Raw genomic sequence first — 57671 nt, 5'->3', positions numbered from 1 at the left:
TTTAACAAACGGCAAAACACAAAAGCTGGCGATAGTAGTCATATAACCGCCGATGTGCAACAACTATACCTGCTTAAAGCTGCAGAACATAAAATAGAAGTAATTGAAGATTTACAAAAGAATGCTACTAATACCAACAATGCCATTGTAACAAGTATTGAACAGGAGTTAACACGCTTAACAGGAGCTTTTGAAAAAGGCGATATCAAATTGAAAGAATTTAACCTCAAGCTTGACAGCTTACTTAGTAACCTCGATGTTAACAATTCACTGGCACAAGCATCATAAACAATAAGTTACTTAATTGCGCCGGCTCGCATATATCACTTTAAAAGTGTTACATACCCCGACAGCGGTTTCTTACCATCTTTAAGATCAACCACGTGATAATAAGTCCCGGCCGGCAGCACGTGCCCATTAAATTGCGCACGTAAACAGATCAATTTCAGGGCTATTGTTTGGAAAGCAACAAATTAGTTTAAGTGATTTAAATTATAAAATCCCGCATCACCAAAAACAAAAAAGCCGGACTAAGCCGGCTAATATTTTAAAAAAGAAGAATAATGTTTTAGTTGGTATTAATTACGTCTGAAGCCACCTTTTTGGCCACCGCCGTTAAAGCCAGGACCTTTATCTTCGGCTACGTTAACCGTGATCCTGCGGCCATAATAACTTGCTCCATTCATGCAACGTATCGCTTCTTTCGCTTCATCCTCGTTAACCATCTCCACAAAACCAAAACCCTTACTCTCTTTTGTTTCGCGATCCTTAATGATCCTGAGCGATTTAACCGGCCCAAAATCACCAAAAACAGCTGTTAATTCGGCCTCATCTACTTCTAAAGGAAGACCTGCAATAAATACTTTCATCAATGTTTTTAAAATTTGCGTAAAGGTACAAAAAAAGAGCCGGATTCCTGCCTCTCCGGGCACTAATGATGATTAGGTAATGGCTTTTTTACCTTCATATTACTGAATAAAACTTCCAAACCAAATGTTAAAAACAGAACCGGATTTTATTTGAGTTGTAGCTCGAAGCTTCCCTCAACGCGGTAAAAAGGAGAGTCAGACTTATCGTCTTTAGCTAAAAAGGTAAAGAAAGTACCTTTAGCAATCATATTTTCGTGATTATACTGATCCATATCAATCTTACCAAAATCCTGTTGTCCGGCATATTTGGTAAGGGTATATTGAAGTAATGGTTTTTTTCATCAACCTTAAATAAAAACTGGCTTCCGGCTACGTCGCTGCTGGTTTTCACCGACGCCAATCCTAACGAGCTGATGCCAAAACTCATGTTATGCGCCTTATTGATTGCTGTGATGCCAAAGTATTTGTTATCGCCATTATGCACGTTTATGAATGCAATTGAATCCTGGCTGGCATCGAAAGTGTAAGTAGAATCTTCGATGGTAACTTTTAAAGTACCTTTGCCTGCAAGAAAATTACCCGGAGTATTGATAATGTTTACTGATGATACGCTGTCCTTACTGCCAGATGTTTTAACCGCGCTGATATCTTTCACTTCCTCGTCTTTTTGACAGGAAGTTAAAGCCACCGAAATGGATAAACTTAGTAAAACAAACCATTTAGTAAAACTGGTACGTATCATAGGCTTACTGGCGAATAAACATAGCAATAAATAATTACAAATTTCATTAAATATGGTTAAACGAATTAATTTTTTAACTTTTTTTAACCTTTATATGAATATACGTCAATAGTCATGCTAAAGTTGCCGGTTTATGCGCGGTAATGCCCTTTTAATAAAAATGCAAAAAACGGGCAAGCTACGGCCTATTTTCAGGAATTTTCACCATCCAAAATGTAAAAATTAAAATACAAATTACAGACAATATACTGTTAATCAAACCAATATCGACCAATTAAAACACTTCGCCCACATTAATAAACAAGCCTTTTGACCCTTCGCGCCCGAAACCATAATCAATGGCTATGTTTGTTTTGGATACCTTATTCAGTTTAACCCTTAAACCGGCTCCAAAACCAGGCTGCACAGTTTGCAAAGCCGTACCCGGTGCCGCCGAAAACGACTCGCCGTTTACAAAAGCTACCCCTCCAAGTAAACCATTACGGGTTATTTTAAACCGGTATTCGCTTTCAAGGTAAACCATTTGCGCCCCTCTAAACCTACCCTGTATGTATCCGCGCCCGGTAGTAAAGCTCGGGTCATGCCCTGTAGCGGGCAGGTCGAGATATGCCGGCCGACCATTAATTACCAGCCAATTGTATGACCAAAAGGCCAGCACGTTATCCGAGCTTTCCGGAAACCTGAAGTATTTGCGCACATCAACAATTAAAGAGCGCCAAGCAGTTGTACTGCCTAAAAAAGTATAATTATCCCGGTACTGTAATGAGGTGTAGAATCCGCGCGATGCATTAATCGGGTTGTCGCGACTGTCATAGAGCCCGCTAAACGTTATCCCGGTTGATATAGCGCGGCTAACGGGGCCGTACCTTTCATAGTCGGACGTTTTTCCGTTTAACTGACCTTTCTCGTACATATCCCACCTGTCATCAAAAATATACCCCAAACCGGCGTAAAAATTTCCGGATACATTGCGCAAAACAGTTTCATGGAAACGAAAAAAACTGTAAACCAGGGGATTTTCATTATCCCTGTCAGAATTACTGCCTAAGCCAAAACTGCTTTGCGGATATTTGTAAAACCTGAAATCGCCTATAAAATCATATTTGTTATTTTTCGACCATATGTTTGATTGGATGGGGACGATCACCTGCTTATTTTGAGTGTAAGCAGGGTTTACCGTTATAGTGGAGATCCGGGTATCGGGTGCTAACCTGAAAATCACATTGCCCGATATAGTACCCGCCAGCCCTGTTTGTAAAGTGTAACCTATAGCCGGAATAATTGATATTACCGGTTTTGAAGTTACAGAATCAACTTTGCCGGGCTTCTTGCTTTCACCAAAAATGGATCCTATAACGTCAAATACATCTTTTTCAAAAGTAGTGTCGGGATGGGTAACCAGTATTGTATCTTTATATTTAGTGTGCCCTATCGGGATGTATCTTTTATCCTGGGCGTGTACTCTGATACTTATGAGCAGGCCTGCAAAAATTAAAATGCTTGTTTTATTAATACCCATTATAATTATTCGATGCAGGAAAAGTAAAGGTTTATCCGTGCAATTATAAAATAATTATTTAAGTTATTTGTTTGTACAAGATTTTATTGAGCTTTAAGCCGCGGATCAAAAGTGAACTTATTTACACTGCTGATAGTTATTTTGTTATAATCGGGATGGGCCGGATTAAGCAGGTAATTATACTCCAGGTCAATAATTGCCGATGGCACTTTTAATACGGCCGTTTCCATTTTACGAAGCCAGGTATCACCAAGCAATTGAGTAACCGGGTAGTTAATTACCTTGTGCCAGTTGGCATTAAGTTTTTGGAGTTTGTTTACAGTGATTTCAAAAACAGGCAGGTTATCCGGTATCTGAAATATAATAACTGAAAAATCACCGGCATATAAAGCAGTACCAGGCGAGTGCGCCAGTTTTTCAAGACATGAAAGAGCCAGTGAACCGCCTGTATAGATCATATATTGTCCCAATGAATTCCATCGGCCGTCAATTCCTGAGCCTTTGCGGTCATGGGCATACTTGGTTTGACTTATCCGGTAAACGTTCAAAAGATAGAAGGAAAGATTAATAACCTATTTAGTGATCATAAATTTGCGTTAAAAATGCAATCAATAATTCACTAAATCATTAATTCAATAATTATTTTTAGGCAAGCACACCGTAATCAATACGGATAAGCTGACTTATTACAATACCAATGCCTGTTATGGTATCGAGCAAATCAAATGGGATAGCATCAATACCCGGATTATAATGTTTTAGCCAGCCTTTAAACTCATCAAGGGAGCCAAAGGTATCCAGGCCTTTGTCAAAAAGCTCAAACAGTTGAATGATGTGCTCACTCAGCCCCTGGTTTAGCTCATGTGTGCTTTGCAAATGCTTACGCAAAGTAGGCTCGGTTATATGCAACCATTTGGCAATATCACTTTGAGTAGCACCGGTTACCTTTAATAAATCAGTGATGGAATTTGAACGCAACCCTTGTTTTATAGCCCCAAGCTTAGCCAAAGGCGATTTAAAATAGGTTTCATAAGGCATCAGCAGATCATTAAAAACCTGCATAGGCGCATCGGTAAATACATAAGGGCGGGATGCAGCCTGCCCTTGCCGGCCTTCAATAGCTGTATTACGTTTAATTGCTTTGCTCATACACAAATGTAAATTTTTTCTATTAAAAAAGAAAATATTTACATTTTATTCATTCCACCGCTATGCCCATCCGCCTACATCTGCTTAAATAAAAAATTACCAATAAAATTAGTAATTGTGAAAAATATTCCCGACATTTGATTATTCCCTTATGCCAATCGGCATTCAAAACATAATGAAGCCTGATATATCTTCCTTTAATAACGCCGCCCAGGTTGAGCGGCTTATTGACAAATATTTCGCCTATATAAAGGGGAAATATCATATTGAACAAAAACCGGTAAAAAACAGTAAAGACAATGCAGAAACTATTGAACAAAAGGTTTGGGACCGTGAACCCGAACCTGCAACATTATCAGGACTGGCCCTTGCCCTTGGCTTTAGCAGCCGGCAGGAGTTTTATACATATGTACAGCACGGCCCGTTTTCACAGGCAGTTAAACAGGGCGTTTTACGCGTAGAAGCCTGCTATGAAGCCCATCTGCACCAAAATGTAACCGGGGCAATGTTCGCGCTAAAAAATATGGGGTGGAACGAAAAACATGATCCATTACCAAATACAGAAGCAGGGAACATTTTAACAGTAAAGGTTTTTAGCTCCGGTCCTCCTCCTGCCGGTAGCGAAAAAGAGGTAAAACTATAACCCCGGTACCCGTTTGCAACCTCAGCTATCAGATTAAAATCAGTAACAATGACCGATGAAGAAGTAATCACCGACATTACATTTAAAGAGCCGGAAGGTTTTCACTGCTCTGTCCTGTTCAAACAAAATTATCTTTCAACCGCGCATGTGGTAATTAACCAGGGAGGTACCAGCAGCGGTAAAACATTTGCCATTGAGCAGGCGCTGTTTTGCCTTGCCTGCGAAAACCCCAAACAGGTGATCACCATAGTTGGACAGGATATCCCTAACCTTAAAGCAGGCGCCCTGCGCGATGCTCTAAATATATACAGCTCTTCGCCGGTATTACAGGCAAAAATTAAAAGCTATAATAAAAGCGACCGTATTTTCGAGTTTCTCAACGGTAGCATAATTGAGTTTAAAAGCTACGACAACGGACAGGACGCAAAATCCGGAAAGCGCGACTACCTGTTTATCAACGAAGCCAATGGCCTTACATGGGATGTATATACAGAATTGGCCCTGCGTACCAAAAAGCGCATTTTTATTGACTATAACCCCAATACCGGCTTTTGGGTACATGAGCACTTAATTGGTAAACCGGGGGTACAACTTATAGTGTCCGACCATCGGCATAACCCGTTTTTAGGTCAGGAAGTACGTGACAAAATAGAAGCGTTAAAAACTGTTGATATTGAACTATGGAAAGTATACGCCCGTGGTTTAACCGGCAAAATAAACGGGCTTATATTTGACAACTGGTATATCTGCGAATCTATCCCGGCCGATGCCCGTTTGATAGCCCTGGGCTTAGATTTTGGTTTTACCAATGATGAAACCGGATGCATTGAAGTATACCAGCAAAACGGCGAATTGTGGGTAAACGAGTTACTCTACAAAACAGGCCTCACCAACACAGATATTTCCTCAAAATTAAAAGAGGCCGGTGTAGGTTTTAACTGCGAAATTATTGCAGATAGTGCAGAACCCAAATCAATAGAAGAATTAAAACGCCTGGGGTGGCGCGTTACAGCTGCAAAAAAGGTGCCGATAGTGTTAAAAACTCTATTGATATCCTTAAACGCTACAAAATAAATATAACCCGCAATAGTACAAACCTGCGCAACGAGCTTAACCGTTATAAATGGCGCGTAGATGTAACAGGCAAAACCATCAATGAACCGGTTGACTCATGGAACCATTTGATAGACCCCTTAAGGTATATCGCCCTTAATAAATTAAAAATAAACGGCACCGGAAAACTTCAATCGCGCCTGCCGCACAGGCAAAGCATTCAACAGGTAGGGGTATTACACGGGCTGATCTAAACATCCATAATAAAAACTACAAAACCGACACAGGCTTAATAGATATGACAGAACAAATATTAAAAACAACCCAGGGCAAGTTGCGGGTCCGGATACCAACGCAATTAAATGAAGTAACCCTCGGCCAACTAATGGATTTGCAAGCCCGGCCCAATATAACAGATTTGGAGGCCATCAGCATACTTTCGGGCATACCGGTTACTGAGCTTCATAACATCAAAAACTATGATGATCTGCACCAGTTTGGCGATGCCGTGCTTTCTTTATCCCACCAGATTAAATACCTGTACAACAGTAACGAGATCCCCAAAGAGGTAATTTTTATGCTATCAGGGGGCAGCGGGGCACCACCCCAAAAAACAAAGGTAAAAGTAATGCAAAACCTTTCGGTTGAGCCTGCCGGCGCATTTATGGCAGCCCGCGATATCATAGCCGAAGAAATAAATACCCATATAAAAACCCATGGCGAAGATGATTGGCAGGAACATTTTAATCCTTCATTAAACGCTTGCTGCCAGATATTGGCGCAATACTTCTATTGCCGGGCAACAGGTAAAAAATATAACGAATATGAGGTAGAAAGCTTTATGGACGAAGTTAAAAAGCTACGGGTAACGGAGGCACTGCCCATCTCAAAGCATTTTTTTACCTGTTATCCCAGCTTATCGATGCCGAGAATAAGCTTTTGGCATCGGCTCCTACCGTATTGGAAAAAAGGGCAGGAATCCAGTCCTTCGAAAAATTTAAATATATCAACACTGTAAACTCATTAGCAGGCGGCGATATTACCAAATGGGACTTGATCATGAGTATGCCATATGAGCGCTTGCTTACCAAACTGCTGCTTAACAAAACCGAAGCTGAATATCAAAAACGATATAGCGAGCTATCTCAAACTACAACTTAAAGCGCCTTATCCCTGCAAGGCTATTAAATACCAAACCACCCCAACCCAGGGATCGGGGCCTGAATTATTATGCGTAACCAAATAGAAGCTATTGTACAAACACTTAATGGCAACCCGGCATTTGCCTATGGCACCCAGGCCGAACTGAATACCCTTGCAGATGATATCAGCTTTCCCTACGTATTTCTTTACCCCCTTCAGCCTATTGAGGTAAGTCCGCAGGTCAATGGCTCGGTTGATAATATGTTTACCGTTTATATGGAGTTTCTGTTCAAAACAGATTTTGGACAGTTCACGGCCGAAAATGAAACCTACGTATCGCAAGCGCTGCAAATGGCCAGTCAATTTGTGGTAAAAGCCTCAAAATACAGGGAAGGCGAAGGCCGGTACTTCAGGGTCAAAGCAGGGCAAAAAGCCAAATGTGTGCCGGTTTATAACAAGTTTGATGTTAACACCACCGGTATTGGTTTAACCATAACTTTATCGGCCATGTATTTTGATGTTTTTTAAACCCTCATTCTAACTAATAAAAAATGAATATAACAGCCACTATTAATGAAACCATCAGCTCAACAACCTACCCCGACCAAAACGGGGGGCAAATTGATCAGGGCGATGTATTCATCAGCATTATTGATGCTGATACCGGGCAGCCCACCAATGGCAATAACTGCGAAGTCACCTATCAGCGTAACGAAAACGGGTATACAAGCACCTTCAACGTTATTGTAGCCGGGCAATCATTCCCACTTTATTCAGGTATCATCAGGGATTACGAATATAGTCCCCAGGGCGATATGATCCGGAGCAACTATATATCGTTCAGCATAATTGCTGTCAAAGCCGGTGACAATCCTTCCCCCAATCCCTCTGTTTGTGATCTGAAGATAAATTATATAGCTATCAATAAGATCGAGTCGGCCCCGGGAGCTGCCGACGCTCAGATTACAGTTAACGCGACCTCAAGTTTTGCATCCATATTGTATAGTATCGATCTGGGTGCAAACTGGCAGGCGTCTCCTGTTTTTACAAACCAAAGCGGGGGTTAAAACACATACTTGTAAAAGACAGTAACCCCTTAGGCTGTACAGACACCGCGGAGGTTAGTATTTCAACATCCACCAATCTGTTAACCGGTGATCCTTCGGTAATGCTCCCCGATGGATATGTATCACGCTGGAGCGCGGCGTTCAATCCTATCGTGTTTACCTATCAAAGAAAAGATTTCACGATTAAAAGCATAACAGCCGACAGCGAAAAAGGACATGCCTGCATCAGTGTTAACGCCAATTTTAAAGACACCAATACAGGGTTGGTTAAAGTTAAGGAAGGGGATAAAATCTATCTGAAGTCGAACGCTTATAAAGGAGTTTATACCATTGAAAAAGTAACAGGCACCAATAGCATAGTGATTGATACTCCCTTTATAAACGGTGACACTACCGGTTTTATTAATATCAACAGCATGTACCCGTATTATGAGCTGCATACCCGCATTACCTATACCGATCCGCTTACCAATAACCTATCCACCATAAAATCAGTAAACCGGCCGGATAATACCGGCTTAGTAAAAGCAGACCTGTCAAACTTTTTACAGAGCTTGCTACGCCCGGCCGACAGCAACGATTATAACCAGGTTGATCATCGCGATACCAATCTCTGTGCCGCTTATACGGTTGAGTACGCCCAGCATTATGATGATGGCTCAAACGAAGGATTTACAAGCAGCTTCAGTCAAATTCAGTATCCGTACTATGTGGTTTATGCGGCCAAACAACTCGGAGATAAGTATGGCGGCAATCTTGCTGCTTATGTTCCCAATATCAACTCACCCGCACAATGGATAACGGACTTTAAAGAGTCTGCATATTCGGCCGGATACCCATTTGATATTGGGTTCATCTGCACCGATGAGATGGCCGGCCTCCAACCCTATTGCCTGCTTACTTTGCTTGATATTAACCGGAACCCGCTACCCGGTGGTTCACAACCCGATTATTTGCAAAATGAGGATGATTCGTGGATCCTGAATGAAGATGGCAGCAAGTTTAGCATCGGTAACCAAACATCTTTTATCATGCCGTTAACAGGTCCAGCCGGCTTGCACCGGCTTATGGTTAATGCAAACTTCCAGGCCGTGGCCTATTACTTTAATATCCAGATCAGGTATGATGATGAAAATGGTTCGCATTCGTTAACCAAAGCACAAACTGTACGGATAGATGATGCTGTTGATGATAATTCAGTATACCTGAGATGGATCGGGCTTAGTGGTTCCTGGAATTACTATCGTTTTGTATTTAACCAGGAAATAAGCCTGGATGTTCAAAATGCTGTTATCATTAAAAACTTTGTACAAAACTGGCAAACCCAGGAAGGAATTGAAGAAGTGATCAGCAAAAGTGCAGGGCAAAAAATGAAGGTTATGGCCGAAGATCTTTCTGTAAATGATATCCGCGGGCTGCAGTCAATTAAATATTCGCCAAAGGTACAGATGCTGGTAAATAAAAATCCCGTCAGGTGGCAAACCATTGTGATAAATACCGCTACCTACAGCGAATATGAAACCCGCAACGGGCAGGCCCCGTTTAGCATAACATTCAACATGCCGTCCATAAATATTCAAACCCAGTAACGGACTTATTCTTTCGTAAAACTAATGTTATCAATCCCATAGTAATAATCACCATCAACAGTTATACTACTTTCATAACTTACTTCAAGTGCCTTTTCGCTAAGTGTATTAACGGTATAAGTGCCTTCATAAAATGCTGGTGTTGTTTTACTTATGGTTAATACTTTATCCTTCAAAGTGTATTGATATTTAATAAGCGCCGTTTCGCCCGACGGAGTGCGGTTTGACGTATAACCTGAACCATCATTATTAAAAATTTCAAAATCAGCAGCCGAGTAATCTGTACGGGCAGTATCTCTCAACAGCACATTGTTTTTATAACTGCGGGTATGATATTTTTTCAGGTACCATTTACCTGTAATAGTAACTACAGGGTTAGCAGCCTTATCATCTTTTTTGCATGATACCAGGCAACATACCAATATGGCAATTATCAAAAGATACTTTACATGCATTGAATGCTGTTTCAGGTTAATTGGTCGGGATCATAAACTTAAATAAATTATTGATAATAAACCAATTGTTTTAAACAACGGTCAACAACTAACATTTGCTAATTTCATGAATCAGATACAACTTTATATTAATGACCAACTGGTTGATTTAACTGATGACAGCCCTATTGCGCTTACCTTCCAGATCAATAACCTGGCCGAAGTTAAAAACCAGCAGGGCAATACCAGCAACCAGTTTAAGATCCCGCTAACGCAACGTAACCGTCAAATTCTGGGTTTTCCGGATCAGGTAGCTTTTACTACAAACCTGCCCTATGATAATTATCAGGCTAAAATTATACAGGATGGGCTTGAAATCATCCCTTATGGGTTAGCTGTGCTTAACAGCATTGAACAGGATACGGCCAACATCACCATATTAAGTGGCAATGTTGATTTTTTTGACGCGTTGGAGGGAAAAATCTATGACATGGGCGATAGCAGCAGCACCACATCCAATTTGGGTAAAAACCTGCCGTGGCAGGCTTTTGACCATCCCTGGAATTTGGAAACCATTGTTGCATCACAAAAAAAGGAAGAGGGTTGGATATGGCCTGTTGTTGATTATGGATCAATAAATGAGGTTGATTTTGATAAACCTTTGGATGTGTATACCATGCGGCCAGGTTTTTTCATTAAAACTGCAATCGAACTAATGATCAAAAACACAGGTTATAAAGCAACAGGCTCCTTGCTTAAAAATGAGTTATACCCTAAACTTATTTGTCAGTTTGCCAATGACGAGTTTGAACATGGTACCGATTTTCAGAACTCAGTTGAAGGTTTGAGTAAATCAGCATCGATGTTGTACGTTACAAATAACGAACTTGTAATTGATGGCGGGCAGTTAGGTATGCATGCCAATGATAATACGGACAGAACTTTACCAATTGGATTTCAGGAATACCACGCAACAGAGCGGGTTAACGGCACAGCAAGCCTCATTCTCGACTTAGACATGCATGGCGTGGCCAATACCGGCGATAACGGGTATTTTGAACTCATCATAAACTATCGTGATGCAAACGGCCATTCAAGCGAAGTGGCAAAGCAAACCATCAACTTTACAGATAAGGCTTATCCGCCTAATACCCGTGAGCGCACAGAACCGGTTAAGAATTTAAAGCTCACATACGATTTCGAGCTTAATAAAGGATATTCGATTTTCATCACTTACCACCTGCACCGTTATAACACCACCGTATTTATTCATAAAGGCGCTGTGTTTAGGTTCGATGTTGATCAGAAACCGGTTTTATATGGCCAGCAGGTACAATGCGAACGCATTTTTCCGGATATAAGTCAGAAAGATTTATTGAAGGATACGCTGCAACGTTTCGGCATTGTATGCCAAACAGATAACAGTACCCACACCGTGTCCTTTAATTCATTTGCAGATATTGTTTCCAATATTCCAATCGCAAAAAACTGGACAAGCAAGTGTATTGATCAGGGTAAAACCATAAGTTTTCAACTCGGCGGATATGCACAGGTTAATTACATGAAATACAAGGATGACGATAACGTATTACCCAAAAAACTGGCCGATTCTGAAATTATAGTTAAAGATAAGACCCTGCCGGCAAGTGCCGACCTGTTCGAAAGCCAGTTTGCCCCTACCCTTAACCGGGCATTTACCGGTGGAACTATAGCGCAAATTAAAAAGCTCGATCCTGATAGCGATACCAACGATTTCAGCATCAGCACATCACCAAGAATATTGATTGATCAAAAGTTAAACCTGCTCAATCTTAAAGATTATCCTACGGTAAAATTTACCGACGGCGAAAAGACTGTTGAGGTAAATGACGTAGTATCGGTGCCTTATTTTTATAAACCCGATGGTGAATTTAACCTTTGCTTTAGCGATAAACCGGGAGTTAACGGCGCAAAGCAGCCAGGTTTAAGAACAAACTATTATCCGCAACTGCAAAAGATACTAACCCAAACCAAAAAGGTAGTGCGCTATTTTTTATTAACCCCGCGCGATATCATGGAACTTGATTTGCTTATTCCGGTTTATCTGGAGCAGGACAGCTGTTATTATTATATCAACAAAATCGATAGCTGGCGTAAAGGACAGCCGACAAAAGTAGAATTAGTAAAGCTTGGTTAACATTTTTTTATTTTTCAAATATTATTTGCAACCCAAAGTGTAAACGTTATATTTACCAATAATATTAGTAAAATCTAAATTATCACTTTGATGAAATCATATAACCTTCTGTTGTTATTATTAATTATAGCAAGTTGCACTCCTCCTGTTAAAATAGTAGATGACCGACCGACTGAGGAATTAACGTTAATAAATAAATTTCATGTAGCTGATTCTCTCTATTCCGGAGAAGAAAATGCGATAAAAAAATGAAATATATGATAAACAACATGCTCAGGTAGCTAAATTGATTGTGGATACTTTGCATGCGAAAGCTGTGCAATGGCAGGCTACTCTTTATCAAATTGAATTAAAAAGTTACCCCGTTGATTATATCGAGGCAACTTTACTTGTTACGCCAAAGATTTACTTAGATGACGACCAAAAATACCCAGATTTGAGTAATATAGTATTATCTGCCAGGGTACTACCAGACAATACCATCATAAAAGATAAGCTAAAAGATTTGTTAAAAGGTGATAGAGTATTAATAACCGGATCATTTGAGAAAAATAAAACGGGGGATATTGAGTTTACAAGTAATGGGGATGATAAGGATTATGCTTTCTCAAACCCTAAACTTGATTTCAAAATAGAAAGCATTACTAAAATAACTAAAAAGCTACAGTAATAAATATCGCCTGATTATTTAGTTAAGGCTGCACACAACTTTGTTGATAATCAGTTCCGCATCCTAATATCCTAAGCCATAGCTCGGACAGTTCGCTATAACCGCAGATTCTTCTAATCATTCTGAATTAAATCAATCTTTAAATTATGCCAAATGGAATTTTAAGCATTAAGCCATCAAATTAAAAAAGACTTTTTTGTTTAATATTAGCGGCTACTTTTTTACCTAAACATAATTAAAACTAATAATCAAAATGACAAATTCATCCAATGATGACCCGATATTTTCGGACATGAATAATTCCATTCAGCAGATCGAAAAATACAACCAGGCGTTTATCAATTTAAAGAACAGCATAAGTAACCTTGGTAAACCGATAAAAAATGTCTCAGACAATGTGCATGCCTTAGATAAAGACCTTAACAAATTAACAGACTCAATTAAAAAATTGAATGAACAAAATGAGGCAGCTGCAAAATCTGGCAATGCATTCAAGGAAACTTTATCAACACTTTCATCCACATTTTCTATATGGAAAAATATCATTGAAGGCGTAAGGGCAGGCTTTCTTACATTCACCAATATATTAAGCGCTGGTCTAACTATATTAACTATTTATGGCCCGGAAATAATGGAATGGGTTGCATCTCTCATACAAGGAAAAGATGCTATTAATGACGCTACACTTAAATTAAATGCACTAAATAAAGCTTTCAGCAGTAGCGACTATTCAAAAGCTATCCAGCAATTAGATGAGTTAAAAATAAATGTCGATTTAGCCCGAAATGGTTTTCTTAAGAAAAAAGATGTATTGAATCAATATAATGAAACGCTGGGAAAAACAATGGGCAAGGCATCATCATTGGCCGAAGTTGAGAACAAGTTAACAAAAGATGGGCCCGCCTATATAAAAATGACCTTATACAAAGCTGCAGCCCAGTTAGCACTTCAGGATGCTGCAAAAAAAGCTTATGAAGCAGAGCAAGCCAAATTAAAGTCAGACGATGATTCTCTTACATTTTGGGACAAAGTGATGGACGTACTAAACAGAAATCCGGGTGCCGCTGGCGAAGGGTCAAGAGGTATACCAAACACAAGTGAAACAGCCGATAGAGAAAAGAAAAAGCAAGCCGAAAATCGGCGGGCTCAAGCAGTAAAAGATGCCCAAAACGAGCAAAAGAAGTTGGAAGCAATAGCAGCCGGATTTCAAAAACAAGCTGCTGATATAGCGAAAGAAATGGACATGAGTTTTTGGGATAATTTTGACACTGACACAGCCCCACAAAAAAAGAAACAGAAAATAGATACCTCCCGCGCCGCCCAATTATTGCAAGCCAGGGCAATTACATTTGCCAAACAAATTGAGCTTGATAAGCAACACTACGACATTGAACTCGCCGCGTTGAATGATGCGCTGAGTAGAAAGCTGATCAGCCAGGAAGATTACGACAAAAAAAGTGAGCAGCTTCAACAAAAATTCCATCTTGGTATTGGTGATAAAATTCAGTTTTTTAATAAAAATGATTTTGATGAAGCAAAAAAGCAAATGCAGGCCGTAATAGATGCTAATCAACACGAGGACACTGTGGCAAAGGATGAGAAAAAGGTTGATAAAGCCCTGCTGCCCGGTCAGAAATTAGAAGCTGAAAAACAACTCATTGATGATAAATATAGTTACGAGATTAAACTGGCCGCCGGCAACGTCGACAAGATTAAAGAATTAGAAGATCAAAAGCAAAAGGATATTACAGCGTTAACTCAGCAATACGAGCAACAACGTAAAGAGTTTGCATTGCAAAGCGCACAACAAGTGGCCGATAAAGCTTTTTCTATCATTCAAAACAACATTAAAACTCAAAGCGGCGCCAGGATAAGAGGGTTGGAAAAAGACAAATCAGCCGAACTAAGCAATAAAAACCTGACAAACACCCAGAAAAAAGCGATTGAAGATAAGTATCAAAAAAGGAAGCTGCAGAAAAAGTCAAGGCCTTTAAGGCAGAACAGAAAGCATCGATATTACAAGCCGTTATTAACGGTGCATTGGCCATTACCAAAGCAACGTCACAAACGGGTATACTTGCTCCCTTTGTTATACCGGGCATCATCGCCTCTACAGCTATACAAGTAGCCACTATTGTAGCTCAAAAACCACCTCAATATGCTAAAGGCGGCTTACACTATCAGTCCGACGGTCGGGGGGCATTATTGCCCGGTTATAGCCGTACCGATAATACAAACGCATACCTCCGTTCGGGTGAAGCTATTGTTGTGTCTGAAGCAATGCGTAATCCCTGGGCCCGCAATTTGGTAAGTGCAATTAACGTGGCGCATGGTGGTCGTGACTTTTCGATACCCAATCCAGGCCGCGGTTATGCCATAGGAGGTATATTTACCGACGGAGGCAACGCTAACCGTTATTATAATCAACCAGTCAATGATGTGAAGGACCTGGCCAATACCCTCGCTTACCAAATGATCAATAACTTCCCTCCTGTTTATGTGGATGTTAAGGATATTAACAACCAGCAAAATATTCTGGCTCAAACTATAAACAGGGTAAATTTGTAGCAAACTATGCCAATTGTCATAATTAACATACCTCTAACCTCTAACCTCTAACCTCTAACCTCTAACCTCTAACCTCTAACCTCTAACCGCTAACCGCTAACCGCTAACCTCTAACCGCTAACCGCTAACCGCTAACCTCTATGGATATTCAAATCGCAAACACCCTGTTTGATGAAGGCATTTTCTCGGCCATGTATAAAGCAGGCTTTATAACCACTAAAGTATTTGTGTACCGCGAAATTTATTTATGGGTGAACGCCCAGCAGCAAACCCGTGGTATTAATAAAAATCAGGCTGTGCTTGAGGCAGAAATCAAGTTTAATAAGGACGAACGCACTATTTGGCGTGCACTCAACTGTTTTTCTGAAAAAGCAGCTTAAAAATTCTTCCACTGACAAAACACTGTCACCAGATTAAAAGAAATTTGTATCGACATTTGTTATATCAATCAGCTAAACAAAAAATAGCCCATAGCCAGAATCAGCCGAAGCAAATTCAATTCATTCAAAAAATTCGGGGTCAGATAAACAACTGACAAAACACTGTCACCATCCAAACAAAAAATAACAACGACCTTTGATACATGCCAGCCGGCATTATAAGACGTAAAAAAACGGCCGCTATTACAAGCTAATTAACAATCCCCAGTCCATCTTCAGGACTTTCTGACTTCCCGACTTTCAGACAAAAACAATACCAATATGAGCTACAAAATTTATTTATACGATACCGAAACCGACTGCATTGGTTCGGGTAATTTATCATCAGTTTACATACAAACCCAACTTGAGGCGGCAGCGGGCGATGACGTTGAAGTACACATCAGTTCGGTAGGCGGCAGTGCATTTGATGCCATCGCTATTTATGATCTGCTTAAAAAGTATCCCGGTAAAATTACTACCTATATCGACGCGCTGGCTGCCTCGGCAGCTTCAGTTGTTGCAATGGGCGGCAGAAAAGTGATCATGAGCAAATACGCATTGCTTATGATTCACAAACCTATGGTTGGCACAGGCGGCAACGCCGATGAACTCTTAAAAGATGTACAAATGTTAAATGTAGTTCAGGAGCGCCTGGCACAGATCTACATGGACAAATCCGGGTTAGACGGAGTTACCGTAAACAGCTTGATCAACTCCGTCACCTGGATGACTGCCGATCAGGCCCTTGATCTCGGCTTTATCGATCAAATAGAAGATTATCAAACAGAGATCACTAACAGCGCGCTTATTAAAAACTATACAAACGCTGCCCCAGCAGTTTACCAGCGATGCATCAACAAACTCTTAAACATAAATAACAACAGCATGAACATCGAAAACAAAGAACTCATTGAGAAAACCACGTCGGTATTAAACAAGATCATGAATTTTTTCAAAAAAGTGGTAAACAAGCAAACCATCACCGATAAGGGAACGCTGCACCACGCAGACCAAATTGAAGAAGGTGCCGAAGTTTACCAGGACGAAGACATGACTACGCCCGCCATAAGCGATACTTATACCTGCGCCGATGGCAAACAACTGGACGTTAAACACGGAAAGATTCAAACGGTAACACCTGCTGACCCTGAAACAGCACCGGAAGCAGAGGATGAAGACGACAACCTGCCGGAAAGTAAATTTAAATCGACAAAAAAACTGCTGATGTACAAAACCGTATGCAGCAGTTAAAAGCCCGCCTGCATGCACAAAACGCACTGTTGACAGAAGCTCGTAGCGCGCTTGAGGAAGCCAACAACCGCCTGCAAAAAACACGTACTGAAGTAAAGAACGAAATCAAATCAACCTTTATACCTGAAAGTTCAAAGCGCAGCAATAAAACCCATTCAGAGCCTGCTCCATTCTTTGCCCCACAAACCGAAATCGCGAAAAACGCTGTAAAAAAAGCTATCGCTTCCTAAACAAATCAACATACCATCTAAACCTTATCATATCTAATTAACTCTTTCTCACTATCCCTATACGTTAAAACAATCAAAAGCTCCCCCTTTAGGGGGCCGGGGAGCTAAACTTTATGGCTCAATTTACATTTACAAACAACACCTACGCCGGCGAAGCGCTGGCAGGATTTATGGCAAGCACATTACTGGAAGCTGATTCGGTTAAGCGTGGCCTGCTCACAGTAATCAACGACGTAAAAGCCCGCAAGGTGATCCTTGATGTTGATGACGACGTTGTATTGCAAAACCCATCGGGCATCTTTACCGATCAGGGCACAACCGCCCACCAAACGGAAAGCTATCTTGACCCTGTGGTTTACGAATTCATGAAACAGGAGCAATGGGATAAACTTGCGCAAAGCTGGGAAGCCCAGTCGCTTAAACCAGGTGCCTTTATGGATTACGAAGGTGTGGTTGACCTGTCGGACTTTATGGTACAGCGTTATTTAACAAAAATCCAGATTGCTAACGAACGCTTGTACTGGCTTGGCAAAAGCGCCACTAAGGAAGCTGCCTTTACAGCCGACTTCCCCGGCCTGCTCCTATCAATAGCTGCGGCTTCAGGCGTTTACAAAGTAGGGTTAAGCAAACCCGCCACCTCATTGGCAGCTACCGCAATTGATGCAAACGGCATTGTAACCGTGGCCGATACCTCAACCCTCTCGCTGATGGCGATGTTGTTACAATCACCGCGGTAACCGGCACCAGCAAGGATACTACCAATGGCGCGCCAGGCATAGCTGTTCAGGGCCAATCTTACTTTATTCAGGTAGCGAGCGCCACCTCGTTTAAGCTGGTGCGTAACTACAACGAAGTTAACAGCCGTAAGCCCGCAACTTTTAGCGGCACAGCTACCGCGGCTATAGTAAACTACATTAACGTAAGCAATGTATTGCAGGTGCTGGGCAGCGTTTACGCCCAGCTTGACCCTGCCGATAGGATACAGGAAGATTTTAACTTACAGATTCCTTTACATGTGGGTTATGCGTATGCCCAGGCGCAGGCAAACAAGGCATTAAACGTTATCAACGCTTTTACCGATATGAAAAAGATGGACTACCTGGGTATTCCGCTCCAGATCATGAACCACTGGCAGGCTAATACCATTTTAGGTGCAAGGTCGTCAAACCTGTTCCTTGGTGTCGACCTGTTAGGTGATGCTTCTGAGCTATCAACCGTTTACCTGAAGCCTTACACCAACGATAACGTGGTACGCATGAAAGCCCGTATGAAAGCGGCCGTAAATTTCAAATTTGCCAACGAACTGTTCTACCTCTCTGCTTAGTGAATTGTTGATTGGGTTGGTTAGGTGAGTGGTTATTGACTCTTTACCCTATCCTTAACTAACCCAATCAACTTAATCAACCATTAACTTAATCAACCAATAATAACATGTCAATTTATAATAAAATAAACGCAGGTTTTAGCCTGGGTACGGATGAACCTATTACCTCGGGTATTGAGGATGTGATCTATATCTTTAATGCGGATGATATTGTGCTCACTTACGACACCAGCAACCCGCTTATTGTTAAAGGATTAACCGCTGTGAGCAATGCCAAAGTTTACAAATTTGAAGGAACAAATAACAGTTTCAATACTACTTCTAAACAAACAAAAACACAGGTAGGCCCGCGTTATACCGAAGAGATAGATTTCAACATAGCAGGTTTATCTGTTGATATCAAAGGCCAGCTTATGGCCATGGGATATGGCCGCGTACGCGCCATAGCGGTTAATAACTATAAATCAAGCGATTCGGCTATTGAACTTTTTGGCGCGGTAAACGGATTGATCCTAACCGATGCCGAACGTAATGCCGCAGATGAATCACTTGACGGTGGTTACAAACTGAAGCTTACCAATCCTGATAAAATGAAAGAGCCCTACCCTCCCCGCGCGGTATCTATTGCTCCCGGCACTGGTAACGCCACTTATGCCAGCACTTTATCAGCTATCGAGGCGCTGGTTACAGCATAATCATTGTGTCATGAGGTCATTAGTCATTGTATAATGGCTAATGACCATTAAAAGATCCTTTTTCTATAACCTAAAACTAATGACCAAATGACTGATGACGCAATAACAAAGAAATACATGCTTAAACCCGGCTTTCATCAATTTGCACCTGGTTCGGCAGCAATACATTGCAATGAAAACCTGAGCGATGAAGAAGCAGAATGGTACTTACAACGATATCCACATATAGAAGCGCTGTTTGCTCCCCGTCACCCTGAAGGGGAGTTATAATCCAATCTAAGAATAGGCGCAAATCAATGGCTAATAAAGATTCAAACAAAGGAGGTTCAAAATGAAAACCTACCTTCCGCAAATTGAACGGCGAATACTGGTAAGGCCAAACCAAACCTATGGTATTCTTAATTATGACCTGGATAATGCTTATCCGCAGCGCATGCTCGAGTTGGTAGCCGGATCACCTACAGCAAAAGACTGCTGGAACAAACGAACAAAATTCATTGCCGGTAACGGGTTTGAACAAAGGGACCTCGGCAAACAGGTAATTAACTCTAAAGGCTTGACCCTTGCCAAACTATTAAAGGCATTGGCTACCGACAAAGCACTTTTCACTGGTTTCGGCATTCACCTAAATTACAATGCTGATTTTAAGATTGTATCAGTAAGCTATGTGAAGTTCGAAGATATCCGCATGGGTGATACTGATGCCCCGGAAACAGCCGATAAATACGCGCTATACTCGGATTGGGGCCGCAAAACCTGGAAAAACATCATGCGCAGCAAGATCACTTTTTTAGACAGGTATAATCCTGATCCGCAGGTGATCCGGGAACAGGTATCCCGGGCCGGCGGATGGGAACATTACAAAGGACAGTTGTTTTATTTTAATCCGGAAGTTGATGATTACCCGTTAATTGAAGCAGATTCGGTATGGGAGGATTTTGAAACCGAGGCCGGGATCAAGATTTTCAACAACAGGGAGGTAACCACCGGGTTTCTGCCATCAACCATGCTTTTTATGCAGTCGCGCCGCGAGGAGGCCGAAAACACCAGGCCTGATGCCGATGAGTACTCAGCGGCCAATATCCCATCGCAGCTTGAAAAAGACCTCGGCGCATTTCAGGGTGCGAAAAGCGCGCAAAAGATCATCGTAATTGAATATGAAGATGAAAACTCAAAACCGGAATTCAAAGCCTACCCTATTCAGAATAACGATAAGCTGTTTGAAACGACGGAACGATCTGTCGAAGCCCGCATCATTAAAGGCTTTTCGGTGCCAAAAGAATTGATTAACGCCGAAAAATCATCAGGGTTAAGCAACGGCAGCGAAAAGAAGCAGGCTATTCTTGAGTTCAATGACAATACCGCGGCCGACAGGCTTGACCTGTCAGAAACTTTAGCTGAAATTTTCAATCGTTTTTACAGAAATATAAATCCCGGTAATAACTGGAACATCGTACCCGTAACAGCGATAGCAGCCGATGATAGCCCGGGTATCAAGGCCGGAAACGCCATCAACGGGCTCCTGCAATCGGCCATTCCTCAAAAAGCAAAATAGCCGCTTTGATATACGCTTATGGTTTTAAACAAGCAGAAGCTGAAGCTATGTGTCCGTGATTTAAGTCATAAGTCTTTAATTGTAAGTTCTAAGTATAAAGAAATACTGACTCAAGGCCTTAGACTTAAGACTTTCGACTTCCAGGTCAATCAACACAATCGTAAATAACATTTTCAAATCCCTTAACAGGAGTTAGGAGGCCATGCCATGATCTATTTAATTAATCAAACCATATTTCAACAATATGAAGATATTAACGTAAACATTAAACCCGAACGGCTCAAAGTATTTATCAAAAAGGCCCAGGAGCTCGACCTAAAACCATTTTTAGGATATGCTTTGTACTACCAGCTAATAACCTATTGCAATGATGACGGCACTATAAAAGATGATGCGCCGCAGGCTTATAAAGATCTGTTAAACGGCAGCGAATATCTTGACGAGTATGGCCGCATCGTATTATACGAAGGCCTCGCTCCCGCCCTGGTTTATTTCACCTTTGCCCGCTTTATTGAAAACGACGCTATATACTACACTGCAACTGGACCAGTTATTAAACGCCACGATAACGGCGATGCCCTTTCATCGCCCGAGATTGTAAAACTGGTGCAGCAGCAGCGCAGTATAGCCAATGCTTATACCAATGATATAGAAAAATTTTTAAGAGATAACCAGGAAAACTTTCCGCTTTGGCGCTACAACGAAAAGAATAAAAGCAGCCGCCAGTCCGGTCCGCGGATCCGTGGTATCGACAAAAATGATTTCAACTATCCGGGCACAATTAACAATTACAATTTACCAATAACCGAATTTTTAAACTGATGGCGAACGATAAAAAAATAAGCGAGCTCCCGATAGCAGAAACTATAAATACCGAAGACAGATCAATCCTGATCAGCAACAATGCCGATTATCAATTCGATTTTGCCACCCTGCTTCAATTTATCAATTCAGGGCTAAACGCCGGAGCTAACCTAACCTTCGGCCCGGTGCTTCCGCAAAACACAAGCGGTAAAAACGGGGACGTATTTATAAACACTGCAGCAGGCTCCTTTGCGCAAAAAATAGCAGGTGTTTGGACAATTGTTTACACCATAGCCACCGGAAGCAGCGGCGATACCACCGTGCTATATGGCACAACCAGCCCCAGTACGTCAACCGGTAATAATGACGATACATTTATAAACACCGTAAGCGGTATATTTTACAAAAAGACCGCCGGAGCATGGAACCAGGTATTCTCTATGCAAACAGGTCCGCAGGGACCACAAGGGGCAAGCGGAACGGATGGTACCAATGGTACAAACGGCAAAACCATATTAAACGGGCTAACCAATCCGGCAAACAGCCTGGGTACCGACGGTGATTTTTATATCAACACCTCCTCTTATTATTTTTTCGGCCCCAAGACCGCCGGTATCTGGGGCAGCGGAATTTCATTGATAGTTTCGGGCGTACAATTTGAAGAAACTGCGAACAAAAACACCCCCAACGGCTATGCGGGTTTAGATGGCAGCGGAAAGATTTCGGCAGCCCAACTCCCCGGCTATGTTGATGATGTACTGGAGATTGCCAATTATGCATCCCTGCCGGCGATCGGAGAAACCGGAAAAATCTATATTACTACCGATACCAACAATGAATACAGGTGGGGCGGATCGGCATACATCCAAATTGTCGCGTCGCCCGGTACTACCGATGCTGTACCCGAAGGCGCGACAAACAAATATTTCACGGTATCGAGGGTTTTAAACGCTGTACTTACAGGTATCGGATTCGGGAGTGCCTCGGCAATATCAGCAATCGATAGCATTTTGCAGGCTTTAGGGAAGCTGCAAGCGCAAATTACCGGTTTATTTAAGATTCCTTCGGGAGGGGCAAGTGGGCAGATCCTGGCAAAAAACAGCAATACTGATGGTGATTTGCATTGGATTAATGCGCCTTCTGGTAGTGGCGGGGGCGGCTCGTCTGAACCATCCGGGCAGATTAAATCTTTCAGGGTTGATTATGGAGCTGTTGGGGATGGTGTGACGGATGATACGGCGGCGGTTGCAAATGCTTTAGCTGCCAATAAGAGAATATTTGACAATGGCGATTTCTCGGTTACTGCTTTTGATAATACAAAGGGGGTAACTATAGAGGGCGACGTTAAAATTTTAAAACAAACCACCTATCTAAAACAGCAAATAAATAGCTATGCTGATAAATACCAAAGAGTATTCGGTGAGGAGTATTTATCTTCATTTCACAAAAAGCTATTAGCTAAAACAGCTGTTAAGGTAATTCTTTCAGGAGATAGCACAACCGCGGGAACTGGTGCAAGCTCAAATACTTATCACCCGGATATACTTCTTAATCAAATTACTTTAAATAATCACATAGATAACGTTACATATATTAACAGCGGTGTAGGAGGGCAAAGTACTGCCTACTGGCTATCGACTGCTTTACCGGCAGATTTAGCCCAAAATCCTGACGTATACATTTTACGTTGGGGAATAAATGATTCGTGGGTTGGAGGTACTCCCGAAGCTAATGCTATTGCTTTTTTAGGGCGTTTGGATACTGGACTGTCTACCATCAGGAGTACAACGGGGTTTGATTATCAGCATTTAGCTATTATTCTTCAATCGCAAAATCCGACGACAGACGATGTTAATGGACATCAAGGGCAGATTTTTAATGAGCTTGTTAATAACGGTCTAAGAGCATTGGCGCGAAAGTACCAATGTATTTTTCAAGACATATACGGTACTTTTCAAGATAGTGTGCATGGGCAGGATTACCTAACAGCCATAAACATATCACTACCAAACGAATTAGTTCACCCGCAAGACCCGCTTTATGTAGCAATTGCTAATAAGACATTTGATGTTTTGTTCCCTGAATATTTTAGAGCCCCTGATGTTGTTGATGCCGGGCAATCAGGACGTTTATTTTCTGCGTTACCATCTGCGTATCGTAAGGGTATTACATACGAATATGTTGAATCGTCTAACGGGTGGCCTATTAGCGGATTTCTTATAACTCATCATCTTAGTAATGATATGTATAGGCAAGAATTAGCCTCGTTCGATGGAACTAACAACGGTAAGTTATACGTTCGTGTAGGATGGTCAATATCGGGCTGGCAGTCTTTTTACATTTTATCCCCGGTTCCAACTGCACTCGTTTATGACGGTACTCCAGGAGGGATAACACTTTCTAAATCGCCATCTGCGTTTCCGACGGGGATATGTACCGATTTTGTTTTATCCTCTGATGGGTGGCCGATTAATGGAATGGTGATAACTCATAGATCGAGTATTGGTACCGTTAAACAAACACTATCCTCTTATGATTCTGTAACGAATGAGTTTGTAAGGGTTGGATATGGTTCTTGGCAAGCGTGGAAGCAGGTTACGTTAGTTTAATGGGTATAGTTTCCCGCAATGCGCTTTATAAGCTACTCTCATGGCGAATCAACATGTTTAAAGAAGTAACACTAACTTAATTTATAATTATAAATTCGCATAAGAATTGTAGATAATTAATATTTAATAATAAGTTTAAAAAACGTTTGTTGATAGCTTCGTTATCACTCAATATTTTATTTGTATTGTTTTTTGTGGGTAAACGGCTGTATTATGGCAATTGGCTGTTTTTTCATCCCCAAAAGCCATCAGATACCGAACAGCGTTGGTCGAATTTTTTAAAATCAAAGCCCAATAAAAATGAAATTGTTTTTTAGGAACAAGCATTACGGAAGGATTTAATGTTGAAAGAGGATTTGATAATCCATTTGTTAAGAACATGGGTTTTGCTGGTAGTATATCAGAAAATGGTATAGAAGTAATTAACAGGCTGATTTATCGTAAACCGAAAAGGCTTTTTATTGAATTTGGGATAAATGATTTTAGATATGCGATACCTTCAGATACTGTTATCGCTCATCTTGTTACAATGATAAACTTAATAAAAACGAAATCACCGAGTACAGGCATATTTGTTGAATCGATTCTCCCTACGTCGTTAGACACTTTAAATACAAAAATTGTAAGGTATAATAAGGATGCCAAAAGTATTTGCGATAGTTCTAATGTAACGTTTATTAATTTGTATCCCGAGTTCTTAAAAGGAGATAAGATAGACCCTGATCTTACGATTGATGGTATCCACCTTAGTCAAGCAGGATATTTTAATTGGCGCAGGCTCATAAAAGGCTATGTTAATTGAATTTCTCTGAATCTTAAAGCCCGATTAAATCTTTTTTTGGAGTTTTATGATTTACCATACCTATCAAAATCGCATATAAAAAATATTACCAGGCGTTTTATTTTTTAATGGGGATTTTGAGATTTTGCTCACCATCATTATAGCGCAAGCAATTAAATACCCGCGCATTTCTCAACCAATTTATAATATCTACATCATGACAACATTTGAACACAGAGAGATCAGGGGCATTACCATAAAGAATATGATAGTCACCATAGCCAGCACCGTAAGCATTGTTGTTTCGGTAATGACAGGCTACTTCCAATTGAAAGGCGACATTAAAGATATCCGTTCATCGCAGGAAACACAAAGCAGGATCAATGAGATCAGGTTGAAAGTACTGGAAGGACAAGTTAATGTATTACAGCAGGAAGTCCGTGGATTAAAAGAGGGGAAGAGATCTTAAAAAAAAGTTTAAGAGGTGTGCCCAGAACGAGATTCGAACTCGTACATCCTTACGAATGCCACCCCCTCAAGATGGTGCGTCTACCAATTTCGCCACCTGGGCTTTTAAAAAATGTGAGAATCTTTCAATTCTCACATTCTAATTTTTCTTACTTTAAAAAAGGCGTGCCCGAAGAGAGACTCGAACTCTCAAGAGACAATTCTCAACGGCTTCTGAGACCGCAACGTTTACCAATTTCGCCATCCGGGCTTATCGTTTTATTAACAAGCGTGCAAATATAATCGTTTCCGGCAAATTGCAACTTAATAAATTAAAAAATCAATATTATGTTGTTTAACGGCCTTTGAAAATCTAACTTAGGTTTCATAAAACTCTTTATATCACACGTAATGAAACTAAACCGCATTTTTATTTCAAGTATCTTACTTTGTTCTTTGTGGTTCAATTCTGTCCTGAAAGCACAAACTATTACCGTTTTACAACAGGATAAACCAACAAGCATCCGTGGTTTATCTGTAGTTGATGATAATACGGCATGGATAAGCGGCAGCAAAGGATACATCGCCAAAACAAACGATGGCGGCAAAACCTGGGACTGGCAGCAAATAAAGGGCTATGAAAAATCCGACTTTCGGGATATTGAAGCTTTCAACGATAAAGAGGCCGTAATCATGAGTTCGGGCACGCCGTCCCTCATCTTGAAAACGGTTGATGGCGGACAAACCTGGCATGAAAAATATCGAAAAACGGATACCACCTATTTTTTAGACGCCATGGATTTTGCCGATAACCTTCATGGCTACATCTTGGGCGACCCGATCAACAATAAATTTTTATTACTGGAAACCAAAGACGGCGGTGAAACCTGGAACGAGTCGAATAATGCCCCAAATGCACTGCCTGGAGAGGCATCGTTTGCCGCAAGTGGCACATGCCTCAGAGTATCGGACAAAGAGGCGATATACATCGTTTCAGGGGTAGTAACGCCAGGCTTATTTCCTTACAGCCTCACAATAATCAATGGCAGTATTCAAACCTTCCACTTACACATGAAAAAAGCAGTGAAGGCGCTTTTTCAATATCGATAGGGCAAAATACCGGTATCATTGTTGGGGGTGATTATGCCAGTGATAAAAAAACAGATTCAGTGGCGACTATCCTGGCGGTTCACCCTGTCCTCACATTTACACCATCCCAAACAGGGCCGGCAGGGTTTCAATCAAGTGTTGAGCACATAAAATCCGGAATGTTTCTTTCTACAGGCACACCCGGGAGCAATATTACAACAAACGGCGGCCAAACATGGAAACAAATAGATAGCACAAGTTTTAACGTTTGCCGTAGGGCAAAACACGGTAAGCTTGTATTATTAGCCGGGAATAGTGGTAAAATAGCCGTTCTAAAATTGTAGTTTACTGGTTTTTAACGGCTTAAAAAACCTTAACATTAATTTAAAAAATAGCTTGCAGGTAATAATTAGGAACCCTATATTTGCACCACTTTAAACGGAAACGGTTAACCGAACCGAAAAAGTTTAAAGAATGATTCCGTAGCTCAGCCGGTAGAGCATAACACTTTTAATGTTGGGGTCCTGGGTTCGAGTCCCAGCGGGATCACAAAGCCTTTGAAAAGAGGCTTTTTCATTTAAAAACAAAAGCTGCCTTTAAACAGCCACGCCTTAGTAAGCGAAAAATTTAAAGAAAGATTCCGTAGCTCAGCCGGTAGAGCATAACACTTTTAATGTTGGGGTCCTGGGTTCGAGTCCCAGCGGGATCACGAAAGGCACAAGAAATTGTGCCTTTTCTCATTTAAACCGCACCCAATATTGTTTTAACATATAGAAGCCCTTCTTCCGTTCAGGTTGAGTCGTGTCGAAACTACTGAACATCTTTTTCGTTATATTGCTCCACAATTAAGCATAACCAATACTAAAAATGACCGGCGGTAATAAGAACGATAAGGTGAATATGAAAACGCTTGCGAAAGAGCTTAACCTTTCAACCGCAACTATATCCAAAGCGCTTCGCGATAGCTATGATATAAGTCCTGAAACCAAACTGAGGGTAATGGAAGCTGCCAGGCGTTTAAATTACGTACCTAACGCTTATGCCAGCAGTCTCCGCAAACAAAGCAGCAATACTATAGCCATCATTATACCCGAAATTGCCGACAGCTTTTTTAGCCAGGCCATTAACGGAATTGAAAGTATTGTCGCGCCAAAAAATACCATGCGCTGATCTACCTTTCCCATGACAGTTATGAACGGGAAGCATCCATGTTTAACGACCTGGCCAGCGGACGCGTTGATGGCCTCATTATGTCGGTAGCCAGCAGCACCCAGGATACCGGACATATTAAAACATTACAGGAAACAGGCATCCCCATAGTTTTTTTGACAGGGTTTGCGAGGATATTACTGCGGATAAAATAGTAACCGACGACTATAATAGCGCTTACAACGCAGCCACACACTTGTTGCAAGCCGGATGTAAAAACATCTCACTGGTTACCATCAGTGGATATCCTTCTATTTTAACCGCCCGGGAACAAGGATATCGCAACGCTTTAACTGAAAATGGGTTTGTAGTTAAAGATGCAGAAATAGTAACCTGCTCCAATAAATATACGGAGGAAAACGTAAATATGATCAAAGCGCATTTGACGACCGTTAAACCAGATGGTATCATAGCTACAGTTGAGCAGTTGGCTACCGCAACTTATCTGGCTTGCGATGAACTGAAACTACAGATCCCTCGTGATGTAAAAGTTATTTGCTTTACCAATCAAATTACCGCGGCCATACTTAATCCATCGCTTACTACAATTTTACAACCTGCGTATGATATGGGGAAGCAGGCAGCGGAAACCCTTTTCGGCCGTCTGTCCGGGCGGCTTAATGAAGCCAAGCAGGAACTGATAATGCCATCGCAATTAATAGCAAGAGCATCAACAGCCAGTTAGAGATTGTTAAATATCGTTCTTAAACGTAGGAGACACCACCAGCTTACTTTTTTCTGACGACACTATATTTTTGATATCATCAGCGGATAATGCGGCTTTGAATACTTTCACTCTGTCCATAAAGCCGTGAAACACGCGTTCCGATGGAAACTCTTCGTTTCGGCCTAACGTCCATTTGTTATTTACCGACAGATCAGCGGTTACCTCTAACAGCGTGGTTCCGGCCAAAACACTATCGATATAAACATACAGCGTTTTGCCGTTGCACACGCCGGCTATGTGGTGCCAGTGCTGCTTCCAATCGACAGGAAGGTTTACGGTACAGTCCCCCCTGCCCCATCCACCGGCAAAAAAAGTGAGGGTTTTGCTATCCGTCATTTGCAATACATGGTTATCGCCTTTGGTAATGATATCAACCAGACCTTTCTTATTGCCCATCGGGTAAACCCATCCCATCATAGTAATGGATTCATCCATATTGTCCAAAGCTGGTGAGTTTGGGACTTCCACATAAGTACTATCGCTAAATAACAATTTATCATTAGTAGTCGTTACTGAAGATGAAATAACATTTCCGTTGTTATGAAAGCCCGAACTATCAGCAACTATCTTACCACGGACTATCGATGCGAAATCAAGTAATAATGATTCTGTAGCATTTTCATAAACCTTGTAGATAGTTTTCGCCGTATCGACCCTCACATATTCAAATCCGTTTTTGGAAGCTTTTATATGATGACTAATGGTTTTAACTTCACCGGCATCAAGTTTAATATTATCGGTAAAAACAACCGAATCATTCTGGATTACAGGTATAATAAAGGTTTGCTTTAATCCGCCAGTATTTTTTATCCGGTATTTTATTTCCTGGCTTTCATTCAACCTGATCATCGGTTTTACCTCCAGCCCCGATATATTAAAAGCTTGTTCCTGCGGTTTTGCAGGCAGATTCACTTCGACAATCAACGGTAGTGTATTATCAAGCTTCAGTACCGTTTTTCCCACAGGGTAAAGGCGAAACTCAATAGAATCCTGAACAGTTTGTCCCGGCTCAACCAGCCAGTTTTTATAACTATATGGCTTTCCGTTAACCAACAGCTTTACGGTTTTAATGCCCTTGCTACCTGTATTTTTAAGTTTAAACCTTATCACAAGCGGCTCGTCAGGCACTGCATTTTTTTATCGACCGAATAACTCGCTATACTAAAGGCAGTATTTTTTTGTGTGGCCGATAGCTCAATCGGATCTTTATCGGTTGGCCAGTTACCTGGGGCTTTCCCCATATCAAAAGTCATTGCACCACCGTTAACCAACACCGAATGTGTCAGGGCCAATTGTTGCCAGGCTTTGCCATTCACATGCAGAGCCTGTACGTAATTATTTTTTGCAGATGAATTATTACTGTCGATGATGAACTTTTTGCCATTGGGTAAATGAAGCGTTACAGATTTGAACAAAGGCGCACCGATAGCGTAAAGCGGATTACCAGGACATACCGGATATATCCCGAGCGAGCTAAAGACATACCAGCTTGATGTTGAACCGAGGTCATCATTACCGGGCAAACCGCCAGGAGTAGCCTTGAACCTATTGAGCATGATATCTCTCACCCATTTTTGTGTTAACCGTGGCTTGCCGGCCTGGTTAAACAGATAAGGTAAGTGAAAAACAGTTTCGTTATCAAAGAGGATAACATTATTGCGAAGAGCTGAATTCAAACGGGCGGCAAACTGCTCATTGCCGCCGGTCATATTAATCAAGTCTTTACCATTTTGAGGCACAAAGTAGGAATATACCCATTTGTCGCCTTCTTTATAACCCGATGTGCCGGGCTGAAGCTTAAACTCATCTCCATTACGCGGAAGCATAAACAGTTCGTCCTTATTTAAAAGATTGCGGTAGTTAAAACCTCTGCTTGATAATAACTGATAAGTCGGCTTATCATTCATCACCTTATCTGCGAATTGCGACAGCGCCCAGTCATCATAGGCATACTCAACCGTGCGGGTAACTGACTCGGGCCGGGTAAAGGGGACATAGGCCATTTGGTGATAAACTTCCATGTCTGACTGAACAAATGGCCCGTCAACCAAATCTTTCTTCATAGCCTTATAAGCAAAATCTTTATCAAAGCCCACAATCCCTTTCAAATAGGAATCAACAATAATTGGAACAGCATGGTTGCCCGTCATACTTTCGGTAGGCAGGTGACCGCTTTGCTTGTATACATCCAACATAGACAAGATCACATCCTGTTGCTTTTGCGGATATAACAAAGTGAGCAAAGGATGTAACGACCGGAATGTATCCCATGGAGAAAAAGCTTCATACTGGTTTTGACCTGTTTTTTGATAGACCTTACCATCCGTACCGCGGTAACTGCCATCAGCGTCATCAGCAACCCACGGCAGCAATAATGAATGATAAAGTGCTGTGTAAAACACCCTTTTATTCTGCTCATTATCATCGGTTATATCAACGATTGATAATAGTTTAGCCCATTCCCTATTTATTTTGGCGCGTATCTCGTCAAAACTAAGGCTACCTGTTTCCTGATTGATATTATGCTGTGCCCCGGGGTAACCAACCGATGATTTGCTTAATTGTAAAGTGATAATTGTGGCACCTGCCTGAGCTTTGCTGAAAGTAAACAGCCAGCCGCCTTTAACTTCTTTTTTATCAGTGTACCCTTGGTTAAAGTTTATTACCGCGTTAGCATTTGAAGCATGAAGCACTTTATTTGATACCACCTGAATTTCGCCGGCATTACCGATAAAGATTTGCGGATTAGCGTTCCCATTAAATGTAAAACGGAACATGCCTGTTCTTGCCGTAGCGGTAGCTTCGGCGACAATCTGTTTACCGTCAAAACTTACCTTGTAATAGCCAGGAGCAGCCATTTCATTTCTGTGCGAAAAACGGAGATTTGATTTACCAGGCTCAAAAATATTGTTTCCATTAAATGGCATCACAAAGAAATGTCCGGACGAGACCTTCGGGGAAGCCACTCATGTGGCCAAAACAACTGAAATAATAAATTGAGCTATCGGTATAATTATATCCCCTTGCCCCCATTGTCCTTGTTTCTGGACTTAGCTGTACGCTACCCGATGGCGCAACGGCTCCAGGATAACAACCACCATTGTTGCCCCATTTAGTAAGCACATTGCTAAGTGATGTACCAATAAACGGATCAACATATTGTAGATGATTTATTTGCTGGGCATAGAGGTTGCTGCCCAATAATGTAATGATTGAAACTAAACAGATTATCTTCTTCAATTGCGCAATCAATAATTTAAAACACTAATGTAGAGGCGAATAATTGCGTCTCCCTCTTGCAGGGCATTTAACGTGTATACCCTCTCTGTATAGTTGGAGACGCAATTATGCGTCTCTACGTGGATGTTATATTTTTATATAGATCTTTTTCTTATCAAGCAGATATGCCACCAGCCAGCAAAGCATCATATAACAAAGCGCAAACACCAATGTACCAAACGCGCCGGGGAATATTTTTTGATAAAACGCCTGGTTTATCCAGTCGTAAAAACTTAGCTGTGGTTTTACCCAAATGGTTTGGAACACGGTTAACAGCAATTCTGACAGCAGATATATGGCCAGTGAATTGCGCCCGAATATGAGAAAGAAGTTTGTGCTACTCTTTACCTTTTTTATTTCGATGGCGAACACCATAAAACCTAACAGTAAAAGATCAATCCCGATAGTAAGAAGTGTGAATGAGCTTGTCCACAATTTTTTGGCTATAGGGAAAAATTGTGCCCAGAATAATGAAGCAGCTATCAGCAATACCCCACACATGAACAAGCGCGCAATCGACTCATAATTTTTACCCTTACGCTGTATAAACGCTCCGGCCAGGTACCCGCCAATCACATTAACAATAGCCGTCATGGTGCTGAGTAAACCCTCCGGGTCGAAAGCTATGGGGCCGCCTTTATCATGATATAAATGGTTGTTGCCCATCAATACAATATCCAACCGGGTACCTGCGTTGCCAAGCATGGTATACTCTTTACCCGGTTCACCACAAAATATCAGGAATGCCCAGTAGCCAATTAAAAGTAAAACAGATATGATAACGGCCGTTTTTTGCGAGCAGTAATGAACTATCAACGCGCCAAAAAAGTAACACAAAGCAATCCGTTGTAGCACCCCCATAATACGGGTATGGCTTAGCGGATTAAATACCCAGCTACCTGCTTCACGGTGAAAGAACGGGAACCAATACATCAGGTGCCCCAGCAGAAAAATGATCACAGTGCGCTTAAAAATCTTGCCTATAAAAGCGGCATCAGTTTCAAATTTCTTTTTAGAGAAACTAAGCGCGTTGCCTACTGCGAAAAGGAAAGAAGGAAAAACCAGATCGGTAGGTGTAAAACCAATCCAGGGTGCATGATCAAGCGGCGACCATACGTTTGCCCCCGAACCGGGGGCATTAACGATGATCATGAAGCAAATGGTCATACCACGGAAAACATCGAGCGCGGTAAATCTTTCGGTTGTTGCAGCCATTTTTGCAATTATATTAATTAAGGGGTATTGAAATTTCTTTGATTAACCGGCCTGCAGCTCCTTCTGCCACAATACGGGTTTTATTGATACTATTGCCGTCTTCGTCATAAACCACCACCTGGTTTACACCCGGTTTAAGCCAGCATTCGGGGATATAAAGGCTTTTCATATCCAGTTTTTCAGGGTACCTGCCTAAGTTGTGACCATTAACCCAAACGGAGCCATGTCCTAATCCATCGGGATCAAAACGCCAGATGAATGTACTTCCTGCTGATGATGGCAGACTGAAAATGGTGCGATAAAAGGCTGGTACGTTTTTTACTTGCTTAACTGCTTCAAGCTTCGTCCAGCCCTGAACAGCTTGCGCATCACCCGGACCACCTTTTAATTGCCAGTTGATTACCGCTGTGGCATCACCTATGGCATTGATTTTTACAGATTGATCGATGCCCCCTTCATTTGAGTAATTTTCAATAAAAAGGGTAAGATCAACCGGGTGTTTTAAGGTTTCTGCATCAGTAATGTTCACTTCAAATGGCTGGTTCCAGCCGTCATGATGGGCTACTTGTTTACCGTTAATAAATACGGTGGCGTTTTCGTCAACGCTTTTAAACAGCACTGCTAATTTTGAAGTCCCCGCCGGCTGCTGCGGAATAGTTATGTGAAACCAGGCATAACCCTCTTTCAGGTTGAAAACATCATTGCCTATTTTATACTTTTTGTATACCGATGTATCAAACGCCGGTGGTCCTTGTTTTACATCATACTTTTTATTGGCCCTGGTAAAATACCAATCGCTAAGCTCAGAAATAAACGGTCCGCCTTTTTTGATCAACGCGTTACCGAAAAGCCCTTTGCTATCAACCTCATCAATCGGCCCCAGATAGGCGGCCAGCTTATCCCTCCCGTCATGCGCTGCAAAAACAGCTAAGTTATGCTTGCCTTTGGTTAGATTAATCGTTAACTCATTATCGTTCAATTTCCATTTAGCAGCAGGTTTGCCATCAATAAACGCCTGTCCCCTGCCCCCTCCTTTAACCTGCAAGGTATATTTTCCGTTAGATGTTATGTTTAGCGAAGCCCGGTACCAGGCATCGGCAGTTATATCGTCATCCGCTCCCATTGGCTGCGGATCTTTTGATTTGAGCCAGCTGCTGGCATTAACATTTGGAGCAGCATTAACGGACGCGTCTTTATACTGCCAGTTAGTTAGACTGATAGTCCGCGGCTGATTCCCTTCTTGCGCGTCGACACTGAAAGCAATCCCTTTACCATCAGTGTATAACATTATCTTCTGGCCTGCATTTTGTATTAAAGGCGTTTCTGCCGTAACTTTTAATTGTCCATTTTTAACCGATAGATCACCAACATAGTTTAACCCTGTGATGATATAGCTTGTGCCTTCAATGCCAACTATCCACGTTTTATCGGTTAAAGTGTGGTTCATGGCCAAAACCCTTATAGTTTGCGAGCCTGAATTAAAAGTATATTCAACCGGCATTTCGGCAGTAGCAGGCATTTGCTCATCAATTAGCAAATTATTATTGCCGATTTTTACCGAAGCCGATGCTGACAGAGCTTTCTCTTTAGTATTGAAACGAAGCAACAACTGATCGCCTGCTTCAGCATCAACAATTATAGTCGTCGTATTAACCTGTTTAACAATAGCGAATACACGGGTAAGCGCCCAATCAAGCGTAACTTCATCATTAAGCTTGTAATTGTGCACCAAAGGATAGATCTCTTTAGGCTGCACGCTGATCTTTTTACCCGCAAGCAAACCTTCGTCACCCTTGATATTTAACAATGTACTTACCTTAGATGCTCCCGGATTATCAAGGAATATCAGATCACCAGCCGGGCTTGTACGGGCAGATATTTTAACTGCTGTATCAGCAGCAATGCCTTTGTATATTTCGGAAGCGTTTGTGCTGTTTTCCAATACATCCTGGAAACTGCGGGAGAACCATGAGGCGCGCTTGAAAGTGTAATAAATCGGTCGTAAATCGCCCGCCTGGCCTATACCCGTGCCATAATCGTACGAAGCTGCATCCTCGTCATTATTGGTATAGCCAAAGTTTGAACCACCATGGGCCATATAGTAGTTATAACCGTTACCGCCATGAGCAATGATTTTCCAGGTACGTCTGTCGTAAAGCTCAGCATCTCCCGGCTTGGCTCCATATTGTGAATACCAAACAGTCCAGAACTCTGTAGAGAACCATGGGTTCGGGCGTTTATCATCGTCAAGCTTTCCATCACCTGCAGGGTCACTGGCGTGGTGTAAACCGCTGAAGAAATATGGCACCTGCATACCCATATCCAAAGCTTTTGCCTGAAGATGTTTGAAATAACCATCGGGCATTACGGTTCCCCAACCGTTGGGATGCTCGTTTTCTAACTGAACCAGTATAACCGCTCCTCCTTTATTGATTTGCCTTTGGAACACCACAGGCAAAAGATGATCAAAAAAGCGGTCGACATATTGTTCAAATGGTTTATTGTCTTCACGTACCCGCAGACCTTTTTTAAATTTAAGCCATATCGGGTAGCCACCGTTATCCCATTCGGCGCAATAATACGGGCCAACACGCACAATGGCATATAAACCAAGTTGCTTTACTATGTCCAGAAATTTTCCAAGATCACGGTCCCCGCTGAAGTTAAATTTACCTTCCTGCTCTTCATGAAAATTCCAGATAGTGTAGATCTCGATACAATTAAAACCTGCCCGTTTGATTCTCATCAACCTGTCGTACCAAAGTTCATGCGGTATGCGAGAGTACTCCAATCCGGCTGATACTATAAACGTACGTTTACCCTGAACAATGAAACCTTTACTGTCAAAATCAATATAAGGCTTAGCAACTGCTGTAGTTGGGAAGATATAATCGTTTGAGCCCTGGCTGAGGGCTGATGTAAAAGCGGTTAACAATAGGATAAATGTTAATATGGTATAGCGTATTCTCATGATTTTTCAAAAATCCAGACTTACGCAGTTTTGAAAACTTCGTAAGTCTTTATCTGTATGTTTTTACTCCTGTCATTTCGACAGAACTTGTGATGGCCTAAGCGTAGCGTGAGGAGAAATCTTATACGCCATTCCATTAAACTATGCTGTGCCTTGTAGGGCGTATAGGATTTCTCTTTCGTCCCAGTTCTCGATTCCTCCCCTGCTCTATCGAAATGACATCGTTTTTATTAAACTTCTTATCGCGTCCCCAAAATTATCGCATTATACTTCGCAAACAATTGCTTTGATTTTTCAACGGCATCACCTTTTGCAGCATCGGTATAAGCATTATCATGTTTGTTCACCCATTGCCATTCCCAATCTTTCACCTGCTTATCAAAAGCTTCGGCATTAAAGTCAGTTTTGGTTGATAATGACTTATCCAGCAAACCGAAGTACATTACCCAGCGTGGTTTGTAATAGCCTTTGATTAAACCAGCCCATTGACGGTTTGAGTATTCGCGCAGGCCACTTTCTTTGTCACCCCAAAGGGTAACCAGGTCACGGGCGTTAAACTCATACAGGTTTTTCTCTTTATCGGTTACGCCGTTAGCTCTGGCTTCGTTGATCCATTTGCCTAACAGGAAATCTTTACGGGTGCTCAACAAAGCATCCATATCGTCCATCAGTTCCAAGAACTGGCTGCTGTATAATTTAAACTGTTGCTGATCTTTATTTTGATAAGCTTGAGCCATTTTTTGTTGCAGCGGACTTGCATAGTTGGCTAATACTTGCCGTGTTACATCAACCAAATCATACTGAAAGCCATCACTTTGTTTCAGGCTGTCGGCAGCGTTTATAAGTAATGTCCATGCTTTAGCCAGTTGCATGGGATCATAATCCAGTTTGGTAAGCACCCTATCGATATATTTTTTCAACGTTGGCCTTGCCACAATAATCGATTCTGGGCCGCCTTCGGTTAAGCCGCCTGAGTACACCGAATTTAACAGCATGTGCCACGCTTCACCGGCCTGGCTGTTTACCTGCCCGTAACGGCGTTGAGCGTAATTTGCAACCCATTTATCGGCATCAATCGGGTTATCGCGCCAAACGTTTTCCAGCATCAGGGCAAACAGCGCTGGGTTTTGTTCAATACCTTCGGGTGTAACACCAATACCACGCATATTTTTTGATTCGGGATCGTGCAGGGCTATGGCAGGATCGGCAGCTACATGGCGCATACGACCAAACAGGCTGATATTCCCGCCGAAGTTTTGGAGCATACTCCAGATCCACGGTTTGCCGTAATAAGCTTCGGTACGGTTCCAAACCGGGTGGGCATCGCTGTACAGGTCAAGCACTATCATTTGTTCATTAGGTACAGCGTTAAGCAAAGCTTTAATTTGTTGCGGCTGCCAAAATTTGTTATTATAATGGAACATCCAGCCCTGCATTACCCAGATTGCTTTAGGATCAGCAGCGGCCATGGAGTTGAATACCTTTTTACTCATGCCATCCAGGTAGGTTGAATCGTTTGTTGGCGGCACGTTTTCATTAAAAGTATCGGCCGAGTACAGGTGGTCGGTACCAAACTCTTTAGTTTGTGCTTCTATATATTTTTTACCGATGGTTTCAAACATCGGATCGTCGGGGTCAAGTATAAATACATCGGGAAAACCGGCATCCCAGTTGGTTCTTTTAATCTTGGCACCGGGGAATTTGTCTTTAAATGATGGCGGCACGTGGCCGGTGAATGACGACAGAACAGGTGTCATCCCAAATGAGCGTTCACGCTCCAAAATCTTTTTCTGTAATGCCTTGTGCGAGTCCATCCAATGCTGTGGCAGCGGGCCGCCCCAGGCGTCGATATTCCCCATCCAGAACCATGAAAAATAAGCGGGGCCACTAAAAAATTCATCCAGTTGTTTATCGGTAAAGCCCATTTCTTTATAAACAGTTTGCCAAATGGCTTCTTCACCTGTTATAGCCAGCGGCAGGTTAATACCGTTCAAAGCCATCCAATCAATTTCTTTTTGCCAGCGTTCCCAATCCCACCAGGCCATGGTGTAATTAAACGTGCAATAGTTTAAATAGTAGCGATATTGATAAGGCGTGGTTTTATGGATAATACCTTTAACCACAGGCAGGGTAGCAGGCAAATTAAGATTAGTGCCATTCCAGCCGATATCGCAAAAGCAATAATTTTTAAGATAGTAGTTTAATGCTGATGCTATTGAAAGTCCATTGTTACCCCTCAACACAATTTTACCGTTGCGGCTTTCCAACTCAAACGCATCTTTGCCGTTTTGTTGGGGGATAGCCTCAACAGCAAACAAATTACTTTTGCCGGCAATTACTCTTTCAATAAAATCGTACGAGGCTTTCTGATCAACCTGGGCATTGGCTTTAAAACCCAATGAAATAATAGCAACAACAAGTAAGCACTTTCTCATCAACAGATAGTTAAACGCTGGAAATAAATACCGGCAACAGAAGGCTCTCTCCTATTGCCGGTATGAGGATATCATTATTTAAAATTAGGGTTCTGCACCAACACACCTTTACTCTTATCAATCTCAACCTGCGGGATTGGGAAATAATAGTTTTTAGGGCGAACAAAGGTTACCGTTTTGTTTTGATCAAGCGGAGCTTTGGAAACAGCCAGATTATAAATAGCAGCTATATCCACAATTTTGGCTTTGTCCCAACGCATCAAATCCTGGTGACGTTGGTCTTCACCAGCCAGCTCAACACGGCGCTCATGGATCAGCTCTTTCATACCTGCTCCGGAAACCGGCTTTAACAACGGAGATGCACGATGCCTGATCTGATTGATCAAAGCGTCACCAGCTCCGGCACCTTGTGTACGGATCAAGGCTTCGGCAACTAATAAATAAATATCCGCAGAACGCATTAGAGGCACAGCATAACTGTGGTCAACTCCGCCGCCATCAGCTTCAGTATTAAATACAGCGTACTTTTTAAATGCATAACCAGTAGCAGAAAGATCGGCGGTAAACGTTGTCAAGCCCTTGCCATCACCCAGATCAACCTTGTCGCCAACGCTTAATAAAGTAGCCTGTTTACGTGGATCACCTGCCTCAAACTCATTGGCAAGTCCCTGTAATGGCTGACTAAAGCCATAACCATTCCATGATCTTGGAATGTAATAAACTGTAAAGTCATTTTGCACAACGGTTTGTACAGCCTGGATCGAAAAAAGCAACTCGGTGCTGGTTTCATTAGCGCGGGTAAAATTATCGGCGTAGTTAGCAGCCAACGCGTAATGTGAATTGGAAATCACTTTTTGACCGGTTGCAATTGCCTCAGGAAGTTTTTCCCAATACATGTAAAGCTTGGTTAATAAGCCCAATGCAGTTCCTTTGCTTACACGGCCGCGGTCGGCAGAGCCATAGCTTTCAGGCAAAAGATCCACCGCTTTCAACAAGTCCGACTCGATCTGTTTTCGTACTTCTTCAATTGGCGATTTTGGAACATTAAAAGTTTGTTTTGAGTAATCATCTTCGGTAATGATAGGTACATCGCCATGAATGATCATTAAACGCCAGTAGCCAAAGGCACGTAAAAAATAAGCTTCGCCCATACTCCGATTTTTAATATCGGTAGATATTGCGGTGATCTTTGGGATGTTAATGATGCAATTGGTTGCCCGGTTAATGGTTTCATACCTCCATTTCCATGGATACCTGATGGCAGCATTTGAAGCATCATAAGTTAAGTTCTCAATGCCCTCATCTTCGCTATGATCACCTGAACGCCAGTAATCGTCAGATGGAACATCAAATGTAGCCTCCGCGTGGCCAACATAATCCTCTTCTTCCAAAAGGCTATAAATACCGGAAACCGCATTTACAGCATCAACTTCGTTCCTGAAATAATTATCTGAGGTATAAACCCCTTGTTGTTTAAGGTCAAGTGCTTTTTTACAGGCGCTGTTGAGTAACGCCAGCCCTATAACCATATATATTGTAATTTTCGATTTCATGATTTTAAAGTTTAGCAGTTATACCGAATGTAATTGTACGTACCGTAGGATACTGGGCCACATCAACCCCACGCTGCAGGTTGCCGTTAGTATAACCAAGCTCAGGCGTGTATCCCTTATAATTGGTTATAAAAAATATGTTTTGACCTGATGCATATAACCTTACGCTTTTCAGTGTTGCTTTTTTAGCCCAGCTTGCAGGTAAAGTATAACCTAAAGTGGCGTTTTTGAGGGCAAAGTAATTCCCGCTTTCGACAAACAAGTCGGATGTGCGATAATTGTCGTTAGCACGATCTAATGACATACGCGGGATCGAGTTGCTTGTGCCCGCCCCTGTCCAGCGGTTCATGTCTTCGGCATAAAGATTAAACGGATAGGTTGGATCAATACCTTGCATCCTATCGGCATTATAAAGGCTTACACCAAATACGCCGGTAAAGTTTGCTGCAAAATCAAAACCTTTGTATGAAAGACTGCCTTGCAAACCAACTGTAGCATTAGGATTTGGATTGCCCAAATTGGTGCGGTCATTACCATCAATCTGGCCATCGCCATTTAAATCCAGAAAGCGCACATCGCCGGGTTTGATATTAGCCTTACGCGAATCATTTTTAAGCGCCGGATCGTTATCAATTTCTGCCTGGGTTTGGTAAAGGCCATTTGTTTTCCATCCGTAAAAAGAAGCTATCGGCTGACCCTGATATGTTCTTGAGATTTCCTGGCTTGAACGCCCGTAAACTGTCGAACCAATGAAAGTGCCTTCTCCATTAAGTTTAGTTACCTTATTTTTGATAAACGAAGCATTGGCACCGAATGAATATTTTAGTTTATCGCCGCCTTGATAGTTAATTTCAACTTCGACACCTTTGTTATTCATTGTACCGATGTTTTGATTTGGAATAGCTACCGAACCCGCTGAACCTACTACCGGCGGTGATATCAACATATCTTTAGTATTCTTATTGAAATACGTAAGTGTGGTATTTAACTGGTTATTCAGGAAACCAGCATCAAGGGTAATGTTGGTCATAGCAGTACGCTCCCAAGTAATATCCGGATTTGCAATACTTGTAACAGCTGCACCACTTACTCCCGTGCCACCAAAGGCATAACCACCATTTTCATAAGTACTGCCAATTTTGATCAAGCTTAGATACTGAAAAGGCAGTACATTTTGATTACCCAACTCACCATAACCACCCGTCAATTTCAAGTTATTAACCCAGGTGATATTTTTCATGAATTTTTCACTGGTAATTCTCCAGCCCAAGGAAAATGCAGGAAAGTACCCCCACTGTTTGCCGGGCGCAAATTTGGAAGAACCGTCTGCACGAAAAGTAACGGTTGCCAGGTACCTGCTGTCAAAATCATAAAATAACCTTGCAAAGCCCGACTGTAATGAAGATGGCTGAGGCAAGATATTTGAATTGAATTGGCCATTGCCCTGGTTAAGCACCCGTTGATCGGGATCGGTATCGTCATAACCAACCCTTTGAGCGTTAAAACCGTAATCTTTAAAGTTTTGATAAGAATAACCACCTGTAAAAGTTACGTGATTTTTGCCAAACACCTTATCATACGTAAGAAAAGATTCAAGCAACTGTGACGATACTTCCTCTTCAGATTGGGTTAAAGTAGAATTTGGATTTGGCCTTGTTTGATTATTATCTGCGATACTAAAATTATAATTGCGGATAAATGTACCGTCAAAGGCATAGTTAACTTTCAATTTCAGCTCCTTTAAAAAGGTAATTTCAGCAAACGCGTTGGCCAATGCCCTGTACTTTTTAGTGTACCTGTCGGCCATTTGGATAGTAGCATAGGGACTGTTGATATCACCCAACTGATTAGCAAAAGCCTTTGATGTACCGTAAGTACCATCAGGATTTACCAGTGGTATAGCCGGGTTAAAACGCAGAGCCGAAAATATCAAACCTGTTTGCGAATTATTGTTATCAAAGCCATTGTTATTACCGTAGGTCAGTTGAACGTTCTCTCCCAGCTTTAACCACGAAGTTATCTTATGCTCGGAATTGATACGTGTACTGTATCGTTTGAAGTTGGTTTTATCAATAATACCATCCTCATTATAAATAGAGCTTGAAAAGTAATAGTTTGAAGCATCGTTACCGCCTTGAATACTAACATCGCCATTGGTTACATGTCCGGTACCCATAATAGCCCTTTGCCAGTCGGTTCTTTGTGTAGCATAATAACTATCATCCCATGGCGCGTCAATAGCAACACCATCATTGGTATAACGCTCTCTTTTTAGCTGATAAAGCTGTGGAGCAGTTAACAGGCTAAGATATTTAGTTGTGTTAGAAAAACCACTGTAGAAATTAAATGCTGTTGCAAGCTTTTGATTATAGGTACCTCTTTTTGTGGTTACCAAAACTACACCGTTTGCAGCACGGGTACCGTAAATAGCGCTTGATGAAGCATCTTTCAAAATGTCAACGCTGGCAATATCATTAGGGTTAATGTCACTTAACGCGTCAGGGTTACTGGTAGGTACACCGTCAATTACAATTAACGGATTGGCATCATTCACTGTACCTGTTCCACGGATCCTGATGCTCGGCGCAGCGCCAGGTGAACCATCGTTACGAACAATACTTACACCACTTGCACGACCATCTAAAGCCTGAGCCGCTGTACTAACAGGCAAGTTTTGAATATCCGATCCTTTAACGCTTGCTACTGCACCCGTAACATCAACCTTTTTGCTGGTACCATAACCAACAACCACAACTTCGGTCAAGGCAGATGGCAAGGCAACCAGGGTGATATTTAAAGTTTGGCTTCCGGTTATTGTAACAACCTTCTTTTCATACCCGATATAAGAGATTTCCAACACACCGTTTACAGGGGCATCGATACTGAAATTACCATTTGCATCGGTAGTGGTGCCCTGGTTAGTCCCTTGAAGCCTAATGTTTACACCAATAAGCGGTTCGCCTTTGGCATCAACAACTTTTCCTTTTATAAGGGCAAGGCTTTTGGCATCCTCCTGGTTGGCGATGATCACTACATGATCATCATTCATTTTGTAGGAAAGCTTATCATCAATAATAACGGCAAGCAGCTCATCAATTGTTGCGTCTTTTACATCCACATCAACCCTGCCCAACTTTTTAATACTGGCATAGTTGTAAAAGAAACGGTAATCACTTTGTTTTTGAATTTTGGTAAGGACACTACTTACTTCGGCCTGCTTTAGGTTAAGTGTAAATTTCTGCTGTGAGTACACTTTTGCAGAAACTTGCACACAGGTAACCATGACCAATAAAAATACTGCTTTCATCAGCAAAATAACTTTGAGACACACGGGCGCGCCACGAAGCGGGAACACCCTTCTTGTTTTTTTCATTACATTTGTTTTGAAAATAAATGGATGGAGTAAGTGCTGTGTTACAATAGCTTACTCCGTTAATAAAATCCTATTTGTTTGCGGGGAGGAGTGGCAGCTCTTCCCTTGTTTATTTGAGGATGTTTCAGGAATCTGACAGGTAAGTTTTCAATATCATAAGCTGTTAATTAGTGGTTAGTTAGTTTATTTTGTTTTTATTTATCTTTCTTTGACAGATAAACCGTTTGTCCATCAACCCTGAAATTGAACGGTGTGGTCAATTCAATAATGCCCAAAGCCTCCTTCAACGTCTCTTTATCAAGTAACCCGCTTATCTGCTCGGTACGAAGCGCCCGATCTTCAAACACAACCTGCACGTTGTATTTGCGTTCAATTTGAGCAGCCACATCTTCAAACATTTCGTTGGTGAACAGGATGCGGTTATCAACCCAGGCTGTTTCTTTCACTTCGTTCGGCTTAACATCAGGCAGTTCGGTTACCTGGTATTCAATTTTTCCCTCTTTGGGTTTTACACTTTGTGGTTCCCGGTTATTAATAACAATCAGCTTTTCGTTAGGCAACAGGATGATCTTTTTCTCGGGATTGTTTTTTAATTCAACCTGTACTTTACCTTTTAGCAATGTTGTTTCTACAGTTTTATCGTTATTGTAGGCTTTTACGTTAAAAACGGTTCCCAATACCTTTACAACAAGTCTGGCAGTATGTACCAGAAAAGGTCTCTTAGAATTTTTAGTTACCTCAAAAAAACCTTCGCCGGTAAGGCTTACATCCCGGCTGTTTTTCTCAAAAGCCTCGGGGTACGAAAAAGTACTGCCCGCATTTAGCGTAACCTGTGTCCCATCGGGCAATTTGAGCTTTTCGGTTTTACCATAAGGCACATGAATTTCATGTAATATATTTTCGACGGTTAAAGTATCCTGCTGTGCCGCTCTGTTATAAAATAAAACTCCCGTAGTAACAAGCACCAGTACCGCTGCAGCAACCCATTGCCACCTGAACATTGGTTTTATCTTAGTATCATTCGCCGAATTTTCGTTCAAGTTTTTAATTCGGTTCCAGATTTCCTCCAGGTTTCCGTTAATCTCTTCTGGTTTTGTTTCTGTTGCTTCAGTGCCGTTTCCTTTTAAAGCATTGGTAACATTATACGTTTTTTTATAGTCGGGAAATTGTTCAAGAAACATGTCGAGTTCGGTCAATTCTTCAGCACTGGCAGTTTTGCCCATGCTTTTGGCCATTAACTCAATAAACCTGGATTTGCTCATAGTAATTGGTATTCTGCATTAAGGACACGGCAGTTCCCGGTTTTTCCTAAAAGAAATTAAAATATTTTTTTGAGGGGGATTAACCTATTTATTCCCCAGCGCCTCGTCAAGTTTTTTCAGGGCGATAGCCAGTTGCGCAAAAACCGTTTTGTTCGACAGGCCAAGGATATCGGCTACCTCATTGCAGGAGAGATCATCCTCTTTAACCATTTTAAAAATGAGCTTACAACGGGGCGGCAAACTGTTTACAGCGTTTAAAACTCCGGCCTGCAGCTCTTTGCTGATGAGCAATTGCGCGGGATCAACCGATAAATGAAAATAATAGGTTTCGGCAAGTTGAGCATCGCGGTTTCTTTTTGAGGTGTTGCTTCGGATATGGTTAAGACAGGCATTTTTTATAGCCACATAAAAGTATACTTTAGGGTTCGAGATCTTGTTAAGCTTGTGGCGGCCTGTCCAGATATTTACAAAAAGGTCATTGATGATCTCTTCGCAAGCTTCCTTATCGCCCAAAAAGGACCAGGCAAACTGATTAAGATTATTGATCAGCAGCTTATACAATTCATTAAAGGCAGATTCATCATTGTTGTAATGAATAGAATCTATAAGTTCTTTAATCTCCAATGTTGAGCGGCTTGCTTTTAACGGGAACAGTTAACTGAAATAATGTACAATTTTAAGTAAAAAATCTTGATCCAAACTATTTTAGGTTGATTTAGAAAACCTGTAAAAGAATTAATCTGTCTACGATATTCTTTTATTTGACATTGGTTTTTCATGTTTCCAAATGTCTGATTCAGGAAGGCAAATGCCCGGTTTAACTATAAATTTATAATTCAACAGCCCGGGTGATTATATCTTAGCCCTCAAAAACGTAAAATAATTAAAGTGTTTGGTCAAAACAGATTAACATTAGCTTCCCTTTCAGCATCATGAAGGTGGATTTGGCTCACAGGCCGTAATTAACTCTATATTTGCCCGGCAACTGTCCGTATTTCCGTAAACCCGTTTACAGTAAATGAAAAATAACACTACATTTAAAATTTCCCCCGGAATTATATGGAGCAGTTCAATTTTCCTTGGCCTGCTGGCCTCTGTTCCCCAAATAGCCGAACGCCATTTTAAACCCGCTGAAGCGGCAGTGAATTCGGCTGTTACCGCTTCTTTTTCACTGTTTGTATGGTACTATAATATCTATACGCTGCCAAAGCAATCGGGCAATAAACAACTGAATAAAAGCATCTCGTATTCCCGGCTTCTTACAACACTGCTGATAGGTATGGGGGTAATGCTGGCCTTAGCCTACATACAGCAACTGATATTAACGCATTTAAATTTCGGCCCGGTAATGCTGATGATTGAGGTAAGGGGTATACTTATTAACCTCGTATTTTATATGCTTATAAACCTGTTGTACCAAAACTACCAAAACCAGCAGGTTAACGTTGAGCTGGAACGCATCAAGGCCGATAACCTTGGCGCACAATATGAACTGTTGAAACAGCAGATCAACCCGCATTTCCTGTTTAACAGTCTCAATACCCTAAAGGCGATGGTTGAGACCAATGACCAACACTCGGTAGATTTCATCCTTAAACTTTCAAATTTTTATCGTTTTACGCTTGAAAGCCGCAGGTTAGACCTTATTCATTTATCCGAAGAACTGGAAATTGTAGAAGCTTACAATTTTTTACTTAAAGCCAGGTTTGAAGACGGTTTTATTTTCACTAATACTATACATGAACAATATCGCGGTACGCTAATCCCCCCATTCACGCTGCAGCTATTGATAGAAAACTGTATTAAACACAATGTGGTATCGCTGGATCATCCGTTGCATATTAAGCTTTATGCTGAAGGTGAAAACATCGTTATGGAAAACGAAATAAAACCAAAGCGTTTTGAAGAACCATCAACAGGTGTTGGACTTAAGAACATTAATCTACGCTACGATCACCTGCTTGATAAACACATAGAGATCATATCTGAAGATAAAATATTCAAAGTTAAACTACCTATTATACATGAACATTATCATAATTGAAGACGAACTAAAAGCGGCCCGCTCGCTTGAAGGTATCATATTAGAATTAAGGCCGCACTCAAAAATAATTGCGAAGCTTCAGAGCGTTGAAAGCTCGGTTGCCTATCTTTCAGAGAACAGGCAGCCCGATCTTATTTTTATGGATATCCAGCTTTCGGATGGGTTGTGTTTTGAGATCTTTAAATTGGTAAAGGTGTACTGCCCTATTATTTTCTGCACTGCGTTTGATGAATATTCGTTAGAGGCATTTAAGGCCAACAGCGTTGATTATGTGCTCAAGCCTTTCTCAAAAACAGATATTGCCGATGCTTTTAAAAAGGTAGATGAACTGCGAAATTTCTTTCAGCAAGGCTCGCAGCCGGATATCAGCAGCCTGTTATCGCAGATTACTCCTCCGGCAGGTAAAAAAGCTTCCTGGTATTTAAAAACAATAAGTACATCACGATAGCTACCAATGATATCGCTTTCTTTTACATCCGTAACGAATTGTCGACCATCATGACTTTTGATCAGCAGGAATATGTGGTTAACCAGTCGCTTGATCAGATCAGCGGTCAGCTCTCGCAGGAGCAGTTCTTCAGGCTCAACAGGCAATACATAGTTAACTTCAGTGCGATAAAAGAGGTGGAGCATTATTTTATGCGTAAGCTGTTTGTGAAACTAACCATTCCAACTCCCGAGAAATTACTCATCAATAAAGAAAAAGCGCCGGTATTTTTAAGCTGGCTCGAGAATAGATAGTTTTAAGTCCGATGTCTTGAGTCTTAAGTCCTAAGTAAAACGATTTCTGACTCAAGACTTTCGACTTAACAAATGCCCAACTGAACTGTAGATATGTCTGGTTGGGCTTTTTTATGCTGTTTCTGCGGCTATTTAGGGTATAATTTTGAAGTAAATAAAAAATCAAGAAATATGAAAACCTTAAAAATTTTTAGCTTTTGCGTTGGTACCGTGGCACTGGCACTCGCTACAGCAGCTTACGCTAATCGTAAAATAAATGCCCCTAAAACTGAAAACGCCGCTACTCCCGAAAAAGGTTTTGCTTTGGTAGAATTGTTTACTTCAGAGGGATGTTCAAGTTGTCCTCCTGCTGATGAATTGCTGGCGAGGATCCAAAAAGACTCAGAGGACAAACCCGTTTACATATTGGCTTACCATGTGGACTATTGGAATAACCTCGGCTGGAAAGATGCATTCAGCAATGCCATGTTTTCAAAACGCCAAAAAGAATATAGCTACCATTTAAATGCCCAGGTTTATACACCCCAAGTTATAGTTAATGGTAAAACTGAGATGGTTGGCTCGGATGAGCCGGCACTTCGTGAAGCGATTTCGAATGCACTAACAACCACACAAGCCGCTCAGGTTTCCTTAAAAGCACAACAAACCGGCGATAAGCTTGCTGTAAATTACGAACTATCGGGCAACACTGATAACCAACAATTGCTGATAGCCATTGTACAAAAAACAGCCATCAGCAAAGTTGCCCGCGGCGAAAACGAAGGCAGAACCTTATCACACGCCCAAATTGTACGCGACTTAAAAACAGTTGCCCTAAGCCAGGTAAAAACAAGCCAAACCATTATTAGCGTTCCTAAAGAATTTAACCAGCAAGAATGGGAAGTAGTAGGCTTTATACAAAACAAAGATAATGGTGAGGTTTTAACCGCAACAAAAGCAGTTTTAACCAATGAAGCTGTAGCCAAAATATAACAACTATAAATTCAAAAATCATGAGCAAGTTGAAACAAGGCCGGTTATTAATGGGATTCTTGTCACTGTTCTCTTTATCATTCCTGACAAGGGCACCGTTTGAACGTAACCCGCAGGATTGTGAATTGATCTGCGTTCCGGGAAAGAGAAAAAACCGGTGGAAAATAACTAAATCTAACATAAACAGGATCGGCCCTTCGCAGGGCCGATCCTGTTTTTAATAAATACTATCATGAAAACATTACTGCTAATTGCCATAGCAACATTTTTAAGCATTGGGGTTTATGCCCAGGCAAACGAACTAAATTGTACCGAGCGGGCATTTACTTTTAAAATAAACCTGCCAGCGAGTGGACGCAACTATTCATCTGAAATAGGCCGCTTTGATGCTTCACAATTATCGCCGGAATTCAGGTTGCCGGGTGCTAATACCAGTAAACAAAATCAAGCGGGAAGCACGCTTCTTACCGGCTTTAACAAAAAAACTGATTCGTACTCAGCTTATTCCCCGGCTGATACTATCATGTCAAAAAAGATGACATTTCTACATCCTAAAATAAACAATATAACAGGTAAATTTACCTACGCAGCCTACGATCATTTTAAGCTATTGCCAATGCCTGTCTTAAACGCCTTAACTCCGCTCTTAAACTAATCATCATTAACATAAAAAACAAACCAATGAAACTCAACTATTACGGTCACTCATGCTTCTCGGTAGTAGCCGGAGGTAAACACATTTTGTTTGATCCCTTTATTACAGGTAACGAATTGGCAAAAGAAATTAACATTGATGAAATTAAAGCTGATTACATTTTTGTATCGCACGGGCATTACGATCATATTTTGGATGTAGAAACTATAGCCAACCGTACAGGCGCTATGGTTGTGGGTATTTATGAGGTGTATGATTACTTCAGCAAAAAAGGCGTTAAAAATGTGCATCCTTTAAACCCTGGCGGCAAGGTGACTTTTGATTTCGGTACTGCAAAATCATTCATTGCCCAACACTCTGCCAGCTTTCCAGATGGTAGCTATGCCGGTGTAGCCTGTGGTTATGCATTAACGACTGATGATGGCAATCTGTATTACAGCGGCGATACCGGTCTCACCTTAGATATGGAACTGGTGGCCAAATGGGTTGATCTCGATTTCGCGGTTTTTCCTATCGGGGACATGTTAACGATGGGCGTTGAAGATGCCATTGAAGCGGCAAAGCTTGTTAAGGCCAATAAAGTTTTGGGAGTTCATTATGATACCTTTGGCTTTATTAAAATAGATAAAGACGAAGCTGTTAGTGAGTTTGAAAAAGCCGGATTAAAATTATTTTTACCGGGTATTGGCGAGAGTATAGAAATTTAAACTTTAGTTTTCTTGAATACAAAGATGCCTTCCTAATTAAATTGGGAAGGCATCTTTGTTGCTTTTAAAGTACCCCCTTTAGGGGGACGGAAGGGGGCGAATTATACTAAATTGATCTCAACATTGATATTACCGTAAGTCAATTTTGAATAAGGACATGTTTGGTGTGCTTCTTCAATCAATGCTTTGGCTACTTCAACATCCAAACCTGGCAAACTTACATTTAAACGGGCTTGCAGGAAGTATGCACCTGAGGTAATACCCAAATCCACTTCTGCATCAATAGCCAGTTCGGCAGGAAGGGCAATCCGTTTTTTAGCAGCAGCAATACCGATGGCACCTTCAAAACATGCTGACCAGCCTGCTGCAAATAATTGCTCGGGGTTAGTGCCTGGTTTAGGGGTTCCGGGAGTTGAATGTTTGATATCCAACTGGCCATCGGTACTAACAGATGAACCACCGTCGCGACCGCCAACGGTACGAACTTTACCTGTATATAATACTTTGTCGATTTTATTAGGTGAGATATCTTCGATAACCTTGATCTTGTTGATACCTGATTCTTCAATAGTTTCCATTGTGTTATTTATTTAATTAATTTTTGTTTTTTGTATGCTCAAAGATACCCTGATATCGCCCGGTGCCCTATCACTAACTATGTGAACCGGACAAGCCATGTCGTGAACAAGACATTCTTTAAGCCGAAAGTTCAACCAGTACGAGAGCTATTGAAACTTTTAATCACAACCGGTAAAGAATAAGAAAACCAGCTACACATTACGCGTAATTATTCTAAATAAATTTGGATACTGCGTTTATAAACAGCAATTTTAAGCCACTCATTATTCGTAAACCAATTGAAGAAGTTTATTGCCCTAATGCTGCTCGGTTTTCACCTGCTTAATATAGGCGGGCAACTGGCATTGCATCAGTTCATGGTTTACAAAAGCAATAAATACTTTGCCGAACAAACTGCCAAAGGCTTTTACAATGTGAAAGACCTTACCGAGGTAGTAATCCCGGTAAACATGCCTGGCATAACCGACTGGAAAAACTACGAAAATATTCATGGGCAGATCCGGTTTGGCAACAACAGCTACAATTATCAAAAAATGCGCGTAACCAGTCGCGCAATTTATTTGATGTGCATCCCAAACTACGAAACCACCCAGCTGGCCGATAAAAACATTATTAACGCAAAGGATATAAAAGAAAACCCGGTACCGCAAAAGGAGCATGTACCCTTTGGTAAAATAATTATGCAGGATAACCTCAATTTCACTTTTGTACATTTTGAGTTTGGCTGCCCTATAAAATATACTCAACAAATTGTTGCTCACATAGTTCAACAGTTAATTCCTGCTCACCAGGATATCCCCGAGCAACCGCCAAAGGCCGTTTGTTAATCTTCTCCTGTTTTAGTTCATTTCTTAGGGTAGCGGCTGTGCCACTCTACCGCTGTGTTATTATTTATTTCTGTCGATAGTTTATTCGTGGCTCAAGAGTTATGAAAATAACAACATATCGATAAGATTAGTAATCTCCAGACGATACATCCTCTCCCAACCTATAAACATTCAATTTATTAAAATGCCTTACATTACACTTGAAAGCCATTTGCCGGGCATTACCGGCCTGCTGGAGTATGCCAAAGAAGCGGCACAACCTATCCGTAACCTTACACAGTTTTTATTGCGCGGGCCATCAACCTTGTCTGAAGCCGATCGTGAGCTGATCGCCACAGTGGTATCACACAACAACCAATGCACCTTTTGCACTACCGCTCACACCGCCGCGGCCGACCTACTTGCAGGTGAAGCTGAAACAGCGCAAAAAGTAAAGGAAAACATTGAAACTGCCCCGGTTACCGAAAAAATGAAAGCTTTGCTTACCATTGCAAAGCTAACTGCCCAAAATGGCCGGAATGTAACTACCGAAGCCATCGACCGTGCCAAAGCTGCCGGAGCTACCGATATCGAGATCCATGATACCGTGCTCATAGCTGCCCTGTTTTGCTATTACAACCGCTATGTTGACGGATTGGCCACAGCCTTACCTGCTGATGCCGGCTATTACAACATACTGGCCGAGCGATTAGTAAACCATGGCTATACCCGCCTGCCACAAGGCTATGATCATTTAAAAAAATAACCCTAATCCTCATTTGAAGTAAAACCCAATCACAATGAAAAAACTTTTATTCATCATATTACTGCTCAGCTCAATAAACCTGTTTGCACAGGACATTAAAATAACGGGCAACATTACCGATGCAGCTACAGGCAAACCTGTATCCGGCGCAAGTATCGCTGTTAAAGGAAAACTTACAGGCACCACTACTGATTCAAAGGGTAACTATACTTTAAATGCCAATAAATTGAAGCTGCCCTTTACTATCATTATATCGGCAGTAGGCTTTGAAGTGCAGGAAAGCCAGATAACATCTGCCAATAACAATATCAGCGTCAAGCTAATACAAAAGGCAATTGTGCTTAATGAGGTGGTATCATCGGCTACCCGTATCAACCAAAGCATTTTACAATCGCCGGTAAGTATCGAAAAAATGAGCCTTAAGGCCATTAAGGAAAACCCTTCATTCACATTTTACGATGGATTACAGAGCCTGAAAGGCCTCGAAGCCGTTACCAGCAGTTTAACCTACAAACAGATCAACACACGCGGCTTTAACAGCACAGGTAACAGCCGTTTTTTACAACTGGTTGATGGTGTGGATAATCAAACCCCCGGTTTAAACTTTTCGGTAGGTAACCTTTTTGGCGCTTCGGATATTGATATCGAAAGTGTGGAAGTTATTCCGGGCGCGGCTTCGGCATTGTATGGTCCGGTAGCTTTTAACGGCTTACTTTCGCTTAAAACCAAAGATCCGTTTAAATACCAGGGATTAACCGTACAGGTAAAAAGCGGTCTCAACCACTTTGGCGAATCGGTTGTTAAGCCGCAGGGCTTATATGACTTTGCAGCCCGTTATGCCAAAGCATTCAATGATAAATTCGCGTTTAAAATCAACGCCTCATACCTTACCGGGCGCGACTGGTATGCCGATAACTATACCGACGTAAGCGCATCAACTCCAGCCGCTCAGCGCGGCCCCAATAACCCTGGCCGCGATGCACTTAACATTTATGGAGATGAGGTTACAAAAACCTTACCGGGAATTGGCCTTGTTTCCAGAACTGGTTATGAAGAAAAAGACCTAATGAACTACAACGTTTACAGCCTTAAACTTAACGGCGCATTACAATACCGCTTCAACAATAATCTGGAGGCAATCTACCAATACAACTACGGTCGCGGTACTGCAAGCTATACAGGCAGCAGCCGTTTCGACCTGAATAACTTTGTTTTGCAAACACACAGGATTGAGTTAAAAGGCAGCAACTTCTTCGTTCGCGGCTACTCGGTTGAAGAAAATTCACACGACTCATACAATACCCGCTCACTGGCTCAGTTCATTAACCGCGATTGGGTAAAAGACCTTAATGGCAACACCGTAACACCTGATAAAGCCGATGATACCTGGTTTACCCGCTATGCCGCAGCATTTAACGGTTCGGTAAGTGGCGTTACACCAAACAGCAATTCCGCCGCAAGGACTTTTGCCGACCAGGGTCGCTTTTTACCGGGTACAACAGAATTTAACAATGCTAAGAATGCATCAATTCATAATTATGGATTAAGTGGCGCAGGTGTTTTCAGTAACAGTAAATTTTACCATGCCGAAGGCCAGTATGATTTTACCAGCGCCATAAAAGTGTTTGAGCTTTTGGCAGGCGGCAGTTTCCGCGATTACAGGATGTTTACCAATGGCAGTTTGTTTGATGATAAGGTAAATCGTGTAACCATTAAAGAGTACGGCTCATTTTTACAAGCCGGCAAAAAACTGTTTGATGACAACCTGAAACTAACAGCTTCTATCCGTTATGATAAAAACGAAAACTTTAAAGGCAGCTTCACTCCTCGTGTTTCGGCAGTTTATACGGTTGATAAAACCTCAAACTTCAGGGCATCATATCAAACCGGTTTCAGGAACCCAACCCCGGTTGATCAGTTTATCCACCTTAACGTAGGCCCTATCACTATTTTGGGTGGCGCGCCTAATAACAGCAAGGGCTTAAACGTTTATGAAAACTCGTTCACTTCATCATCGGTAAGTGCCTTTGGTGCAGCGTTTGGCAAAGCGGTACAAAGTGGGACACCATTTCCGCAAGCTATTGAACAAAATAAGAGCCTCCTACAAAAAGCAAGTGTAGCGTATATCAAACCAGAGCAACAGAAAGCGTTTGAGCTGGGCTACAAAGGCTTGATGATGGATAAATTATTGATTGATGTAAACTACTATTACAGCAGCTACACCAACTTTATCCTGAATACCGTGGTTATCCAGCCGAGCAACCCAATTCTTGGTTCTGATGGCCAGGTTACAACCGCTTCAGCAACTGACATTCCCAATGGTAAAGTACACGCGTTTCAGTTGTATACTAACGCACCTGATAAAGTATCGGCACAAGGAGCAAGCGCGGGGTTGACCTATCTGCTTAATGGCGGTTACGCTTTAGGTGGTAACGCAACTTTATCGGTGTTTAACCTTCGCAACGCTAATCCTAACAATATTGCGGCTTTCAATACACCAAAATGGAGCACTAACGCTACGTTTGGCAACAGCAACGTAATCAATGATTTCGGTTTTAACGCGGCATGGCACTGGCAAACTGCTTACGACTGGTATGGTACATTCAACGGCACCCGTCCGGGCCGTGTAGATGCCTATTCAGTTGTTGATCTGCAGTTCAGCAAAAAACTGCCAAAACTTAAATCAACCGTTAAACTGGGAGGCAGCAATATCTTCAACAACCGCATTTACCAATCGTATGGTTCGCCGGCAATTGGCGCCATTTATTATGTTTCAATAGTATTTGATGACCTTTTAAAATAGAACAACATGAGCACTTTAGCAATTGAAGAACAGCAGCTTGTAAAACCTCAAACAAACCTCAGTGCCGCCTATAGGGTGGTGCTGTTTGTGATCTGTTTTTTTAGTACTGCCCTGGGCGGTTCGGTTTCCACGCTGATGTCGGTTTACCTGCCTGTTGTGGTAAAGGATCTACAGGGTGCCGTTCCGGCCAATGAAATCAACGCCATCAGCGGGTATATCAATGCCATTTTTATATTCGGCTGGGCCTTTGGTGGGTTTACCTGGGGGGTAATCAGCGATAAAATGGGTCGGAAAAAAGCCCTGCTGCTCGCCATTGGCAGCTATGGCGTATTTACCATTTTAACCGGGTTAATGCCAACCTGGTGGGGCGTGCTGTGTTGCCGCTTTTTCAGCGGTTTTGGCGTAGGCGGCGTTTTGGTAACATCCATAACGCTGGTGAGCGAAGTCTGGCCGGCCAAAAGCAAAGCAGTGATCATAGGCATTCTTTCCATAGCTTTCCCGATAGGTATTTTCTCTGCAGGGCTAATCAACTTTATTGTATCATCATGGCGGTCGGGCTTTTTTGTCGGGGCGATCCCTCTTGCACTGGCATTGATAGGCGCTCTGGTTTTGAATGAATCTGAAAACTGGCTCAACTACCGTAACGATATCGTCAACCGCGAAAATCCCTTGAACAAGCTCCTCTCTAAAAGCCATCGCCGCGAGCTTATTGTTGGCTCCTTAACCTTCGGTACAATGCTGATAGGTTTATGGGCCATATTTTCGTGGCTACCTACCTGGGTGCAAAGCCTGATTACCGACCATGATGCCGCAAAAGAACGCGGCCTGAGCATGATGTGTATGGGTATGGGTGGGTTAACCGGTGGTTTCTTTTCAGGATGGCTTGTTAACCTGTTATCTATAAGGCGCTCCATGGTGATCTGTTTCGCGGTTTGCGCGGGTATGTCATTTATCCTGTTTAAAACCAATACCACGTTCAGTGCAGCAGTTTACATCGAGATCATCATACTGGCGCTATTTTTCGGGGCGAGCCAGGGCGTATTATCAGCCTATATTCCACAATTATTTTCAACCGGCATCAAAGCAACTGCAACTGGCTTTTGCTTCAACATCGGGCGAATATTTACAGCTACTGCGGTTTTATTTGTAGGGGTACTGGTATCAACCCTGGGTGGCTACGGTAACGCTTTATTCATCTTTTCACTGGTATTTATAATTGGCTTACTGGTAGTATTATTTGTACGGGAGAAAGCCGAAGGCGAGGAAAAAGCAAAAAGCTGAAGGCTTAAAGCCGAAAGCTTAGAAGAAAATTAAAAAAATCACTAATTCAATAACTCACTAATTCACTAATTAAAAATATGGCACACATCAATGTACCCGAAGGCGTTCCGGGCATCCGTTCGCTGGTAATGTTCAGGCCCGAAACCGGTCAGTATTTGTATGAACTGGCCGAAGTGTTATTACGCGGAGAATCAACCTTAAGTCCGGCCGACCGTGAGTTGATAGCCACTTATGTATCATATCGTAACAACTGCACATTTTGCTACAGCAGTCATGCCGCTGCCGCCCGTTGCCTTTATGAAGATGACGCCCTTATTGTTGACGAAGTGCTGCGCGATATGACCGAAGCCCCCATCAGCAACAAACTAAAAGCTTTGCTGAATATTGCCGGTAAAGTGCAGATATTAGGAAAAGAAGTAAAACAGGAAGACGTTGACGCCGCACACGCAGAAGGAGCTACCGACCGTGAGATCCACGACGCGGTATTGATAGCAGCTGCGTTCAGTATGTTTAACCGCTATGTTGACGGGCTTGCCAGCCTTACCCCTACCGATCCAGAAGCTTACGTCGAAATGGGAAAACGTATGGCTAAAGGTTACGTATTACCACAACCACAGCATTAATTTAACCTGACAGATATGGCACATATAGAATTAAATAACGATCTGCCCGGCATTCGTGGGTTGATGTTTTATAGTCCGGAAACAGAGGCCCCGTTGAATGCCCTTGCCGAGCAATTACTTCGTGATGATAACAATTCATTATCGCGTGGCGAAAGGGAGCTGATTGCAACCTATGTATCCTACCTTAACGATTGTTTTTTTGCCAGAATGTGCACGGCGCTGTAGCCGGGCACTACCTTGGCTGCAATATTGACGAGATAGATGCTATCAAAGCTAATTTTTCTACGGCTGATCTTTCACCAAAGATCAAAGCACTATTAGCTATTGCCGGCAGCGTACAAAAAGGTGGGAAACACGTAACCACCGATCAGATTGAGGCCGCCCGTGCAGAAGGCGCCGATGATAAGGAGATCCACGATACGGTATTGATTGCGGCTGCATTTTGTATGTTCAACCGCTATGTTGATGGATTGGGAACCTGGGCACCGCGAGACCGTCAGATCTATATCGACCGGGCACCTGAACGTGCCGAAGTTGGTTATATATCAAGCATTTTTAAAAAAGCTTAATACCTACTGCTTTATCACGCCCACAGCTCGGAGTTTTTAACTTCGGGCTGTTTTTTTGTTATTAAACGCTGCTCTATCCTTTGAATCGAATATACTATGAAGCTGTACCGCAAATCAGGATTAGCCTCATTTTTTTCTTATTCAGTTAATAAGTGATATAGAGTTTGAGTTGGATTTACTAACAAAGGGGGTTAACAGGGTTAACAGAATTCAGGGCTAACACTTACATATATATTTAACAATCAGATAATTAATCGTTTTTTATACAAAAA

At 41.8% G+C, this 57671-nt stretch carries 59 protein-coding genes and 4 tRNA genes (1 of these 63 running past the window's edge); 43 read left to right on the top strand and 20 right to left on the bottom strand.

Features of this window, described 5'->3' with window-relative positions; all coding sequences use genetic code 11:
• Positions 1-288: the 3' portion of a hypothetical protein gene (locus tag ACRQ5D_RS17980; RefSeq protein ID WP_091163240.1), read on the top strand. It extends 60 nt beyond the left edge of the window; the window shows 288 of its 348 coding nt (coding positions 61-348); its start codon lies off the left edge, out of view; its stop codon occupies positions 286-288.
• A gap of 290 nt (positions 289-578) precedes the next feature.
• Here ACRQ5D_RS17980 and ACRQ5D_RS17975 read toward each other — a convergent pair whose 3' ends face one another.
• From ACRQ5D_RS17975 to ACRQ5D_RS17955, 5 genes are all read right to left on the bottom strand, one after another.
• Positions 579-869 (bottom strand): RNA recognition motif domain-containing protein, encoded by a 291-nt coding sequence (locus ACRQ5D_RS17975; RefSeq protein ID WP_090523751.1) that lies wholly within the window; start codon positions 867-869, stop codon positions 579-581.
• Between the two features lie 244 nt (positions 870-1113).
• On the bottom strand, positions 1114-1611 hold the full coding sequence (locus ACRQ5D_RS17970; protein ID WP_431200123.1) for a hypothetical protein: 498 nt from the start codon (positions 1609-1611) through the stop codon (positions 1114-1116).
• Positions 1612-1885: 274 nt separating this feature from the next.
• Positions 1886-3130, bottom strand: coding sequence for a hypothetical protein (locus ACRQ5D_RS17965; RefSeq protein WP_091163238.1), 1245 nt, complete (start codon positions 3128-3130; stop codon positions 1886-1888).
• 83 nt (positions 3131-3213) lie between these two features.
• Positions 3214-3678: an RES family NAD+ phosphorylase gene (locus ACRQ5D_RS17960; RefSeq protein WP_167516197.1), complete on the bottom strand. Its 465-nt coding sequence runs from the start codon at positions 3676-3678 to the stop codon at positions 3214-3216.
• A 97-nt stretch (positions 3679-3775) separates the two neighbouring features.
• Positions 3776-4279 (bottom strand): antitoxin Xre/MbcA/ParS toxin-binding domain-containing protein, encoded by a 504-nt coding sequence (locus tag ACRQ5D_RS17955; protein ID WP_091163237.1) that lies wholly within the window; start codon positions 4277-4279, stop codon positions 3776-3778.
• 175 nt (positions 4280-4454) lie between these two features.
• On the opposite strand from ACRQ5D_RS17955, the gene ACRQ5D_RS17950 reads away from it, so the two are divergent.
• The 7 genes from ACRQ5D_RS17950 (at position 4455) to ACRQ5D_RS17920 (ending at position 9774) form a co-directional block, all read left to right on the top strand.
• The gene (locus ACRQ5D_RS17950; RefSeq protein WP_176844374.1) at positions 4455-4922 is read left to right on the top strand and encodes a terminase small subunit; all 468 of its coding nucleotides are present in this window, start codon (positions 4455-4457) and stop codon (positions 4920-4922) included.
• 48 nt (positions 4923-4970) lie between these two features.
• A complete protein-coding gene (locus ACRQ5D_RS17945) occupies positions 4971-5996 on the top strand; it encodes a phage terminase large subunit (RefSeq protein ID WP_432326129.1) in 1026 nt (341 codons plus the stop codon).
• The gene (locus ACRQ5D_RS17940) at positions 5921-6229 is read left to right on the top strand and encodes a hypothetical protein (RefSeq protein ID WP_432326127.1); all 309 of its coding nucleotides are present in this window, start codon (positions 5921-5923) and stop codon (positions 6227-6229) included. The genes ACRQ5D_RS17945 and ACRQ5D_RS17940 overlap by 76 nt, the downstream gene beginning before the upstream one ends.
• Positions 6230-6273: 44 nt before the next feature.
• Positions 6274-6993 (top strand): hypothetical protein, encoded by a 720-nt coding sequence (locus ACRQ5D_RS17935; RefSeq protein WP_091163234.1) that lies wholly within the window; start codon positions 6274-6276, stop codon positions 6991-6993.
• Between the two features lie 212 nt (positions 6994-7205).
• Positions 7206-7646 (top strand): hypothetical protein, encoded by a 441-nt coding sequence (locus ACRQ5D_RS17930; protein WP_091163233.1) that lies wholly within the window; start codon positions 7206-7208, stop codon positions 7644-7646.
• Positions 7647-7669: 23 nt separating this feature from the next.
• On the top strand, positions 7670-8185 hold the full coding sequence (locus ACRQ5D_RS17925; RefSeq protein WP_432326125.1) for a hypothetical protein: 516 nt from the start codon (positions 7670-7672) through the stop codon (positions 8183-8185).
• A 101-nt stretch (positions 8186-8286) separates the two neighbouring features.
• The gene (locus ACRQ5D_RS17920) at positions 8287-9774 is read left to right on the top strand and encodes a hypothetical protein (protein ID WP_432326124.1); all 1488 of its coding nucleotides are present in this window, start codon (positions 8287-8289) and stop codon (positions 9772-9774) included.
• 5 nt (positions 9775-9779) lie between these two features.
• Here the strand turns inward: ACRQ5D_RS17920 and ACRQ5D_RS17915 are convergent, their stop codons facing one another.
• Complete coding sequence (locus ACRQ5D_RS17915) at positions 9780-10229, bottom strand: hypothetical protein (RefSeq protein ID WP_091163231.1); 450 nt, start codon at positions 10227-10229, stop codon at positions 9780-9782.
• A gap of 106 nt (positions 10230-10335) precedes the next feature.
• Between ACRQ5D_RS17915 and ACRQ5D_RS17910 the strand changes: the two genes are divergently transcribed.
• The 14 genes from ACRQ5D_RS17910 to ACRQ5D_RS17845 all read left to right on the top strand — a co-directional run bounded on the left by ACRQ5D_RS17910 (position 10336) and on the right by ACRQ5D_RS17845 (position 24512).
• Entirely contained in the window at positions 10336-12384 is a 2049-nt protein-coding gene (locus ACRQ5D_RS17910) for a hypothetical protein (RefSeq protein ID WP_091163230.1), read from the top strand.
• A gap of 292 nt (positions 12385-12676) precedes the next feature.
• On the top strand, positions 12677-13054 hold the full coding sequence (locus tag ACRQ5D_RS17905) for a hypothetical protein (RefSeq protein ID WP_431200116.1): 378 nt from the start codon (positions 12677-12679) through the stop codon (positions 13052-13054).
• Positions 13055-13451: 397 nt separating this feature from the next.
• A complete protein-coding gene (locus ACRQ5D_RS17900) occupies positions 13452-15182 on the top strand; it encodes a hypothetical protein (protein ID WP_432326121.1) in 1731 nt (576 codons plus the stop codon).
• A complete protein-coding gene (locus ACRQ5D_RS17895; RefSeq protein ID WP_432326120.1) occupies positions 15095-15622 on the top strand; it encodes a hypothetical protein in 528 nt (175 codons plus the stop codon). Before ACRQ5D_RS17900 ends, ACRQ5D_RS17895 begins: the two co-directional genes overlap by 88 nt.
• 140 nt (positions 15623-15762) lie before the next feature.
• On the top strand, positions 15763-16002 hold the full coding sequence (locus tag ACRQ5D_RS17890; RefSeq protein ID WP_091163227.1) for a hypothetical protein: 240 nt from the start codon (positions 15763-15765) through the stop codon (positions 16000-16002).
• A gap of 321 nt (positions 16003-16323) precedes the next feature.
• Positions 16324-17295 (top strand): head maturation protease, ClpP-related, encoded by a 972-nt coding sequence (locus tag ACRQ5D_RS17885; protein ID WP_432326118.1) that lies wholly within the window; start codon positions 16324-16326, stop codon positions 17293-17295.
• Entirely contained in the window at positions 17283-17525 is a 243-nt protein-coding gene (locus tag ACRQ5D_RS17880; RefSeq protein ID WP_432326116.1) for a hypothetical protein, read from the top strand. The genes ACRQ5D_RS17885 and ACRQ5D_RS17880 overlap by 13 nt, the downstream gene beginning before the upstream one ends.
• 113 nt (positions 17526-17638) lie before the next feature.
• Positions 17639-18262, top strand: a complete 624-nt coding sequence (locus ACRQ5D_RS17875) for a hypothetical protein (protein ID WP_091163225.1) — start codon at positions 17639-17641, stop codon at positions 18260-18262.
• A gap of 98 nt (positions 18263-18360) precedes the next feature.
• Complete coding sequence (locus tag ACRQ5D_RS17870) at positions 18361-18849, top strand: hypothetical protein (RefSeq protein WP_091163224.1); 489 nt, start codon at positions 18361-18363, stop codon at positions 18847-18849.
• A 107-nt stretch (positions 18850-18956) separates the two neighbouring features.
• The gene (locus tag ACRQ5D_RS17865; RefSeq protein ID WP_091163223.1) at positions 18957-19544 is read left to right on the top strand and encodes a hypothetical protein; all 588 of its coding nucleotides are present in this window, start codon (positions 18957-18959) and stop codon (positions 19542-19544) included.
• 87 nt (positions 19545-19631) lie between these two features.
• Complete coding sequence (locus ACRQ5D_RS17860; protein ID WP_432326114.1) at positions 19632-19814, top strand: hypothetical protein; 183 nt, start codon at positions 19632-19634, stop codon at positions 19812-19814.
• A 61-nt stretch (positions 19815-19875) separates the two neighbouring features.
• Positions 19876-21099, top strand: a complete 1224-nt coding sequence (locus ACRQ5D_RS17855) for a hypothetical protein (RefSeq protein WP_432326112.1) — start codon at positions 19876-19878, stop codon at positions 21097-21099.
• A 207-nt stretch (positions 21100-21306) separates the two neighbouring features.
• Positions 21307-21921, top strand: a complete 615-nt coding sequence (locus tag ACRQ5D_RS17850) for a hypothetical protein (protein ID WP_091163220.1) — start codon at positions 21307-21309, stop codon at positions 21919-21921.
• On the top strand, positions 21921-24512 hold the full coding sequence (locus tag ACRQ5D_RS17845) for a GDSL-type esterase/lipase family protein (RefSeq protein ID WP_432326110.1): 2592 nt from the start codon (positions 21921-21923) through the stop codon (positions 24510-24512). The genes ACRQ5D_RS17850 and ACRQ5D_RS17845 overlap by 1 nt, the downstream gene beginning before the upstream one ends.
• Positions 24513-24680: 168 nt before the next feature.
• On the opposite strand, the gene ACRQ5D_RS17840 is transcribed toward ACRQ5D_RS17845, so the two are convergent.
• Positions 24681-24893, bottom strand: a complete 213-nt coding sequence (locus tag ACRQ5D_RS17840; RefSeq protein WP_432326109.1) for a hypothetical protein — start codon at positions 24891-24893, stop codon at positions 24681-24683.
• Here ACRQ5D_RS17840 and ACRQ5D_RS17835 point away from each other — a divergent pair.
• Both ACRQ5D_RS17835 and ACRQ5D_RS17830 read left to right on the top strand, forming a co-directional pair.
• The gene (locus tag ACRQ5D_RS17835; RefSeq protein ID WP_432329801.1) at positions 24838-25314 is read left to right on the top strand and encodes a GDSL-type esterase/lipase family protein; all 477 of its coding nucleotides are present in this window, start codon (positions 24838-24840) and stop codon (positions 25312-25314) included. The genes ACRQ5D_RS17840 and ACRQ5D_RS17835 overlap by 56 nt on opposite strands.
• A 196-nt stretch (positions 25315-25510) precedes the next feature.
• Positions 25511-25762: a hypothetical protein gene (locus ACRQ5D_RS17830; protein WP_091163217.1), complete on the top strand. Its 252-nt coding sequence runs from the start codon at positions 25511-25513 to the stop codon at positions 25760-25762.
• A gap of 18 nt (positions 25763-25780) precedes the next feature.
• On the opposite strand, the gene ACRQ5D_RS17825 is transcribed toward ACRQ5D_RS17830, so the two are convergent.
• Positions 25781-25864: transfer RNA gene (locus tag ACRQ5D_RS17825), tRNA-Leu, on the bottom strand.
• A 63-nt stretch (positions 25865-25927) separates the two neighbouring features.
• Positions 25928-26011, bottom strand: a tRNA-Leu gene (locus ACRQ5D_RS17820).
• A gap of 140 nt (positions 26012-26151) precedes the next feature.
• Here ACRQ5D_RS17820 and ACRQ5D_RS17815 point away from each other — a divergent pair.
• The 6 genes from ACRQ5D_RS17815 (at position 26152) to ACRQ5D_RS17790 (ending at position 28723) form a co-directional block, all read left to right on the top strand.
• A complete protein-coding gene (locus tag ACRQ5D_RS17815) occupies positions 26152-26850 on the top strand; it encodes a WD40/YVTN/BNR-like repeat-containing protein (RefSeq protein ID WP_432326106.1) in 699 nt (232 codons plus the stop codon).
• Between the two features lie 455 nt (positions 26851-27305).
• Positions 27306-27378: transfer RNA gene (locus ACRQ5D_RS17810), tRNA-Lys, on the top strand.
• Positions 27379-27465: 87 nt separating this feature from the next.
• Positions 27466-27538: transfer RNA gene (locus tag ACRQ5D_RS17805), tRNA-Lys, on the top strand.
• A 158-nt stretch (positions 27539-27696) separates the two neighbouring features.
• Positions 27697-27999, top strand: coding sequence for a LacI family DNA-binding transcriptional regulator (locus ACRQ5D_RS17800; protein ID WP_432326104.1), 303 nt, complete (start codon positions 27697-27699; stop codon positions 27997-27999).
• Between the two features lie 38 nt (positions 28000-28037).
• Positions 28038-28193: a hypothetical protein gene (locus ACRQ5D_RS17795; RefSeq protein ID WP_432326102.1), complete on the top strand. Its 156-nt coding sequence runs from the start codon at positions 28038-28040 to the stop codon at positions 28191-28193.
• Positions 28194-28234: 41 nt separating this feature from the next.
• Positions 28235-28723 (top strand): substrate-binding domain-containing protein, encoded by a 489-nt coding sequence (locus tag ACRQ5D_RS17790; RefSeq protein ID WP_432326101.1) that lies wholly within the window; start codon positions 28235-28237, stop codon positions 28721-28723.
• 6 nt (positions 28724-28729) lie between these two features.
• Here ACRQ5D_RS17790 and ACRQ5D_RS17785 read toward each other — a convergent pair whose 3' ends face one another.
• From ACRQ5D_RS17785 to ACRQ5D_RS17740, 10 genes are all read right to left on the bottom strand, one after another.
• The gene (locus ACRQ5D_RS17785; RefSeq protein WP_432326100.1) at positions 28730-29875 is read right to left on the bottom strand and encodes a LamG domain-containing protein; all 1146 of its coding nucleotides are present in this window, start codon (positions 29873-29875) and stop codon (positions 28730-28732) included.
• Positions 29872-31692: a GH92 family glycosyl hydrolase gene (locus ACRQ5D_RS17780; RefSeq protein WP_432326098.1), complete on the bottom strand. Its 1821-nt coding sequence runs from the start codon at positions 31690-31692 to the stop codon at positions 29872-29874. Before ACRQ5D_RS17780 ends, ACRQ5D_RS17785 begins: the two co-directional genes overlap by 4 nt.
• Complete coding sequence (locus ACRQ5D_RS17775; protein ID WP_432326096.1) at positions 31682-32005, bottom strand: hypothetical protein; 324 nt, start codon at positions 32003-32005, stop codon at positions 31682-31684. Before ACRQ5D_RS17775 ends, ACRQ5D_RS17780 begins: the two co-directional genes overlap by 11 nt.
• Before the next feature lie 126 nt (positions 32006-32131).
• Positions 32132-33259 carry an acyltransferase family protein gene (locus ACRQ5D_RS17770; protein ID WP_091163152.1) on the bottom strand — a complete coding sequence of 376 codons (1128 nt, stop codon included), beginning with the start codon at positions 33257-33259 and terminating at the stop codon, positions 32132-32134.
• Between the two features lie 13 nt (positions 33260-33272).
• Positions 33273-36230, bottom strand: coding sequence for a beta-galactosidase (locus ACRQ5D_RS17765; protein WP_432326094.1), 2958 nt, complete (start codon positions 36228-36230; stop codon positions 33273-33275).
• Between the two features lie 239 nt (positions 36231-36469).
• On the bottom strand, positions 36470-38665 hold the full coding sequence (locus ACRQ5D_RS17760) for an alpha-N-acetylglucosaminidase (RefSeq protein WP_091163150.1): 2196 nt from the start codon (positions 38663-38665) through the stop codon (positions 36470-36472).
• 74 nt (positions 38666-38739) lie between these two features.
• Entirely contained in the window at positions 38740-40218 is a 1479-nt protein-coding gene (locus ACRQ5D_RS17755; RefSeq protein WP_091163149.1) for a RagB/SusD family nutrient uptake outer membrane protein, read from the bottom strand.
• A 4-nt stretch (positions 40219-40222) separates the two neighbouring features.
• Positions 40223-43591: a TonB-dependent receptor gene (locus tag ACRQ5D_RS17750; RefSeq protein ID WP_091163148.1), complete on the bottom strand. Its 3369-nt coding sequence runs from the start codon at positions 43589-43591 to the stop codon at positions 40223-40225.
• 194 nt (positions 43592-43785) lie between these two features.
• Entirely contained in the window at positions 43786-44853 is a 1068-nt protein-coding gene (locus tag ACRQ5D_RS17745; RefSeq protein ID WP_091163147.1) for a FecR family protein, read from the bottom strand.
• 84 nt (positions 44854-44937) lie between these two features.
• Complete coding sequence (locus ACRQ5D_RS17740) at positions 44938-45477, bottom strand: RNA polymerase sigma-70 factor (protein ID WP_175489876.1); 540 nt, start codon at positions 45475-45477, stop codon at positions 44938-44940.
• A 394-nt stretch (positions 45478-45871) separates the two neighbouring features.
• Here ACRQ5D_RS17740 and ACRQ5D_RS17735 point away from each other — a divergent pair, with 394 nt between their 5' ends.
• The 6 genes from ACRQ5D_RS17735 (at position 45872) to ACRQ5D_RS17710 (ending at position 49972) form a co-directional block, all read left to right on the top strand.
• The gene (locus ACRQ5D_RS17735) at positions 45872-46897 is read left to right on the top strand and encodes a sensor histidine kinase (RefSeq protein WP_091163146.1); all 1026 of its coding nucleotides are present in this window, start codon (positions 45872-45874) and stop codon (positions 46895-46897) included.
• Entirely contained in the window at positions 46878-47345 is a 468-nt protein-coding gene (locus ACRQ5D_RS17730; RefSeq protein WP_431200097.1) for a LytR/AlgR family response regulator transcription factor, read from the top strand. Before ACRQ5D_RS17735 ends, ACRQ5D_RS17730 begins: the two co-directional genes overlap by 20 nt.
• 38 nt (positions 47346-47383) lie before the next feature.
• Positions 47384-47638, top strand: coding sequence for a LytTR family transcriptional regulator DNA-binding domain-containing protein (locus ACRQ5D_RS17725; protein ID WP_431200096.1), 255 nt, complete (start codon positions 47384-47386; stop codon positions 47636-47638).
• Positions 47639-47809: 171 nt separating this feature from the next.
• Positions 47810-48610, top strand: a complete 801-nt coding sequence (locus tag ACRQ5D_RS17720) for a DUF1223 domain-containing protein (protein WP_091163144.1) — start codon at positions 47810-47812, stop codon at positions 48608-48610.
• A 232-nt stretch (positions 48611-48842) separates the two neighbouring features.
• A complete protein-coding gene (locus ACRQ5D_RS17715) occupies positions 48843-49265 on the top strand; it encodes a hypothetical protein (protein WP_091163143.1) in 423 nt (140 codons plus the stop codon).
• 26 nt (positions 49266-49291) lie between these two features.
• Positions 49292-49972 carry a metal-dependent hydrolase gene (locus ACRQ5D_RS17710; protein ID WP_091163142.1) on the top strand — a complete coding sequence of 227 codons (681 nt, stop codon included), beginning with the start codon at positions 49292-49294 and terminating at the stop codon, positions 49970-49972.
• A gap of 101 nt (positions 49973-50073) precedes the next feature.
• Here ACRQ5D_RS17710 and ACRQ5D_RS17705 read toward each other — a convergent pair whose 3' ends face one another.
• Complete coding sequence (locus ACRQ5D_RS17705; RefSeq protein WP_091163141.1) at positions 50074-50550, bottom strand: organic hydroperoxide resistance protein; 477 nt, start codon at positions 50548-50550, stop codon at positions 50074-50076.
• 279 nt (positions 50551-50829) lie between these two features.
• Here ACRQ5D_RS17705 and ACRQ5D_RS17700 point away from each other — a divergent pair, with 279 nt between their 5' ends.
• The 7 genes from ACRQ5D_RS17700 to ACRQ5D_RS17670 all read left to right on the top strand — a co-directional run bounded on the left by ACRQ5D_RS17700 (position 50830) and on the right by ACRQ5D_RS17670 (position 57399).
• Positions 50830-51378 (top strand): hypothetical protein, encoded by a 549-nt coding sequence (locus ACRQ5D_RS17700; protein WP_129571063.1) that lies wholly within the window; start codon positions 50830-50832, stop codon positions 51376-51378.
• Positions 51379-51562: 184 nt separating this feature from the next.
• A complete protein-coding gene (locus ACRQ5D_RS17695) occupies positions 51563-52123 on the top strand; it encodes a carboxymuconolactone decarboxylase family protein (RefSeq protein WP_091163139.1) in 561 nt (186 codons plus the stop codon).
• Positions 52124-52157: 34 nt separating this feature from the next.
• The gene (locus ACRQ5D_RS17690; protein WP_091163138.1) at positions 52158-54926 is read left to right on the top strand and encodes a TonB-dependent receptor; all 2769 of its coding nucleotides are present in this window, start codon (positions 52158-52160) and stop codon (positions 54924-54926) included.
• Between the two features lie 6 nt (positions 54927-54932).
• Entirely contained in the window at positions 54933-56207 is a 1275-nt protein-coding gene (locus ACRQ5D_RS17685) for an MFS transporter (RefSeq protein ID WP_091163137.1), read from the top strand.
• Positions 56208-56284: 77 nt separating this feature from the next.
• Positions 56285-56830 (top strand): carboxymuconolactone decarboxylase family protein, encoded by a 546-nt coding sequence (locus ACRQ5D_RS17680; protein WP_091163136.1) that lies wholly within the window; start codon positions 56285-56287, stop codon positions 56828-56830.
• Between the two features lie 15 nt (positions 56831-56845).
• A complete protein-coding gene (locus ACRQ5D_RS17675; RefSeq protein WP_432326089.1) occupies positions 56846-57055 on the top strand; it encodes a hypothetical protein in 210 nt (69 codons plus the stop codon).
• Entirely contained in the window at positions 57040-57399 is a 360-nt protein-coding gene (locus tag ACRQ5D_RS17670; RefSeq protein WP_432326088.1) for a carboxymuconolactone decarboxylase family protein, read from the top strand. The genes ACRQ5D_RS17675 and ACRQ5D_RS17670 overlap by 16 nt, the downstream gene beginning before the upstream one ends.
• The last annotated feature ends 272 nt before the right edge of the window (positions 57400-57671 follow it).

It is taken from the genome of Mucilaginibacter sp. P25 (assembly GCF_050859465.1).
Lineage (GTDB): Bacteria > Bacteroidota > Bacteroidia > Sphingobacteriales > Sphingobacteriaceae > Mucilaginibacter > Mucilaginibacter gossypii.
Note: the sequence above shows the minus strand (reverse complement) of the source record. Positions and strands in the feature narration are given on the sequence as shown.

Coding starts and splice junctions, on each gene's coding strand:
- ACRQ5D_RS17710 (WP_091163142.1), top strand. CDS start 49,292: ATGAAACTCAACTATTACGGTCACTCATGCTTCTCGGTAGTAGCCGGA.
- ACRQ5D_RS17735 (WP_091163146.1), top strand. CDS start 45,872: ATGAAAAATAACACTACATTTAAAATTTCCCCCGGAATTATATGGAGC.
- ACRQ5D_RS17910 (WP_091163230.1), top strand. CDS start 10,336: ATGAATCAGATACAACTTTATATTAATGACCAACTGGTTGATTTAACT.
- ACRQ5D_RS17815 (WP_432326106.1), top strand. CDS start 26,152: ATGAAACTAAACCGCATTTTTATTTCAAGTATCTTACTTTGTTCTTTG.
- ACRQ5D_RS17850 (WP_091163220.1), top strand. CDS start 21,307: ATGATCTATTTAATTAATCAAACCATATTTCAACAATATGAAGATATT.
- ACRQ5D_RS17695 (WP_091163139.1), top strand. CDS start 51,563: ATGCCTTACATTACACTTGAAAGCCATTTGCCGGGCATTACCGGCCTG.
- ACRQ5D_RS17955 (WP_091163237.1), bottom strand. CDS start 4,279: ATGAGCAAAGCAATTAAACGTAATACAGCTATTGAAGGCCGGCAAGGG.
- ACRQ5D_RS17720 (WP_091163144.1), top strand. CDS start 47,810: ATGAAAACCTTAAAAATTTTTAGCTTTTGCGTTGGTACCGTGGCACTG.
- ACRQ5D_RS17765 (WP_432326094.1), bottom strand. CDS start 36,230: ATGAGAATACGCTATACCATATTAACATTTATCCTATTGTTAACCGCT.
- ACRQ5D_RS17945 (WP_432326129.1), top strand. CDS start 4,971: ATGACCGATGAAGAAGTAATCACCGACATTACATTTAAAGAGCCGGAA.
- ACRQ5D_RS17715 (WP_091163143.1), top strand. CDS start 48,843: ATGAAAACATTACTGCTAATTGCCATAGCAACATTTTTAAGCATTGGG.
- ACRQ5D_RS17970 (WP_431200123.1), bottom strand. CDS start 1,611: ATGATACGTACCAGTTTTACTAAATGGTTTGTTTTACTAAGTTTATCC.
- ACRQ5D_RS17880 (WP_432326116.1), top strand. CDS start 17,283: ATGCAGCAGTTAAAAGCCCGCCTGCATGCACAAAACGCACTGTTGACA.
- ACRQ5D_RS17845 (WP_432326110.1), top strand. CDS start 21,921: ATGGCGAACGATAAAAAAATAAGCGAGCTCCCGATAGCAGAAACTATA.
- ACRQ5D_RS17760 (WP_091163150.1), bottom strand. CDS start 38,665: ATGAGAAAGTGCTTACTTGTTGTTGCTATTATTTCATTGGGTTTTAAA.
- ACRQ5D_RS17930 (WP_091163233.1), top strand. CDS start 7,206: ATGCGTAACCAAATAGAAGCTATTGTACAAACACTTAATGGCAACCCG.
- ACRQ5D_RS17705 (WP_091163141.1), bottom strand. CDS start 50,550: ATGGAAACTATTGAAGAATCAGGTATCAACAAGATCAAGGTTATCGAA.
- ACRQ5D_RS17840 (WP_432326109.1), bottom strand. CDS start 24,893: ATGTTCTTAACAAATGGATTATCAAATCCTCTTTCAACATTAAATCCT.
- ACRQ5D_RS17675 (WP_432326089.1), top strand. CDS start 56,846: ATGGCACATATAGAATTAAATAACGATCTGCCCGGCATTCGTGGGTTG.
- ACRQ5D_RS17680 (WP_091163136.1), top strand. CDS start 56,285: ATGGCACACATCAATGTACCCGAAGGCGTTCCGGGCATCCGTTCGCTG.
- ACRQ5D_RS17965 (WP_091163238.1), bottom strand. CDS start 3,130: ATGGGTATTAATAAAACAAGCATTTTAATTTTTGCAGGCCTGCTCATA.
- ACRQ5D_RS17890 (WP_091163227.1), top strand. CDS start 15,763: ATGGATATTCAAATCGCAAACACCCTGTTTGATGAAGGCATTTTCTCG.
- ACRQ5D_RS17855 (WP_432326112.1), top strand. CDS start 19,876: ATGAAAACCTACCTTCCGCAAATTGAACGGCGAATACTGGTAAGGCCA.
- ACRQ5D_RS17770 (WP_091163152.1), bottom strand. CDS start 33,259: ATGGCTGCAACAACCGAAAGATTTACCGCGCTCGATGTTTTCCGTGGT.
- ACRQ5D_RS17685 (WP_091163137.1), top strand. CDS start 54,933: ATGAGCACTTTAGCAATTGAAGAACAGCAGCTTGTAAAACCTCAAACA.
- ACRQ5D_RS17690 (WP_091163138.1), top strand. CDS start 52,158: ATGAAAAAACTTTTATTCATCATATTACTGCTCAGCTCAATAAACCTG.
- ACRQ5D_RS17750 (WP_091163148.1), bottom strand. CDS start 43,591: ATGAAAAAAACAAGAAGGGTGTTCCCGCTTCGTGGCGCGCCCGTGTGT.
- ACRQ5D_RS17885 (WP_432326118.1), top strand. CDS start 16,324: ATGAGCTACAAAATTTATTTATACGATACCGAAACCGACTGCATTGGT.
- ACRQ5D_RS17730 (WP_431200097.1), top strand. CDS start 46,878: ATGAACATTATCATAATTGAAGACGAACTAAAAGCGGCCCGCTCGCTT.
- ACRQ5D_RS17755 (WP_091163149.1), bottom strand. CDS start 40,218: ATGAAATCGAAAATTACAATATATATGGTTATAGGGCTGGCGTTACTC.
- ACRQ5D_RS17860 (WP_432326114.1), top strand. CDS start 19,632: ATGACTGATGACGCAATAACAAAGAAATACATGCTTAAACCCGGCTTT.
- ACRQ5D_RS17975 (WP_090523751.1), bottom strand. CDS start 869: ATGAAAGTATTTATTGCAGGTCTTCCTTTAGAAGTAGATGAGGCCGAA.
- ACRQ5D_RS17875 (WP_091163225.1), top strand. CDS start 17,639: ATGGCTCAATTTACATTTACAAACAACACCTACGCCGGCGAAGCGCTG.
- ACRQ5D_RS17925 (WP_432326125.1), top strand. CDS start 7,670: ATGAATATAACAGCCACTATTAATGAAACCATCAGCTCAACAACCTAC.
- ACRQ5D_RS17950 (WP_176844374.1), top strand. CDS start 4,455: ATGAAGCCTGATATATCTTCCTTTAATAACGCCGCCCAGGTTGAGCGG.
- ACRQ5D_RS17935 (WP_091163234.1), top strand. CDS start 6,274: ATGACAGAACAAATATTAAAAACAACCCAGGGCAAGTTGCGGGTCCGG.
- ACRQ5D_RS17745 (WP_091163147.1), bottom strand. CDS start 44,853: ATGAGCAAATCCAGGTTTATTGAGTTAATGGCCAAAAGCATGGGCAAA.
- ACRQ5D_RS17920 (WP_432326124.1), top strand. CDS start 8,287: ATGCTCCCCGATGGATATGTATCACGCTGGAGCGCGGCGTTCAATCCT.
- ACRQ5D_RS17780 (WP_432326098.1), bottom strand. CDS start 31,692: ATGCCATTTAATGGAAACAATATTTTTGAGCCTGGTAAATCAAATCTC.
- ACRQ5D_RS17830 (WP_091163217.1), top strand. CDS start 25,511: ATGACAACATTTGAACACAGAGAGATCAGGGGCATTACCATAAAGAAT.
- ACRQ5D_RS17915 (WP_091163231.1), bottom strand. CDS start 10,229: ATGCATGTAAAGTATCTTTTGATAATTGCCATATTGGTATGTTGCCTG.
- ACRQ5D_RS17800 (WP_432326104.1), top strand. CDS start 27,697: ATGACCGGCGGTAATAAGAACGATAAGGTGAATATGAAAACGCTTGCG.
- ACRQ5D_RS17865 (WP_091163223.1), top strand. CDS start 18,957: ATGTCAATTTATAATAAAATAAACGCAGGTTTTAGCCTGGGTACGGAT.
- ACRQ5D_RS17795 (WP_432326102.1), top strand. CDS start 28,038: ATGTTTAACGACCTGGCCAGCGGACGCGTTGATGGCCTCATTATGTCG.